The organism is Rugamonas apoptosis (genome assembly GCF_014042355.1).
Classification (GTDB): Bacteria; Pseudomonadota; Gammaproteobacteria; order Burkholderiales; family Burkholderiaceae_D; genus Rugamonas; species Rugamonas apoptosis.
This window is the reverse complement of record NZ_JACEZU010000012.1, coordinates 55417-112761: the sequence shown is the minus strand read 5'-3', so window position 1 is coordinate 112761 and position 57345 is coordinate 55417. Positions and strand designations below refer to the sequence as shown.

At 63.0% G+C, this 57345-nt stretch carries 52 protein-coding genes (2 of these 52 cut by a window edge); 6 read left to right on the top strand and 46 right to left on the bottom strand.

Annotated features, from left to right (window positions below; all coding sequences use genetic code 11):
• From H3H39_RS21925 to H3H39_RS21850, 16 genes are all read right to left on the bottom strand, one after another.
• On the bottom strand, nucleotides 1-1850 hold the 5' portion of the coding sequence (locus tag H3H39_RS21925) for a nitrate reductase (protein ID WP_182156506.1). Its footprint begins 877 nt before the window's first position; the window shows 1850 of its 2727 coding nt (coding positions 1-1850); the start codon lies at nucleotides 1848-1850; the stop codon falls past the left edge of the window.
• Between the two features lie 28 nt (nucleotides 1851-1878).
• Nucleotides 1879-3090 carry an NAD(P)/FAD-dependent oxidoreductase gene (locus H3H39_RS21920; protein ID WP_182156505.1) on the bottom strand — a complete coding sequence of 404 codons (1212 nt, stop codon included), beginning with the start codon at nucleotides 3088-3090 and terminating at the stop codon, nucleotides 1879-1881.
• Complete coding sequence (gene nirD / locus H3H39_RS21915) at nucleotides 3087-3434, bottom strand: nitrite reductase small subunit NirD (protein ID WP_182156504.1); 348 nt, start codon at nucleotides 3432-3434, stop codon at nucleotides 3087-3089. Before nirD ends, H3H39_RS21920 begins: the two co-directional genes overlap by 4 nt.
• Nucleotides 3435-3458: 24 nt before the next feature.
• Nucleotides 3459-5987 (bottom strand): nitrite reductase large subunit NirB, encoded by a 2529-nt coding sequence (nirB, locus tag H3H39_RS21910; RefSeq protein WP_182156503.1) that lies wholly within the window; start codon nucleotides 5985-5987, stop codon nucleotides 3459-3461.
• A gap of 27 nt (nucleotides 5988-6014) precedes the next feature.
• Nucleotides 6015-7319, bottom strand: coding sequence for an MFS transporter (locus H3H39_RS21905; protein ID WP_182156502.1), 1305 nt, complete (start codon nucleotides 7317-7319; stop codon nucleotides 6015-6017).
• 420 nt (nucleotides 7320-7739) lie between these two features.
• A complete protein-coding gene (gene cobA / locus H3H39_RS21900) occupies nucleotides 7740-8510 on the bottom strand; it encodes a uroporphyrinogen-III C-methyltransferase (RefSeq protein WP_182156501.1) in 771 nt (256 codons plus the stop codon).
• Between the two features lie 11 nt (nucleotides 8511-8521).
• On the bottom strand, nucleotides 8522-9697 hold the full coding sequence (locus H3H39_RS21895) for a CmpA/NrtA family ABC transporter substrate-binding protein (protein WP_182156500.1): 1176 nt from the start codon (nucleotides 9695-9697) through the stop codon (nucleotides 8522-8524).
• A gap of 260 nt (nucleotides 9698-9957) precedes the next feature.
• Complete coding sequence (locus H3H39_RS21890) at nucleotides 9958-10581, bottom strand: ANTAR domain-containing response regulator (protein WP_182156499.1); 624 nt, start codon at nucleotides 10579-10581, stop codon at nucleotides 9958-9960.
• Between the two features lie 144 nt (nucleotides 10582-10725).
• On the bottom strand, nucleotides 10726-11403 hold the full coding sequence (can, locus tag H3H39_RS21885; protein WP_182156498.1) for a carbonate dehydratase: 678 nt from the start codon (nucleotides 11401-11403) through the stop codon (nucleotides 10726-10728).
• 109 nt (nucleotides 11404-11512) lie between these two features.
• Entirely contained in the window at nucleotides 11513-12643 is a 1131-nt protein-coding gene (gene dnaJ / locus H3H39_RS21880; protein ID WP_182156497.1) for a molecular chaperone DnaJ, read from the bottom strand.
• A 130-nt stretch (nucleotides 12644-12773) separates the two neighbouring features.
• Nucleotides 12774-14720 (bottom strand): molecular chaperone DnaK, encoded by a 1947-nt coding sequence (gene dnaK / locus H3H39_RS21875; RefSeq protein ID WP_182156496.1) that lies wholly within the window; start codon nucleotides 14718-14720, stop codon nucleotides 12774-12776.
• 107 nt (nucleotides 14721-14827) lie between these two features.
• On the bottom strand, nucleotides 14828-15364 hold the full coding sequence (gene grpE / locus H3H39_RS21870; RefSeq protein WP_182156495.1) for a nucleotide exchange factor GrpE: 537 nt from the start codon (nucleotides 15362-15364) through the stop codon (nucleotides 14828-14830).
• 415 nt (nucleotides 15365-15779) lie between these two features.
• Nucleotides 15780-16886 carry a ferrochelatase gene (gene hemH / locus H3H39_RS21865; protein ID WP_182156494.1) on the bottom strand — a complete coding sequence of 369 codons (1107 nt, stop codon included), beginning with the start codon at nucleotides 16884-16886 and terminating at the stop codon, nucleotides 15780-15782.
• A 77-nt stretch (nucleotides 16887-16963) separates the two neighbouring features.
• A complete protein-coding gene (gene recN / locus H3H39_RS21860; protein WP_182156493.1) occupies nucleotides 16964-18649 on the bottom strand; it encodes a DNA repair protein RecN in 1686 nt (561 codons plus the stop codon).
• Between the two features lie 45 nt (nucleotides 18650-18694).
• Complete coding sequence (locus H3H39_RS21855; RefSeq protein ID WP_182156492.1) at nucleotides 18695-19597, bottom strand: NAD kinase; 903 nt, start codon at nucleotides 19595-19597, stop codon at nucleotides 18695-18697.
• Between the two features lie 197 nt (nucleotides 19598-19794).
• A complete protein-coding gene (locus H3H39_RS21850) occupies nucleotides 19795-20757 on the bottom strand; it encodes a DUF3667 domain-containing protein (protein ID WP_229218182.1) in 963 nt (320 codons plus the stop codon).
• A gap of 195 nt (nucleotides 20758-20952) precedes the next feature.
• Here H3H39_RS21850 and H3H39_RS21845 point away from each other — a divergent pair, with 195 nt between their 5' ends.
• From H3H39_RS21845 to gloA, 4 genes are all read left to right on the top strand, one after another.
• On the top strand, nucleotides 20953-21189 hold the full coding sequence (locus H3H39_RS21845; protein ID WP_182156490.1) for a hypothetical protein: 237 nt from the start codon (nucleotides 20953-20955) through the stop codon (nucleotides 21187-21189).
• 27 nt (nucleotides 21190-21216) lie between these two features.
• Complete coding sequence (locus H3H39_RS21840; protein ID WP_182156612.1) at nucleotides 21217-22572, top strand: PQQ-dependent sugar dehydrogenase; 1356 nt, start codon at nucleotides 21217-21219, stop codon at nucleotides 22570-22572.
• Between the two features lie 96 nt (nucleotides 22573-22668).
• Complete coding sequence (locus H3H39_RS21835) at nucleotides 22669-23094, top strand: OsmC family peroxiredoxin (protein WP_182156489.1); 426 nt, start codon at nucleotides 22669-22671, stop codon at nucleotides 23092-23094.
• 72 nt (nucleotides 23095-23166) lie between these two features.
• On the top strand, nucleotides 23167-23574 hold the full coding sequence (gloA, locus tag H3H39_RS21830) for a lactoylglutathione lyase (protein ID WP_182156488.1): 408 nt from the start codon (nucleotides 23167-23169) through the stop codon (nucleotides 23572-23574).
• 166 nt (nucleotides 23575-23740) lie between these two features.
• Here the strand turns inward: gloA and H3H39_RS21825 are convergent, their stop codons facing one another.
• The gene (locus H3H39_RS21825) at nucleotides 23741-24484 is read right to left on the bottom strand and encodes an SDR family oxidoreductase (protein WP_182156487.1); all 744 of its coding nucleotides are present in this window, start codon (nucleotides 24482-24484) and stop codon (nucleotides 23741-23743) included.
• A gap of 110 nt (nucleotides 24485-24594) precedes the next feature.
• Here H3H39_RS21825 and H3H39_RS21820 point away from each other — a divergent pair, with 110 nt between their 5' ends.
• The gene (locus H3H39_RS21820) at nucleotides 24595-25524 is read left to right on the top strand and encodes a LysR family transcriptional regulator (protein ID WP_182156486.1); all 930 of its coding nucleotides are present in this window, start codon (nucleotides 24595-24597) and stop codon (nucleotides 25522-25524) included.
• 17 nt (nucleotides 25525-25541) lie between these two features.
• Here the strand turns inward: H3H39_RS21820 and H3H39_RS21815 are convergent, their stop codons facing one another.
• From H3H39_RS21815 to H3H39_RS21800, 4 genes are all read right to left on the bottom strand, one after another.
• Entirely contained in the window at nucleotides 25542-26846 is a 1305-nt protein-coding gene (locus H3H39_RS21815) for a TolC family outer membrane protein (RefSeq protein WP_182156485.1), read from the bottom strand.
• Nucleotides 26847-26950: 104 nt separating this feature from the next.
• Nucleotides 26951-27274, bottom strand: coding sequence for a rhodanese-like domain-containing protein (locus tag H3H39_RS21810; protein ID WP_182156484.1), 324 nt, complete (start codon nucleotides 27272-27274; stop codon nucleotides 26951-26953).
• 10 nt (nucleotides 27275-27284) lie between these two features.
• Nucleotides 27285-27938 carry a protein-L-isoaspartate O-methyltransferase family protein gene (locus H3H39_RS21805; RefSeq protein ID WP_182156483.1) on the bottom strand — a complete coding sequence of 218 codons (654 nt, stop codon included), beginning with the start codon at nucleotides 27936-27938 and terminating at the stop codon, nucleotides 27285-27287.
• A 162-nt stretch (nucleotides 27939-28100) separates the two neighbouring features.
• Complete coding sequence (locus tag H3H39_RS21800) at nucleotides 28101-28751, bottom strand: TetR/AcrR family transcriptional regulator (RefSeq protein ID WP_182156482.1); 651 nt, start codon at nucleotides 28749-28751, stop codon at nucleotides 28101-28103.
• A gap of 244 nt (nucleotides 28752-28995) precedes the next feature.
• On the opposite strand from H3H39_RS21800, the gene H3H39_RS28220 reads away from it, so the two are divergent.
• The gene (locus tag H3H39_RS28220) at nucleotides 28996-29118 is read left to right on the top strand and encodes a hypothetical protein (RefSeq protein ID WP_255462708.1); all 123 of its coding nucleotides are present in this window, start codon (nucleotides 28996-28998) and stop codon (nucleotides 29116-29118) included.
• A gap of 16 nt (nucleotides 29119-29134) precedes the next feature.
• Here H3H39_RS28220 and H3H39_RS21795 read toward each other — a convergent pair whose 3' ends face one another.
• From H3H39_RS21795 to H3H39_RS21675, 25 genes are all read right to left on the bottom strand, one after another.
• Nucleotides 29135-30103, bottom strand: coding sequence for a VOC family protein (locus tag H3H39_RS21795; RefSeq protein ID WP_182156481.1), 969 nt, complete (start codon nucleotides 30101-30103; stop codon nucleotides 29135-29137).
• Complete coding sequence (locus H3H39_RS21790) at nucleotides 30100-30930, bottom strand: alpha/beta fold hydrolase (protein ID WP_182156480.1); 831 nt, start codon at nucleotides 30928-30930, stop codon at nucleotides 30100-30102. Before H3H39_RS21790 ends, H3H39_RS21795 begins: the two co-directional genes overlap by 4 nt.
• A gap of 64 nt (nucleotides 30931-30994) precedes the next feature.
• A complete protein-coding gene (locus tag H3H39_RS21785) occupies nucleotides 30995-31423 on the bottom strand; it encodes a lipocalin-like domain-containing protein (RefSeq protein ID WP_182156479.1) in 429 nt (142 codons plus the stop codon).
• Nucleotides 31424-31495: 72 nt separating this feature from the next.
• Entirely contained in the window at nucleotides 31496-32362 is an 867-nt protein-coding gene (locus H3H39_RS21780) for an alpha/beta fold hydrolase (RefSeq protein WP_182156478.1), read from the bottom strand.
• A gap of 45 nt (nucleotides 32363-32407) precedes the next feature.
• On the bottom strand, nucleotides 32408-33433 hold the full coding sequence (dmpG, locus tag H3H39_RS21775) for a 4-hydroxy-2-oxovalerate aldolase (protein ID WP_182156477.1): 1026 nt from the start codon (nucleotides 33431-33433) through the stop codon (nucleotides 32408-32410).
• Nucleotides 33434-33447: 14 nt separating this feature from the next.
• Nucleotides 33448-34395, bottom strand: coding sequence for an acetaldehyde dehydrogenase (acetylating) (locus tag H3H39_RS21770; protein WP_311196955.1), 948 nt, complete (start codon nucleotides 34393-34395; stop codon nucleotides 33448-33450).
• A 6-nt stretch (nucleotides 34396-34401) separates the two neighbouring features.
• Nucleotides 34402-35187, bottom strand: a complete 786-nt coding sequence (gene mhpD, locus H3H39_RS21765) for a 2-keto-4-pentenoate hydratase (RefSeq protein ID WP_182156476.1) — start codon at nucleotides 35185-35187, stop codon at nucleotides 34402-34404.
• Nucleotides 35188-35208: 21 nt separating this feature from the next.
• A complete protein-coding gene (locus H3H39_RS21760) occupies nucleotides 35209-36153 on the bottom strand; it encodes a 3-carboxyethylcatechol 2,3-dioxygenase (protein ID WP_182156475.1) in 945 nt (314 codons plus the stop codon).
• 179 nt (nucleotides 36154-36332) lie between these two features.
• The gene (locus H3H39_RS21755; protein ID WP_182156474.1) at nucleotides 36333-37583 is read right to left on the bottom strand and encodes a DUF1329 domain-containing protein; all 1251 of its coding nucleotides are present in this window, start codon (nucleotides 37581-37583) and stop codon (nucleotides 36333-36335) included.
• A gap of 23 nt (nucleotides 37584-37606) precedes the next feature.
• A complete protein-coding gene (locus tag H3H39_RS21750) occupies nucleotides 37607-39220 on the bottom strand; it encodes a DUF1302 family protein (RefSeq protein ID WP_182156473.1) in 1614 nt (537 codons plus the stop codon).
• Nucleotides 39221-39269: 49 nt separating this feature from the next.
• Entirely contained in the window at nucleotides 39270-41639 is a 2370-nt protein-coding gene (locus H3H39_RS21745; protein ID WP_182156472.1) for an efflux RND transporter permease subunit, read from the bottom strand.
• A gap of 28 nt (nucleotides 41640-41667) precedes the next feature.
• On the bottom strand, nucleotides 41668-42717 hold the full coding sequence (locus H3H39_RS21740) for a WD40/YVTN/BNR-like repeat-containing protein (RefSeq protein ID WP_182156471.1): 1050 nt from the start codon (nucleotides 42715-42717) through the stop codon (nucleotides 41668-41670).
• A gap of 205 nt (nucleotides 42718-42922) precedes the next feature.
• Nucleotides 42923-44371: an indoleacetamide hydrolase gene (iaaH, locus tag H3H39_RS21735; protein WP_182156470.1), complete on the bottom strand. Its 1449-nt coding sequence runs from the start codon at nucleotides 44369-44371 to the stop codon at nucleotides 42923-42925.
• Between the two features lie 24 nt (nucleotides 44372-44395).
• The gene (locus H3H39_RS21730) at nucleotides 44396-45136 is read right to left on the bottom strand and encodes an aspartate/glutamate racemase family protein (RefSeq protein ID WP_182156469.1); all 741 of its coding nucleotides are present in this window, start codon (nucleotides 45134-45136) and stop codon (nucleotides 44396-44398) included.
• Nucleotides 45137-45170: 34 nt separating this feature from the next.
• Nucleotides 45171-46502, bottom strand: a complete 1332-nt coding sequence (locus H3H39_RS21725) for a zinc-binding metallopeptidase family protein (protein WP_182156468.1) — start codon at nucleotides 46500-46502, stop codon at nucleotides 45171-45173.
• 18 nt (nucleotides 46503-46520) lie between these two features.
• Nucleotides 46521-47534 (bottom strand): ring-hydroxylating dioxygenase ferredoxin reductase family protein, encoded by a 1014-nt coding sequence (locus tag H3H39_RS21720; protein ID WP_229218181.1) that lies wholly within the window; start codon nucleotides 47532-47534, stop codon nucleotides 46521-46523.
• Between the two features lie 23 nt (nucleotides 47535-47557).
• Nucleotides 47558-48955 (bottom strand): amidase, encoded by a 1398-nt coding sequence (locus H3H39_RS21715; protein WP_182156466.1) that lies wholly within the window; start codon nucleotides 48953-48955, stop codon nucleotides 47558-47560.
• 80 nt (nucleotides 48956-49035) lie between these two features.
• Nucleotides 49036-50376 carry a Rieske 2Fe-2S domain-containing protein gene (locus H3H39_RS21710; protein ID WP_182156465.1) on the bottom strand — a complete coding sequence of 447 codons (1341 nt, stop codon included), beginning with the start codon at nucleotides 50374-50376 and terminating at the stop codon, nucleotides 49036-49038.
• Between the two features lie 353 nt (nucleotides 50377-50729).
• Nucleotides 50730-51473: an SDR family NAD(P)-dependent oxidoreductase gene (locus H3H39_RS21705; RefSeq protein WP_182156464.1), complete on the bottom strand. Its 744-nt coding sequence runs from the start codon at nucleotides 51471-51473 to the stop codon at nucleotides 50730-50732.
• A 58-nt stretch (nucleotides 51474-51531) separates the two neighbouring features.
• On the bottom strand, nucleotides 51532-52044 hold the full coding sequence (locus H3H39_RS21700; RefSeq protein WP_229218180.1) for a bacteriohemerythrin: 513 nt from the start codon (nucleotides 52042-52044) through the stop codon (nucleotides 51532-51534).
• A 23-nt stretch (nucleotides 52045-52067) separates the two neighbouring features.
• Complete coding sequence (locus H3H39_RS21695; protein WP_182156463.1) at nucleotides 52068-52601, bottom strand: cupin domain-containing protein; 534 nt, start codon at nucleotides 52599-52601, stop codon at nucleotides 52068-52070.
• Between the two features lie 38 nt (nucleotides 52602-52639).
• Nucleotides 52640-53755 (bottom strand): alcohol dehydrogenase catalytic domain-containing protein, encoded by a 1116-nt coding sequence (locus tag H3H39_RS21690; protein ID WP_229218179.1) that lies wholly within the window; start codon nucleotides 53753-53755, stop codon nucleotides 52640-52642.
• A 405-nt stretch (nucleotides 53756-54160) separates the two neighbouring features.
• Nucleotides 54161-55117 carry an AraC family transcriptional regulator gene (locus H3H39_RS21685; RefSeq protein WP_220461634.1) on the bottom strand — a complete coding sequence of 319 codons (957 nt, stop codon included), beginning with the start codon at nucleotides 55115-55117 and terminating at the stop codon, nucleotides 54161-54163.
• 287 nt (nucleotides 55118-55404) lie between these two features.
• On the bottom strand, nucleotides 55405-57009 hold the full coding sequence (locus H3H39_RS28410; RefSeq protein ID WP_182156461.1) for a methyl-accepting chemotaxis protein: 1605 nt from the start codon (nucleotides 57007-57009) through the stop codon (nucleotides 55405-55407).
• 61 nt (nucleotides 57010-57070) lie between these two features.
• A protein-coding gene (locus tag H3H39_RS21675; protein WP_182156460.1) for a methyl-accepting chemotaxis protein crosses the window boundary here: on the bottom strand, nucleotides 57071-57345 show its 3' portion. Its footprint extends 1414 nt past the window's final position; only the last 275 of its 1689 coding nucleotides appear in the window; its start codon lies off the right edge, out of view — the gene reads right to left on this strand; its stop codon occupies nucleotides 57071-57073.

The following is a 57345-nucleotide window of genomic DNA, read 5'->3' as shown; positions in this document are numbered from 1 at the left end:
TTGCCGGTGCGGGTCATGGTATGCCAATGGTCGCGCACGCGGCCCGTGTTGAGCGCCAGCGGATAGTCTTCGCAAATCGCATTGACGGGCAGGCGCGGCGCAACGGCGATGAAGCGCGCCTTGCCATCCGCGTGGGCGAAACGGCCATCGCCGAACAAGCGGGCCTGGCCCAGCAGGTCGCCGGAAGCTAGCCGCGTCACCGGCCACTGCACCGGTTCCAGCGCGTCGTAGCCCTGCTGCCCCAGCCCGGCCAGCGCGCCGATATCGAAGGCGCGCGGCACATCATCGGCCGCGTTGCGGTAGCCGCTCAGGCGCGCGTGCTCGTCGAAGATTTCGTGCACGCTGTTGAAATCGAAACCCGTATAGCCCATGCGCTGGGCGAAGCGGCACAGGATCTGCCAGTCGGGCAGCGCTTCGCCGGGCGCCGGCAGGAAGGCGCGCTGGCGCGAGATGCGGCGCTCGGAATTGGTGACCGTGCCATCCTTCTCGCCCCAGCCCAGCGCCGGCAGCAGCACGTGGGCGCAGGCGTTGGTGTCGGTGTTCTGCATGATGTCGGTGGCCACCACCAGTTCGCACTTTTCCAGCGCGCGGCGGGCCTGGTCGGCATCCGGCAGGCTGACCAGCGGATTGGTGGCGATGATCCACACCGCCTTGACCTTGCCGTCCTCGATGGCGCGGAACAGGTCCACCGCCTTCAGGCCGGCCTTGTCGGCCATGCGCGGCGACTCCCAGAAGGTTTGCACCAGCTCGCGGTGTTCGCCCCGTTCCAGGTCCATGTGGGCGGCCAGCATATTGGCCAGCCCGCCCACTTCACGTCCGCCCATGGCGTTGGGCTGGCCCGTGATGGAGAACGGCCCCATGCCGGGCTGGCCGATGCGGCCGGTGGCCAGGTGGCAGTTGATGATGCTGTTGACCTTGTCCGTGCCGGCCGAGGATTGGTTCACACCCATCGAGAACGCCGTCACAACCTTGGCGGTGGCGGCGAACGATTCGTAGAACTCCATCAGCACCGGCAGTTCGATACGGCATTTGCGGGCCACGGCGGCCGGATCGGCGCAATCGACGTCGGCCGCCGCCACCGCTTCAGCCATGCCGTTGGTGTGGCGCGCGACGAAATCGGCGTCCACCGCGCCATTGCGGGCCAGGTAGCTGAGCAGGCCGTTGAACAGCCATACGTCCGTGCCCTGTTTCACGGACAGGTGCAGGTCGGCCAGCTCGCAAGTGGCGGTGCGGCGCGGGTCGATCACCACCAGCTTCACGTCCGGGCGGGTTTCCTTGATGCGGGCGATACGCTGGAACAGGATGGGATGGCACCAGGCCGTATTGGAGCCCACCAGCACCACCATGTCGGCCAGTTCCAGGTCTTCATAGCTGACCGGCACCAGGTCTTCGCCAAAGGCGCGCTTGTGGCCGGCCACAGCCGACGACATGCACAACCGCGAGTTGGTGTCGATGTTGGCGCTGCCCACGTAACCCTTCATCAGCTTGTTGGCGATGTAGTAGTCCTCGGTCAGCAACTGGCCCGACACGTAGAACGCCACCGCGTCCGGCCCGTGCTGGGCGATGATGTCCTGCCACTGCCCGGCCACCCGGTCCAGCGCCGCATCCCACGACACCTGGCGCAGCGCGCCATCCTCGCGCACTTGCGGATGCAGCAGACGGCCTTCCAGTCCCAGCGTTTCGCCCAGGGCCGAGCCCTTGACGCACAGCTTGCCGAAGTTGGCGGGATGGTTGATATCGCCGGCGATATCAGTGCCGCCATCGCCATTGGGCGTGGCCTTGACGCCGCAACCCACGCCGCAATAGGCGCAGGTGGTGCGGACCGAGAGGGGATCGAGTGACAGGTTCACGATAAATTCCAGTTCAGGCTAGGCCAGTTCAGGCGGCGGCGCACAGCGCTTCGCCGAACAGCAGATGATGGCGGATAGGCCCGATGTCGGTACCCTTCTGGATCAGGCCGAAGTACCACGGCCCGTCTTGCACGTCGCCGTACAGCACGGCGCCGGCGATGCGGTTGTCCTTCAACACCAGGCGCTTGTAGACGCCCCGTTTGGCGTCGCGCAGCACCAGGTCTTCGCTGCCCTCGCCGCCGATGAAGTCACCCACCGAGTACAGGTCCACGCCCGTCACTTTCAGGCGGGTGGGCGAAGTCTGTTGCACGTAGCGGCGGTGGCCGGCGCCGGCCAGATGGGCGCCGCACACGCTCGCCTGTTCCCAGATCGGCGCCACCAGGCCGAAGGTGGCGCTGCGGTGCTGCACGCATTCGCCCACGGCGTACACGCGCGGATCGTAGGTCTGCAGCGTGTCGTCCACCACGATGGCCCGTTCGCAGTGCAGGCCGGAAGCCTTGGCCAGTTCGATGTTGGGGCGCACGCCGGCCGTCATCACCACCAGGTCGGCCGGGATCTCGGTGCCGTCCTTGAAGCGCACGGCCGTCACCCGGTCCGGGCCGACGATGGCTTCGGTCTGGGCGCTCAGCATGAAACGCAAGCCCTTCACTTCCAGCGCCTTTTGCAGCAACTGGGCGGCCGGCTTGTCGAGCTGCTGGTTCATCAGCGCGTCCGTCACGTGCACCACCGTCACCTCCATGCCCTGGCGCAGCAGGCCGTTGGCGGCCTCCAGGCCCAGCAGGCCGCCGCCGATCACCACCGCATGGCGATGGTTGCGCGACGCTTCCAGCATGGTTTCCACGTCCTGGATGTCGCGGAACGCGATCACGCCCGGCAGGTCGTGGCCCGGCACCGGAATGATGAACGGCTTGGAGCCGGTGGCCAGCAGCAGCCGGTCGTAACGCACTTCCCGCCCCGAGGCGGCGCGCACCACGCGCTTGCGGCGGTCGATGTGCACCACTGGGTCGCCCGCGTGCAGCGTGATGCCGTGGTCGACATACCACTGGCGGGTGTGCAGCATGATGTCGTCGATATTCTTTTCGCCGGCCAGCACGGGCGACAGCAGGATGCGGTTGTAGTTACCGTGCGGCTCGGCGCCGAACACGGTGATGTCGTACATGTCGGGCGCCAGCTTCTGCAGTTCCTCCACGGTGCGCATGCCCGCCATGCCGTTGCCGATGACAACCAGCGCCGGTTTCATAAACCTACCCAGACCTTCCCACCTTCGACGCGGGCCGGATAGGTGACCACCGAGTGCTCGGGCGATTCCAGGCACTCCCCCGTCTGCAGGTCGAAGTGCTGCTTGTAGATGGGTGAGGCAACCACGATGCGTTCGCCCAGGCTGCCCACCAGCCCGCGCGACAGCACGGCGGCCTGCGAGTTGGGATCGTAGTTCTCGATGGCGAACACGCGCGGGCCACCGTCTTCCACATGGAACACGGCGATCTGGGTGTCGTTGAGCAGGGCGCAAACGCCGGTGTTGGGCACGATCTCGTCGAGCGCGCAAACGGAAATCCAGTTATCGGTTTGAATATCGCGGTGCATGGTGTTCTCCTTTGCTGTGGCGGGTTAGGCTGCTTTGACTGCGATGGGAATCACGCGCTGGCGCTCTTCCGGGGTGGCGGGACGGATCTGGCCGCGCTCCTCCATGAACAACACGTTCTGGTCGGTCTGGTCGCTGTTGACGAAGTGACGGAAGCGCTTGCGGGTTTCCGGATCTTCCACGGCGGCCTTCCATTCGCAGGCGTAGGTGTTGACCACGTGCTGCATGTCCGCTTCCAGTTCGGCGGCGATGGCCAGCTTGTCGCCGATGACGACGTCCTTCAGGTAATCGAGGCCGCCTTCCAGGTTGTCGCGCCACACGCTGGTGCGCTGCAGGCGGTCCGCCGTGCGGATGTAGAACATCAGGAAGCGGTCGATGTAGCGCACCAGCGTGGCCTTGTCCAAATCAGAGGCAATCAGTTCGGCGTGGCGTGGCTTCATGCCGCCGTTGCCGCACACGTACAGGTTCCAGCCCTTCTCGGTGGCGATGATGCCCACGTCCTTGCCCTGCGCTTCGGCGCACTCGCGGGTGCAGCCGGATACGCCGAACTTGATCTTGTGCGGCGTGCGCAGGCCCTTGTAGCGGTTTTCCAGTTCGATCGCCAGGCCGACGGAATCGTCCACCCCGTAACGGCACCAGGTCGAGCCCACGCACGATTTAACGGTGCGCAGCGACTTGCCGTAAGCGTGGCCCGATTCGAAACCGGCCGCGATCAGTTCTTCCCAGATCAGCGGCAGCTGCTCGACGCGGGCGCCGAACAGGTCGACCCGCTGGCCGCCCGTGATCTTGGTGTACAGGCCGTATTTCTTGGCCACGGTGCCCACGGCGATCAGGCCATCGGCCGTCACTTCGCCGCCGGCCATGCGCGGTACGACGGAGTAGGTGCCATCCTTCTGGATGTTACCGAGGAAGTAATCGTTGGTGTCCTGCAGGCTGGCGTGCTCCTTCTTGAGCACGAAGTCGTTCCAGCACGAGGCCAGGATGCTGGCCGCCAGCGGTTTGCACACGTCGCAGCCCAGGCCCTTGCCGTGCTGCTTGAGCAGGTCGGCGAAGGTGGTGATCTTGCCGACGCGGATCAGGTGGAACAGCTCCTGGCGCGAGTATGGGAAGTGTTCGCACACATGGTTGTTGACGGCCATGCCCAGCTTCTTCATTTCCGACTTCATGATCTGGGTCACCAGCGGCACGCAGCCGCCGCAAGCCGTGCCGGCGCCGGTGCAGGACTTCAGGTCGCCGATGCTGGTGGCGCCGCCGCCCACGGCGTCGCACAGCGCGCCTTTCGAGACGGCGTTGCAGGAGCAGATCTGGGCGCTGGCCGGCAGCGCGTCCACGCCCAGGCCGGGCTTGGCCTGGCCGTCGGACTGGGGCAGGATCAGGAATTCAGGCGACTCGGGCAACTCGATCTTATTGAGCATCATTTGCAGCAGGGTGCCGTATTCGCTGGCGTCGCCCACCATCACGCCGCCCAGCAGGTATTTGCCGCAGTCGGAGACGACGATTTTCTTGTAGATCTGTTTGCGCTCGTCGGTGAACTGGTAGGAGCGGCTGCCTTCCTCCTTGCCGTGCGGGTCGCCGATACTGGCCACGTCCACGCCCATCAGTTTGAGCTTGGTGCTCATGTCGGCGCCCGTGAATTCCGCCTCATGCTCGCCCAGCAGATGCTTGGCGGCGATGCGGGCCATGTCGTAGCCGGGGGCCACCAGGCCGAACACCTGGCCGTTCCACAGCGCGCATTCACCGATGGCGTAGATATCCGGGTCCGAGGTCAGGCACTGGTTGTTGATCGAGATGCCGCCGCGTGGGCCGATGGCCAGGCCGCTTTCGCGCGCCAGGTGGTCGCGTGGACGGATACCGGCCGAGAACACGATCATGTCCGTGTCCAGGTGGCTGCCGTCGGCGAATTCCATGCGGTGGGTGCCTTCTTCGCCATCGACGATGGCGGTGGTGTTCTTGCCCGTGTGGACGGTCACGCCCAGGTCTTCAATCTTCTGGCGCAGCACGCGGGCGCCGGCGTCGTCCACCTGCACCGCCATCAGGCGCGGCGCGAATTCGACCACATGGGTTTCCAGGTTCATGTCGCGCAGGGCCTTGGCGCATTCCAGGCCCAGCAGGCCGCCGCCAATCACCACGCCCCTCTTGGAACGCTTGCCGCAGGCGAGCATGCCTTCCAGGTCTTCGATGGTGCGGTACACGAAGCAATCCTTGCGGTCCTTGCCCGGCAGTTGCGGCACGAACGGGAAGGAGCCGGTGGCCATCACCAGTTTGTCGTACGACAGCACTTCGCCGCTGCGCACGGTGACGGTCTTCTCCGCGCGGTCGATGGCGACCGCGCGGGTGTTCAGCTTGAGCAGCAGGTTGCCGCGCTCAAAAAATCCGGGCGGCACCAGCGACAGCTGTTCGGCCGTGGTTCCCGAGAAATATTCGGACAGGTGAACGCGGTCGTAGGCCGGACGTGGCTCTTCGGACAGCACGGTCACGTGCAGATCGCTGCTGTCACCCAGCGTTTCCAGGAATTTTTGGCCGACCATGCCGTGGCCGATGACGATGATTTTCATGATGCGGTTCCTTATGCTCGTTTACTTTTATGCTGCGATCTTGGAGGGCATAGCCGCCGATTCCATGGTTTCGCTGGAGAAGCGGGCCGCCAGCGCGCACAGCGCCGAGATGCCCACCACGACGCCCAGCACACTCAGGGTTTGTTGCGTGTTGCCCAGGCCCTTCATCAGGAAGCCCGCGGCCACCGCGCCCACGTTGCCGCCGGCGCCGATGATGCCGGCCACGCCGCCCAGGGCGCGCTTGTCGACGAAGGGCACCAGCGCGTAGGTGGCGCCGCAAGCCATGTGGGTGAACAGGCCGAAGGTCAACATGGCGATCACGGCGTAGGTGGCGCCATCGGCGTTGGCGAACCACAGCAGGCCGGCGCCTTCGCCGATCATCATCACGAACAGCAGCGTGACGCGGCTGTTCAGGTCACCGCGCAGGGCGGCCTTGTCGGACACCCAGCCGCCCAGGGCACGGGCGAACAGGGCCAGCAGGCCGAAGCTGCCGGCGGCCAGGCCGGCCGACTTGACGGAGAAACCGAAGTGGTCGACGTAGTAGATGGCGGCGATGTTGTGGATGAAGATCTCGATGCCGAAGCAGGCGCCGTAGGTGACGAACAGCAGCCATACCCGGTGGTTGACGGCGGCCAGCTTGAAGCTGTCCCAGCCACCTTTCTTGCCGCCTTCGATAGGGATGCCGGCGGCGCGCATGTCGCTGTAGTTGCCTTCCGGGCAGTCCTGGGTATAACGGTAGTAGACGCCGGCCATGATGATCATCAGTACGCCCGGCACCATCAGGGCGGCGCGCCAGCCCATGGTTTCGCTGACACCGGCCATGACCATGGCGCCCATCAGCAGCGGCATGGCGGCCTGCGCCGCGCCACCACCGGCGTTACCCCAGCCGGCGGCGGCCGCGTTGGCCGTGCCCACCACTTTCGGCGCGAACATGACCGAGGTGTGGTACTGGGTGATCACGAAGCTGGCGCCCACGGCGCCGATGCCGAGGCGGAACATCAGGAAGCTTTCATAGCTCTGGGCGAAGGCCACGCCGATCACGGGGATGGCGCCCAGCAGCAACAGGGCGGTGTAGGTCTTGCGTGGGCCGAAGTGGTCGCACAGGGGGCCGACGATCAGCCGCACCAGGATGGTGATGGCGACGGCGGCGATGTTGATGTTGGCGATCTGCGCCACGCTGAGGTTGAACTCGCCTTTAATTACCGGCATCAGCGGCGCGCAGGCGAACCAGGCGAAGAAGCAGACGAAGAACGCCATCCAGGTCAGATGGAAGGCCCGCATTGGCGGGGTGGAGATCGAGAAAAGCTTGATGCTGTTCGCTTTGCTGGTCATTTTTATTTCCCGTTAAGAAAATGCAAACGGCGTCCGCCCCACTCAGATCTTCAGATCAGGTTGGGCGGACGCCGTTGTCCTGCCGGTCCATCGTTAGACCGGCGAAATTTGGTGGGGATCGCCTTTGATCCCTTACCTTAGCTATTGCAAGAGGTGTGCCAGCTGTGCAGGAGGGGCATTGCAGGGGGCGCGGCGGGGAAAAGGCGGGAAAATGGGAGAAAAGCGTTGCTTGAGGGCTAGATGGGGGCGGGTTTGGTGCGATGTTGCGGTGCAGCGACGCACGCTTACGGTGCATGCCGCCCCATCAAAATAATCGGGGACGTAACACCATTTACCCACAGGGCAATGCCCAAAGGGAAAATGGTGTTACGTCCCCGATTTTACGTTGGCCTGAGGGAAAACCGTGTTACGTCCCCGATTTTAGCGGCTGGCAATGGCGAGGGCGGGCTGGGCGAGCGCCGCTTGCCAGTCGTCGGCGCAACGGACCACGTCGCCGATGACGATGATGCTGGGGCTGCCCAGGCCGCTGGCGCGCAGCGCGGCCGGCAACTCGCCCAAGGTGGTGAGCAACTGGCGCTGGCCGCTGCGGGTGGCCGACTGCACCACGGCCACCGGCGTGGACGGGGCTGCCCCGCCATCGAGCAGGCCAGCCTGGATCGCCTCGCAGCGCGCCACGCCCATATACACCACCAGCGTCAGCTTGCTCTGGGCCAGTGCGGCCCAGTTCGGTTCGGAAGCGGCATCCTTGCCGTGGCCCGTGACGAACACGGCGCCCTGGCTCCAGGCCCGGTGCGTGAGCGGCACGCCCAGCGTGCCCGGCGCGGCCAGCCCGCTGCTGATGCCGGGGATCACGTCGACGGCGATGCCTTGCGCCTTGAGCGTGGCCCGTTCCTCGCCGCCGCGGCCGAACAGATAGGGGTCGCCGCCCTTCAAGCGCACCACGTGGTGGCCGGCACGGGCTTCGGCCACCATCAGCCGTTCGATGAATTCCTGCGGCGTCGATTCGCAGCCGCCGCGCTTGCCCACCTGGATCACGCGCGCCCGCGGGGCGTGCACCAGGATTTCCGGATTCACCAGGTCGTCGATCAGCACCACGTCGGCGGCGGCAATGGCTTTCACTGCCTTGATGGTCAACAGGTCCGGGTCGCCGGGACCGGCGCCCACCAGGGTGACACTACCTTGCTGGTTCATGGTGTTTCTCCTTAAAAGGTTGCTGCTACCGCCGGGGCCTGGGCCCGGTGGCGGATCGCAAATGCGGCGGCGTAGGCGCGCGGGTCGCGGCCATCCCACACCACGCCGTCCATCAATTTGGAACTGCGCAACATGCTGTCGGGCACGGGCGTGCCGCTCATCTCGGCGGCCTGGCGGTACAGGCCAATCTGGTGCACATGGCTGGCCACGGCCAGGTATTCGGGGTCGCGCGTGACCAGGCCCCAGCGCCGCAGCTGGGTCATGAACCACATGCCGTCCGACAGATAGGGGAAGTTGGCGGCGCCGCCGGCATGGAATTGCAGGCAATACGGGTCTTGCCAGCTCTCGCCCAGGCCGTTTTCGTAGTGGCCCAGCGCGCGCGGCGCGATCACGTCGCGGGTGGTGTTGACGTAGCTGTGGCCGGCCAGGATTTCCAGTGCAGCCAGCTTGTTGGCGGGCGACGCCTCGATCCACTTGCCCGCGTCCAGCACGGCCGCCACCAGCGCGCGGCAGGTGTTGGGATGGTGCTTGACGAAGGCGGCCGTGGTGCTGAGCACCTTTTCCGGGTGATCGGGCCAGATCTGCTGGCTGGTGGCCGCCGTCACGCCCACGCCGTCGGCCACGGCGCGGTGGCCCCACGGTTCGCCGGCGCAAAAGCCGTCCATGTGGCCGGCGCTCAGGTTGGCCACCATCTGCGTGGGCGGCACCGTGATCACGCGCGCGTCGCGGATCGGGTCCACACCGTTCGCGGCCAGCCAGTAGTACAACCACATGGCATGGGTGCCGGTGGGAAAGGTCTGGGCGAAGGTGTAGGTACGGGGCGCACCCTGCATCAGGGCGGCCAGCGAGGGGCCGTCCACGGCGCCCTGCTCGGCCAGCCGGCGCGACAGGGTGATGGCCTGGCCGTTGCGGTTCAAGTTCATCAGGATCGCCATGTCCTTTTGCTGCCAGCCCACGCCCAACTGGGCGCCGTAGACCATGCCGTACAGCATATGGGCGGCATCCAGCTCGCCGCTGACGAGCTTGTCGCGCACGCCGGCCCAGGAGGCTTCCTTGCGCAGCACGATCTTGATGCCGTATTTCTCGTCCATGCCCAGCACGGACGCCATCACCACGGTGGCGCAATCGGTCAGTGGATTGAAACCGATCTTGACGGTCTGCTTCTCCGGTCGCAGTCCGGCGCTCATGGCCGTGCTCCCTGTGGCTCGCTAGTCTGCTGAGTGCGTGTCATCGCAAGATCTCTCCATCTGCAAATAAAAAGGCGTCCCTCGGCATGCACCGTGTCATGCGGAAGAGACGCCCTTGTCTCGTGCGGTCCGGCCGCCGTTGGCCAGAGTTGCTACAGGATAGAAGTGCAAGGACCATGCCATGCATTTGAGGGGATTTTCCCGCTACAAGACGGGGAAAAACGCACTGTTATTGTGCCGCGCACCAAATTGGACGGCGTTCAGCCCAGCAAGTCCTCGACATCGAGGATGCGCTGCGCGATTTCGGCCAGCTTGAGGTTCTTGTTCATGGCCATGTTGCGCAGCTTTTGGTAAGCCTGGTCTTCCGTGAGCCGGTGGCGGGCCATCAGCAAGCCCTTGGCGCGCTCGATCACCTTGCGCTCGGCCAGCTTGTGCTTGGTGTCCGACAACTCGGTGAGCAGCTTTTGCTCCTGCTTGAAGCGGGCCAGCGCCACGTTGAGCACCGGCTTGATGCGGTCAGCCTTGAGGCCGGCAACGATGTAAGCGCTCACTCCGGCCCGCATGGCCTGTTCCATGGACTTTTCGTCCTCGCTTTCCGTGAACAGCACGATGGGCCGGCGCTCGTCGCGGGTGGCCACGACGATGTGTTCGAGCACGTCGCGGGCGTCCGATTCGGCGTCGATGATGATCATGTCCGGCTGCAACTGGGCGATCTGGTCGGGCAGATACATGTCGGCCGGCAGCGAGGCGACGATGTCGTAACCGGCTTCCTGCAAGCCCGCGCGCAGGGCCTGGGCCCGCGCCGCTTGGGCGCGCTGAGCCACATCGCCCGCGTTGGCGGCCGTGATGACGGTGTTGACGATGACGATACGGAGGTTGCGCATGGCTGGGTCTGGTGGCAGCCGGGGATTCATGGCGTGCAAAAGTTAAGCTTCATACATACAGTATAAGCAAGAAATACACCATGCGCAGGAGAGGATGGGGGCGAGCGGACGGGTTGCCCCGTACCGCTCGTCCCGGCGGCCGCGTCAGGCTGGCTGCTGGCCGTACTTTTGCAGGCGGTTGGCCAGGCGTGGCGCCAGGTCCTCGCTGGACGTGACGGTCATTTCCAGGTCGTTCAGCAAACCATCCTTAAGGCCGTAGACCCAACCGTGCACGGTCAGTTCCTGGCCCCGGTCCCACGCATCCTGCACGATGGTGGTCTGGCACACGTTGATCACCTGCTCCACCACGTTCAGTTCGCACAGGCGTTCCGAACGGGCGTTGGTGTTGAGCACGGTGCCCAGGTAGCGTTCATGCTTCTGGTGCACGTCCTGCACGTGGCGCAGCCAGTTGTCGGCCAGGCCCACGCGGGTGCCCGTCATGGCCGCGTGCACGCCCTTGCAGCCATAGTGGCCCACGATGATCACGTGCTTGACCTTGAGCACGTCGATGGCGAATTGCATCACGGACAGGCAGTTCAAGTCCGAATGCACCACCACGTTGGCGATGTTACGGTGCACGAACACGTCGCCCGGCGCCAGGCCCAGCAGTTCATTGGCCGGTACCCGGCTGTCGGAACAGCCGATCCACAGGTATTCGGGCGAAGCCTGCTGTGCCAGGCGCTTGAAAAACTCGGGATCGCGCTTGACCTCCGATTCGGCCCACTGCTTGTTGTTGCTCAGCAGGTCTTGCAGGGGGGAATTACCGATCACTTGCTCGTTCATTTCGTCCTCTCAACATAATAAAACCGCCGGTCTGTCCCGAAGGGCATGGCGGCGGTTTGTCAGCGGACGCCGCAGCGTCCTGGATGGGTGCTGCGGATTCTACCTGAAATTACTCAAAGAAGTCTTTGACCTTGTCTTTCCAGGTCTTGCTCTGCGGGCTGTGCTTGGCGCCGCCCTCGGTGGTGAGCTTCTCGAAGTCGCGCAGCATGTCCTTTTGCTTCTCCGTCAGCTTGACCGGGGTTTCCACCGCCACGTGGCAGAACAGGTCGCCCGCGTAACCGGAGCGCACGCCCTTGATGCCCTTGCCTTTCAGGCGGAAGGTCTTGCCCGACTGGGTGCCTTCAGGAATCGTGAACGACACCTTGCCCGACAGCGTGGGCACTTCGATATCGCCGCCCAGGGCCGCCTTGGCGAACGAAATCGGCATTTCGCAATGCAGGTCGTCGCCTTCGCGCTGGAACACGGCATGCGGCTTGATGTGGATTTCCACGTACAAGTCGCCCGACGGGCCGCCATTGGTGCCCGGTTCGCCGTTGCCGGACGAGCGGATACGCATGCCGTTGTCGATACCGACCGGAATCTTCACTTCCAGCGTCTTGTTGCGCTTGATACGGCCCGCGCCGCCGCAAGGCGAGCAGGGGTCGGTGATGATCTTGCCCGTGCCATGGCACTTGGGGCAGGTCTGCTGGATGCTGAAGAAGCCTTGCTGCATGCGGACCTGGCCGTGGCCGCCGCAGGTGGAGCAGGTCGATGGCGAGGTGCCGGGCTTGGCGCCGGAACCGTGGCAGGTATCGCACTTGTCCCACGACGGCACGCGAATGGTCGTGTCGAAGCCGTGCGCGGCCTGTTCCAGCGTGATTTCCAGGTTGTAGCGCAAGTCGGCGCCGCGGTACACCTGCGGACCGGCGTTGCGGCCGCGGCCGCCGCCACCGAAGATGTCGCCGAAGATGTCGCCGAACGCGTCGCCGAAGCCGCCCGCGCCGCCGCCGAAGCCACCGCCGCCACCCATGTTGGGATCGACGCCGGCGTGACCATAGCGGTCGTACGCTTCGCGCTTCTCCGGGTTGGTCAGCATCTCGTACGCTTCTTTGACTTCCTTGAACTTCTCTTCCGACTCTTTGCTATCCGGATTGCGGTCCGGATGGTATTTCATTGCCAGTTTGCGGTAAGACTTCTTGATCTCGTCTTCCGTGGCATTTTTTGCGACACCCAGTGTCTCGTAGAAATCACGCTTTGCCATGTTGTCGGCACCTTGCTGTATTTACTGATGTACTGATTATGCGAAAAAGCCGAGCGACCACCATCAGGCTCGCCCGGCTCGGCAGGAGCGTGCGGCCGGGGTTCAAACCCCAGCCGCGCAGATGCCAGGATTACTTGCTGTCCTTGACTTCCTTGAAGTCGGCATCGACCACGTCGTCCTGTGGCTTGGCCTGCTCTTGCGCGCCAGCGTGCTGCTGCTGGGCGCCTTCGCCGCCGGCCGCAGCCTGCTGGGCTTGCATGTCGGCATACATCTTCTCGCCCAGTTTCTGGGACGCGGTCGACAGTGCCGCCACCTTGGCGTCGATCTCAGCCTTGTCGCCGGCCTTGATCGAACCTTCCAGTTCCGTGATGGCCGCTTCGATCTTTTCCTTCTCGCCCGCTTCCAGCTTGTCGCCGTATTCGGTCAGCGACTTGCGGGTCGAGTGCACCAGCGCGTCGGCCTGGTTGCGCGACTCGGCCAGTTCCTTGATCTTCTTGTCCTCTTCCGCGTTGACTTCAGCGTCTTTCACCATTTTCTGGATTTCCGCTTCCGTCAGGCCGGAGTTGGCCTTGATGGTGATCTTGTTTTCCTTGCCGGTGGCCTTGTCCTTGGCGCCCACGTGCAGAATGCCGTTGGCGTCGATGTCGAAGGTCACTTCAATCTGTGGCGTGCCGCGTGCCGCTGGCGGGATGCCTTCCAGGTTGAATTCGCCCAGGCCCTTGTTGCCGGCCGCGATTTCACGCTCGCCCTGGTAGACCTTGATGGTCACGGCGGGCTGGTTGTCGTCGGCGGTCGAGAACACTTGCGAGAACTTGGTCGGGATCGTCGTGTTCTTGTGGATCATCTTGGTCATCACGCCGCCCAGGGTTTCGATACCCAGCGACAGAGGCGTCACGTCCAGCAGCAGCAAGTCCTTGCGCTCGCCCGACAGCACGGAACCCTGGATGGCCGCGCCCACGGCCACGGCTTCGTCCGGGTTCACGTCCTTGCGTGGATCCTTGCCGAAGAATTCCTTGACCTTTTCCTGCACCTTGGGCATGCGGGTCATACCGCCGACCAGGATGATGTCATCGATGTCCGACACTTTCACGCCAGCATCCTTGATGGCAATGCGGCATGGCTCGATGGTGGCCGAGATCAGCTCTTCCACCAGCGATTCCAGCTTGGCGCGGGTCATCTTCAGGTTCAGGTGGACCGGCGCGCCGTTCGCCATGGCGATGTAGGGCTCGTTGATTTCGGTCTGCTGCGACGACGACAGTTCGATCTTGGCGCGCTCGGCCGAAGCCTTGATGCGCTGCAGGGCGATCGGATCTTTTTTCAGGTCCAGGCCGTTGATCTTCTTGAATTCGTCGATGATGTAGTCGATCACGCGCTGGTCGAAGTCTTCGCCGCCCAGGAAGGTGTCGCCGTTGGTCGACAGCACTTCGAACTGCTTCTCGCCATCGACGTCAGCGATTTCGATGATGGACACGTCGAACGTACCGCCACCCAGGTCATACACGGCGATCTTGCGGTCGCCCTTTTCAGTCTTGTCCAGGCCGAACGCCAGTGCGGCGGCGGTTGGTTCGTTGATGATGCGCTTGACGTCCAGGCCAGCGATACGGCCGGCGTCCTTGGTGGCCTGGCGCTGCGAGTCGTTGAAGTAAGCGGGCACGGTGATGACGGCCTCGGTGACTTCTTCACCCAGGTAGTCTTCGGCCGTCTTCTTCATCTTGCGCAGCACTTCGGCGGAAATTTGCGGTGGCGCCAGTTTCTTGTCACGCACGCCGATCCAGGCGTCGCCGTTGTCGGCTTTCATGATCGAGTAAGGCATCAGGCCGATGTCCTTCTGCACTTCCTTTTCCTCGAACTTGCGGCCGATCAGACGCTTGACGGCGAACAGCGTGTTCTTGGGGTTGGTGACGGCCTGGCGTTTCGCCGGTGCGCCAACGAGGATTTCACCATCTTCCTGGTAAGCAATGATCGATGGCGTCGTGCGCGCGCCTTCGGCGTTTTCGATTACCTTTGGCTGACCATTTTCCATGATGGAAACGCAGGAATTTGTGGTTCCCAGATCGATACCGATAATTCTACCCATGATTTTTCTTCCTTATTTGCTAAAGTTCAGATGGTTCTAATGTGTGGAAACGCTGTACGTTTTCAAGTGCTTACCGCGAAATTTCCGTGCTTCGCCGCAGCCCCCGCTTACTTGGCCTGGGCCGCCGTCACGATGGCCGGACGCAGCAGGCGGTCGGCGATCATGTAACCTTTTTGCAGCACGGACACGACCGTGTTAGCTTCCTGCTCGGCCGGCACCACGGCCACGGCCTGGTGCTTGTTCGGATCGAGCTTCTCGCCCTGGGCTGGCATGATTTCCAGCAGGCGGTTCTTCTCGAACGCGGACGACAGTTGTTTCAACGTCATTTCGACGCCCTCTTTCAGGGAATCGAGCGAAGGCGACTCCACCTTCAGGGCCATTTCCAGGCTGTCCTTGACGGGCACCATGGCCTCGGCGAAGCTTTCCACGGCGAATTTATGCGCCTTGGCAACGTCTTCCTGGGCGCGGCGGCGGATGTTCTCGCCTTCGGCCTTGGCGCGCATGAAGGCGTCGTGCATTTCAGCCAGACGCGCCTCGGTGGCGGCCAGTTGCTCTTCCAGAGTGGGTTCAGCGGGAGTCGAAGCTTGGGCCGACGCCTGATCCGCCTCGGGATTAGGTACAGCTTGGTTTTCCTGATCTTGCATCTAAAAGACTCCTACATTCATAGTGTTTGACTAAGCTTTTACTACTGCACTGTGCAGGCAGATGGGGCTATCCCCTGTCGTTTCAAGGGGCTTTCCCGTCATCCGTCCGGCGCCGCCTGTGTCATGTAACAACGGTTACAAAACTTCCGATACGCGACGATTCCTTTTTGCTAAGAACCGGCTAGTATGTAAACAGACGGCCCAGCAGGCCGTTTTCCCGGGAGTGCCTCATCATGAAGTTGCCACTGATCGCAGCATCCATCCTCGCCTACATCATCCTGGCGACCGCTTGGCTGTGTTACACGGCCGATCCCCTGGGCCGGCTATTTTAACAGGCTGGCACTCGTCACTGCCAAGTGCTGATTATGCCGCGCCGGCGCGCGGAGTTCCAGCCCCCGCACCGCCATATCGCTTTTTATGCGGCGGCGCCCCGTTGCAGGGCCGCCTCGCGGCTTGATTCCGCCTCTTTTTTCAGCAGCGCGCGCTGGGCCGGCGTAGCCAGCGTGGGCCAGCCGACGAGATGCTGTTCGGCAATATCGGCCAGCGCCGCGATCCAGCCGGGGGCCACGTTCAGGCAGGGGATGTAGTGGAATTCGCGGCCGCCGGCCGCTTCGAAGTCGTGCCTCACTTCCATGGAAATCTCTTCCAGCGTTTCCAGGCAATCACTGGTGAAGCCGGGGCACAACACATCCACCCGACGCACGCCGTCACGCGCCAGTTGCTGAATGGTGGGCGCCGTGTACGGTTGCAGCCACTCGGCCTTGCCGAAACGGGACTGGAAGGTGACCACATATTGCTCCGGCGTCAGCTTGAGGCGGGCCGCCAGCAGCCGGGCCGTCTTCAGGCATTCGCAGTGGTAAGGGTCGCCCAGCAACAAGGTGCGCTTGGGTACGCCGTGGAAGCTGATGACCAGTTTATCGGGGCGGCCATTGGCGTCCCAGTGGGTGAGCACGGACTGTTCCAACGCGCCAAGATAGCCTTCGTGGTCATGGTAATGCTTGACGAAGCGCAGCTCGGGCACGTTGCGCACCCGCGCGTAGTGGCCGAACACGGCGTCATAAATGGAGCCGGTGGTGGTGCCGGAATATTGCGGGTAAGCAGGCAGCACGGCGATGCGCTCGCAACCGTCAGCCTGCAACTGGCCCAGCACTTCGGGCAAGGAAGGAGAACCGTAGCGCATGGCCATGACCACTTTCACATCGTGGCCCCGCTCGCCCAGCAAGCCTTGCAGGTATTGGGCCTGTTGCTGGGTATACACTTTCAGCGGCGAGCCTTCCCGGGTCCAGATCGACGCGTACTTGGCGGCCGATTTGCCCGAGCGGAAAGGCAGGATGATCAAATTCAAAATGCACCACCACACGGCACGGGGAATTTCCACCACGCGCGGGTCGGACAGGAATTCCTTCAGGTAGCGCCGCACGGCGGGCCGGGTGGCCGCATCGGGTGTGCCCAGGTTGACCAAGACGACGGCGCTGCGCGGCAGCTTGCCGTGCGTATGGGGTGGTTCTGGAAGAAAGGTCATGGCGAGCGGGGTGGTGGGCGGAGCTTGCCATTATAGTTAAGTTGACCAGCCCGGGGGGATGCATATTCCCCCCGCCGTCACGACGCCAGCAGCTCGCGCGCGTGCTTGCGCGTGGTGGCCGTGATTTCCAGCCCGCCCAGCATGCGCGCCACCTCCTCCACCCGCGCCTTGGCGTCCAGCACGTCGATGCGCGAGGCCGTCTTGCCGTTGTCCAGCGTGCTCTTGGCCACCTGGAAATGCTGGCCGGCCTGGCTGGCCACCTGCGGCAAGTGGGTCACGCACAGCACTTGCCGTTCCTGCCCCAGCCGGCGCAGCAAGCGCCCCACCACTTCCGCCACGCCGCCACCGATGCCGCTGTCCACTTCGTCGAAGATCAGGGTGGGCGTGGTGGTGGCGTTGGAGGTGATAACGGAAATGGCCAGCGCGATACGGGCCAGCTCGCCACCGGACGCCACCTTGGCTAGCGGCCGTGGCGCCACGCCGGCGTGGCCGGCCACCAGGAATTCCACCTGCTCCAGGCCGTGGCTGGCCGGCTCGCAGGCATTGAGCGCCACTTCGAAGCAGCCGCCCGTCATGTTCAAGTCCTGCATGGCGCGGGTGACGGCCTCGCCCAACTGGCGCGCGGCCTGCGCGCGCGTGGCCGACAGGCGCTGGGCCACGGCCAGGTAGGTTGCCTTGAGTTTTTCCTCTTGCTGGCGCAAGCCGTCCAGGTCGGTGGCGTCGGCCAGTTGGCGCAGCTTGGCCGCCAGCGCCGCGTGTTCCTCCGGCAGTTGTTCTTCCGTGACGCGGAACTTGCGGGCCGTGGAGTGGATCGCCTCCAGCCGCGCATCGACCTGGCGCAAACGGTCCGGGTCCAGCTCGACGCGGTCCAGATAGCTGTTGAGCGCGTAAGCCGCTTCCTGCAACTGGATGCGGGCCGGTTCGATCAAATCGACGATGGTTTGCAATTCCGTGTCGATGCCGGCCAGCTTGCCCAGCTTCTGGTTCAGGGCCGACAGTTGCGACAGCACGGGATGGTCGTCCGCTTCGGAAATGACGGCCAGCGCTTCCTGCGCCCCTTCCAGCAGGCTGGCCGCGTGCGACAGGCGGCTGTGCTCGTTGCTGATCTCGGTCCACTCGCCGGGGCGCACAGCCAGCTTGTCCAGCTCGCCCACTTGCCATTCCAGCCGCTCGCGTTCATACAGCACATTGGCGGCGTTGGTTTCATATTCCTCGCGCTGGCGGGCCAGCGCGCGCCATGCCTTGTAGGCGGCGGCCACGGCCTTGCCATCGTCGGCCGCCGTGGCACGCGCGCCGCCGTCGGCCGATGATGGCAAGGCCTGGTGGTCCAGCAGCACACGCTGGGCGTCGGCCTTGAGCAGCGATTGGTGAGCGTGCTGGCCGTGGATGTCCACCAGCAGGTCGCCCAGTTCGCGCAACTGGGCCGCCGTGGCCGCGATGCCGTTGATGTAAGCCTTGGAGCGGCCGGCGTTGTCGATCACCCGGCGCAACAGGGCACCGCCCTCGTCGGCCGCGTATTCATTCGCCTGCAGCCAGGCGGCCGCTTGCGGCGTGACGGCGAAGTCGGCCGTGATGTCGGCCTTGGGCGCGCCTTCGCGCACCACGCTGGCGTCGCCGCGCCCGCCCAGCGCCAGCGTCAGCGCGTCGATCAGGATGGACTTGCCGGCGCCAGTCTCGCCCGTGAAGACGGAAAAGCCGGCGGAAAATTCCAGTTCTATCGTGTCGACGATGACGAAGTCGCGAATGGTCAGGGTACGCAGCATGGTGGATGAGTGGTGGTCGCTGGAGGGAGGGTCGGTGGGCCGGCGTTAGCTGAGCTTGCCTTCGCCGGACGGGTATTCGTTCCAGTGCAGCTTTTCGCGCAGGGTGTTGTAGTAGCTCCAGCCTTCCGGGTGCAGGAAGGTGATCGTGTGGGGTGAACGCTTGATCAGGATGCGGTCATGCGCCACCAGGCTGGCGAAAGTCTGCATGTCGAAATTGACGCTGATGTCGCGCCCGCGCATGATCTCGATCTCGATCAGGCTCGATTCGGGCAGCACGATGGGCCGGTTCGACAGCGCGTGCGGCGCGATCGGCACCAGGCCGATGCCGCCCAGGCTGGGGTGCAGCAGCGGACCGCCGGCCGACAGCGCGTACGCCGTGGAGCCGGTGGGGGTGGCGATGATCAGGCCGTCCGAGCGCTGGTTGTACATGAAGTGGCCATCCACATCCACCCGCAGCTCGGCCATGCCGGCGCCGGCGCCGCGCGCCACCACCACGTCGTTGACGGCCATGCCCACGTGGATCACCTCGCCATCGCGCAGCACCTGGCCTTCCAGCAGCGAACGGCGCTCGGTCTGGAAGCTGCCGGTGAGCATCTTGGCCAGCACGTCCAGCATGCCGTCCAGCGGAATGTCGGTCATGAAGCCGAGCCGGCCCTGGTTGATGCCGATCAGCGGCACATCGTACGGCGCCAGCTGGCGCGCGATGCCCAGCATGGTGCCGTCGCCGCCCATCACGATGGCCAGGTCCGCGTGGGCGCCGATGTCGACGGCGTTCATGGCCCGGGCGCCCGTCAGGTCCAGATGGGATGCCGTCTCCTCCTCGAACACGACCGCGTGGCCCCGGCGCTCCAGGAAGGAAACGATGCGGCCCACCGATTCCTCGATGCCGTCCGTGTTCTGGCGGACAGCGAGCGCGATGGTGTGGAACGGGACATGCAAGTCAGGCATAGGGATCTCGGCGTAGTGAGGGGGAGCGACACGCAGCAGAGTAACCGATAACGCCCGCTTCTGCCATAAACCGCGCGGCCGCCACGCGCTGGCCGGATACCCGGCCGCACGCCTGCACGACTCAACCGTCGAATACTGTATATGCGCACAGTATAGTGCGGCGACCGGGCGCTGGCAAGCGAAGCCGCCTCAGCCTCTCAATGGCCGGCAGTCAACACGCCGGCGCCGACGGTGAACAGGAAGCCGATGGCCATGGTCACGGAATAGGCCGCCATCAGCGCCAGCCAGCGCCAGGTCGTGGCGAACTTGCCGCCCTGGTAGACGCGGCGCATGGCCCAGGGCAAGTAGCCGAGCAGCCAGATCCACAGCGCGAATTGGGCGACGCCGGGCATGGGCAACATCAGGCACATGAACAGGAAGAAGGCGAAGGCGTTCACATGCAGCGCGAACAGCAAGTGCTCGCCGTAGCGCCGGCCTGAACCCAGGTACAGCAATTTCAGATACAGCGCGAATAACGGCAACAGCAGGAACATGGCATATGGCGCAAAATGATAAAAACCTGCCGTGAACACATCCACCCGTTGCGCGTCCGTCAGGCCGGACAGGTATTGCTCCTGATGCTTGAGCTTGTCCGCGCCGGCCGGCCAGAAACCCTTCAGGCCCGTGACCAGCAGATCGCCTTCGCCATCGTCGTCGAAGAACACCACCTCGCCCCGCTGCGGCTTGGCGGGCGCGGCGTGGGCCTGGGCTTGGGCCTGCGCCACATGGTGCGTGGCCGGGGTGGCCGCCGCGGACGTCGCCGCTTCCGAACTGGCGAGGTTGATGGGATTGACCAGCTTGATCAGCGCGAAGAACAACACGCTCAAGGTCAGGTACAGGCGCAATGGTTGGACGAAACGCACGCGCCGGCCCCGCACATATTCATTGGTCAGCGCGCCGGGCCGGAACAGCAGCCGTCCCAGCGTGCCCCACAGCTTGCCTTCCAGCGCCACGTAATGGCCGATGAACTCGTGCAGGAATTCGCGCGTGCTGGGTGGATGCAGCACTGTCTCCTGCCCGCACTGATGACAATAGTTGCCGCTGACGGTGGCCTGGCAATTGGCGCAGCGGGACGGCGCCGTGTGGCCATGGGCGTGGGCGGCGTGCAGTTCAGGTTTCAAGGTGCATCCTTCACTAACGGGGACCGGCATGGTCGTAAATTCAAAGATGGCGAAATGGTAACCGAGTTTGACCCCAAAAAGACAGCATCGCGGCACCGCGCTACGCACCGGCGGGCAAGCGCTCCCAATTGCGCGACCATCGGGCAGTGGGCGCGCTATGATGAAAACTTCAAGCCTTATCTGAAAGGCACCATCATGGCGACCACGAGCAAGCCCGGCACTGTCCAGGGCGGCGATCATTTGCCGCATGAACGCGACGAAACGACGGAAACGCCGCCGCCTCCGCGCAAGATCATTGAACAGGCGAGCAGCGATCTGGAACGCGGGCTGGTCGACACGGACCTGCATGGCGTGCGCGGCGTGGAGCAAGTCAAGCCCACCCGCCCCCACCCCGGCGGCGCCGCGCCCAAGCGGGACGTGCGGCGCGACTGACCGACGGCGGCCATGATGCGCACGCACATGTTGGCGCGGCCGTTAGTGCCAGGGTTGTCAGTCCCAAGGTCGTTAGTCCCATGGTTATTAGTCCCGGGCTTGTTATTGGCGTTGGCCTGCGTCCCCGCACCGGCCCAGCCCCAATACCCGCCCGGCTTCGGTCCCCACCCTGCCCTGCCCGAGCCGGAACGGTCGCTTATTCCGACAGTCGCCGTCGCCCCCGTGGCGCGCTGGCGTGAAGACGAGCGGCCCGTGCCCGCCGCCGGCTTTCAGGTGCAAGCGTATGCGCGCGACCTGGACCACCCGCGCTGGCTGTACGTGTTGCCCAATGGCGACGTGCTGGTGGCCGAAACCAACGCCCCCGGGCACCCCAACGCGGGCCACGGCGTACGCGGCATGATCACGCGCCACATGATGAAGAAAGCCGGTGCGGGCGTCGCCTCGGCGGATCGCATCACCCTGCTGCGCGGCGTGGCGACGGACGGTATGGCGATCGAGCGCAATGTGTTCCTCGACCAGCTCGCATCGCCATTCGGCATGGCGCTGGCCGGCCACGCGCTGTACGTGGCCAACACCGACGCCGTGCTGCGTTTCGAGTACCAGGACGGCCAGACCAGCATCACCACGCCCGGCAGCAAGGTGCTGGACTTGCCGGCCGGCCCGCAGAACCAGCACTGGGCCCGCAACCTGCTGGCCACTGCCGATGGCCGCACCCTGTACATTAGTGTCGGCTCCAGCAGCAACGTGGGCGACAATGGCCCACAGGCGGAAACGGGCCGCGCCGCCATCTGGCAGTTCGATCTCGCCAGCGGCCAGGCGCGCCCCTACGCGACCGGATTGCGCAACCCGGTCGGCATGGATTGGGAACCGCGCAGCGGCCAGTTGTGGACCACCGTCAACGAGCGCGATGAATTGGGCAACGACCTGGTGCCGGACTACCTGACGTCCGTGCGCGACGGCGCCTTCTACGGCTGGCCGTACAGCTATTTCGGCGCCCACGTGGACCAGCGCGTCACGCCCACGCGGCCCGACCTGGTGGAGCGCGCCGTGGCGCCCGACTACGCGCTGGGCGCGCACACGGCGTCGCTGGGGCTGGCCTTCTATCGTGGCCAGCTGTTTCCGCCCAGCTACCGCGATGGCGCCTTTATCGGCCAGCACGGCTCATGGAACCGGCGCCCGCCCAGCGGATATAAGGTGATCTTCGTGCCGTTCGCCAACGGTGTGCCATCGGGTCCGCCGCGCGATTTCCTGATCGGTTTCCTCGATCGCAACGGCACGGCCCATGGCCGTCCGGTGGGCGTGGCCGTGGCCCGCGACGGCGCACTGCTGGTGGCCGACAACGTGGGCAACACCGTGTGGCGCATCACGCCCAAGGCCCGCTGAGGCAGTGTTCCCAGCGCGCCTTATGTGCGTGCCCGTACGGAGGCGCGCGGGCGGCGGCGCCATGATGGCCCATCGCAAGCACAACAGGAGCACATCATGAAACGCACTGGAACGGCCGTCTGGAGCGGCGACCTGAAAGGCGGCAGCGGCAGGGTGGCGACCGAGAGCGGCATCCTCGACAACGTCTCCTACGGCTACCACAGCCGCTACGAACACGACGCCGGCACCAACCCGGAGGAGTTGCTGGGCGCGGCCCACGCGGCCTGCTTCACCATGACGCTGGCGGGCGAATTGGCCGCCGCCGGCATGAAGCCGCGCAGCCTGATCACCACCGCTACCGTCTCGCTGGGCAAAGCGGGCGACGATTACCAGATCGGCTCGGTGCACCTGAATTTGATCGCCTTCATTCCCGGCGCCAGCCAGGCCGCGTTCGAACGGGCGGCGCTCAAGGCCAAGCTGGAGTGTCCGTTGTCGCGCCTGTTGAACGCCAATATCACGCTGGATGTGCGGCTGGATCAATAAGGCCCCGGCCCGGCATGGTTGCGCCAAAACGCATAGAATGCGGCTTACTCTCCACCGTCATGAAAGACCACCATGCGTATTTTGCACACCATGCTGCGGGTAGGCGACCTGCAACGTTCGATCGATTTCTACACCAAGGTGCTGGGCATGAAACTGCTGCGCACCAGCGACAACCCGGAATACAAATACACGCTGGCCTTCCTCGGCTATGGCGCCAATCCCGAGCATGCGGAACTGGAACTGACCTACAACTACGGCGTGACCAGCTATGAGATGGGCACGGCCTACGGTCACCTGGCCATTTCGGCGGAAGATATCGTGCGCGCTTGCGAGGCCGTCAAGGCCAACGGCGGCAATGTCACGCGCGAACCGGGTCCGGTGAAAGGCGGCACGTCCGTGATCGCCTTCGTGACCGACCCGGACGGCTACAAGATCGAACTGATCGAACGCCAGTTCGACGGCGCCGGCGCCGGCCTGTAAGAAGTTGTTTCAAGATGACCATGGCTAGGCGTGGCGCCGAAGACAGTGCGCTTGCACGGCAAGGCGCCACAACGACGCCATGGGCTTTTTGAAATGACTTCTAAGCCAGCGCCAGCCCACCTTGCCTTGGCGCGGCGCTCCCGGACCGTGATGGCCGGCGCTGGGATCAGGCCGCGAAGCCGCCATCGATCAGCAGGTCCGCACCGGTGACGAAAGCGGCCTCTGGGCCAGCCAGGTAGGCGACCATGGCGGCGACTTCATCAGCGCGTCCGTGGCGCGGCAACGCCATCAGTCCGTGCAGGGAAGTCGCGAAGTCGCTATGGGCGGGATTCATATCGGTATCGATCGGACCTGGCGCGACGTTGTTGACGGTGATATTCCGGCCGCCCAGGTCGCGTGCCAGACCTTTCACCAGGCCACTCAGCGCGGACTTGCTCATCGCGTAAGCCGCACCACCGGCGAAAGGCATGCGCTGTGCATTGGTACTGCCGATGTTGATGATGCGCCCGCCCTCCGTCATGTGCGCGGCGGCCGCCTTCGCGGCGACAAAAACGGCGCGCACGTTGACCGCCACGGTTTTGTCGAAATCCTCCAGCGAGAACTGATCGAGCGGGCCCATCAGCAACACCCCGGCGCTGTTCACCAGGATATCCAGCCGGCCGAAACGCGCCGCGGCGTTGTTGATGGCATCGGTGAGCGCGGTGGCATCGCTGGCGTCGGCCCGGACCGCCACCGCCGTGCCGCCGGCCGTTGTGATCTCGGCGGCCAGTGCTTCGGCGGCGCTGGCCGAAGCGGCGTAACCGATGACCACAGTGGCGCCGTCACGGGCCAGCCGGCGGGCGGTGGCGGCGCCAATGCCGCGCGAACCGCCATTGATGAAAGCGACTTTACCGTTCAGATTGGTATTCATGATGATTTCCTTTCGGGTTGGTTGATGAACACAGTATGGGCGTCCCAATTACTTCCCGGTAGCCGGTAATCTGCGCTTACAGTTTCAACCGCTGGTATAAAATACATGCCATGACTACCGAATTGAGCAGCTATCTGGATGCGTTCATCGCGTCCTCGGACGAGGGCAGCTTCTCGGCGGCCGCCCGGCGCCTTGGGCTGACGCCGGCCGCCGTCAGCAAGAGCGTGGCCCGCCTGGAAAGCCAGCTCGGCGTGCGGCTGTTCCAGCGCAGTACCCGCAGCCTGGCGCTGACCACCGATGGCGAGCGCTTGTACGGACAGGTACGCCTGCCGTGGAGCGAAATTGACGATGCGCTGACCGAATTGCGTCAAGGCGCGGGCAAACCGGCCGGCACCTTGAAAGTCTCGATGGCGCATACGGTCGGCCGCCATTATCTGGTGCCGTTATTGGATGGATTTATTGAGCAATATCCCGACGTCATGCTGGACTTGCACTTCGATAACCGCCAGGTGGATTTGGTGGCGGAGGGATACGACGTGTGCATCGGCGGCGGCATCGAACTGACCGAGGGCCTGGTTGCCCGCGAACTTGCCCAGGTGAGCGTGGTGCTGGTCGCCGCGCCCGCCTATCTGCGGCGTTACCCGGCGCCGGCCATGCCAGGCGAGTTGGTCCGGCATCGGGGCTTGCTGCGCCGCTCGCTCGGTTCGGGCCGCTTGCTGGCGTGGACCTTGAAACATCGTAGCGGCCAGGAACTGGTCGCCTCGATCCGCCCGGTCGCCGTGTTCAACGATCCGGAAGCGATCGCACGCGCGGCGGCCTGCGGCATGGGCATCGCCATGCTGCCCTTGCCGCACGTGCTCCCCTTGCTGGAGAACGGGGAATTGGTAAGGGTGCTGCCCGACTGGCACGCGAACGCCTTACCCCTGTCGATCTATTACTCAAGCCGCAAGCTGGTTCCCGCCAAGGTCCGCGTGTTCGTTGACTATATGATCGAACACTTCCGCGCGAGCGGTCATCCGATACGTTTCAGCCAGGCCTGACCAAATCGTGGGGCCTTTTAATGGGCCAGCAGGGCGTTGACCGTGTCCAGGTCCGCCGGCTTGAGCGAACCGGCCGCCGCCTTCAGGCGCAGGCCGGCCATGATGGTGTCGTAGCGGGCCTTGGACAGGCTTTGCTGGGTCGAGTACAGCAGCTTTTGCGCATTCAGCACGTCGATGTTGATGCGCACGCCGACCTGGTAGCCCAGCTTGTTCGAATCGAGCGAGGACTTGCTCGACACTTCCGCCGCTTCCAGTGCCTTCACTTGCGCCAGGCCGCTGTTTACGCCGAGATACGCCTGGCGCGCGCCCTGCGCGGCGGCGCGCTTGGTCGCCTCCAGGTCGTTGCGGGCCTTGTCTTCCAGCGCGATCGATTCGCGCACCTTGCTGGTCACGGCGAAGCCGCTGAACAAGGGCACGTTCCACTGCACGCCGATGGAATTGTTGTTGGCCACGCTGCTGGCGGTCTGGTTGCTGTGCGCATTGCTGGCCACCAGGTTGACGGTCGGATAGTGGCCGGAACGGTTGCGCTCGATGTCGCGCTTGGCGATCTCCAGCTGCAGCTGGGCGCCCACGACGGCGTAGTTCTGGCCTTCGGCCGAGCTGACCCACGGTTCCATGGCGGCCGGCTGCGGCGCGGCGATGGTCACGCCGGCGCGCAGCGGCGCCAGTTCGGCCGGCGCCTGGCCGACGATCACTTGCAGCGCCGTGCGCTTGTTTTCCAGGTCGTTGATGGCGGCGAATTCCTGCGCCACCACCAGGTCATAGGCCGCCTGCGCCTCGTGGGTGTCGGTGATGGTCTGGGTACCCACCTCGAAGTTGCGCTTGGCCGAGGCCAGCTGTTCGGTGGTGGCCACTTTCTGGGCCTGGGTCGAGGTCAGGAAATCCTGCGCCGTCAGCACGTCGAAATACGCTTGCGCCACGCGCACGATCAGATCCTGCTGCGACTGGGCGTAGCTGGCCTCGGCGGCCGCCTGCACCAGTTTGCTCTGCTGGTATTGCTGCCAGCTGGCCCAGTTGAACAGCGGCTGGGTCAGCGTGACCTGGTAATTGTTGACGTGATAGTCGTTGTCGCGCTTGGGCGCGGGATCGACCTGGAGATCGCCCGAGTTGCGGCTGTTGGCCCCACTGGCCGAGATGAACGGCAGCAGGCCAGCCCGGCCCTGGGTGACGCGTTCCTGCCCCGCCGTCAGGCTGGCGCGGGCGCCGGCGAAGGTCGCGTCGTTGGCCAGCGCCTGCTGGTACACCTGGACCAGATCGGCCGCCTGTGCGTTGAACGTCATGAAAGCGCTGGCGATCAGCACGGCGATAAGGGGTCTCTGCATTGCGTTCTCCGTGGGAGTCATCAAAAAAAGTTAATCATATCAAAAAGACACCATCCATTGCCGCCGAGCCCAGCGCCGCGTCGCCGCGGCCTGATCCTGCACTGTTAATACTTGGGCATCGCGTGGTCGACCTGCACCGCCCAGGCGTGCACGCCGCCGGTCAGGTTGCTCACCTTGCCGAAGCCATGACGCTCCAGGAAGGCGGCCACCTGCAGGCTACGCGCGCCGTGGTGGCAGATGCACACGATGGCAGCATCCTCATCGAGATCGTCAATGCGGGCCGGAATGGTCTGCATGGGCATCAGGGTCGCGCCGGCGATGTGGCACGTCTCGAATTCCCATGGTTCCCGCACGTCCAGCAGGAAGGGGCTGGGGCGGGCCTCGTCGGCCAGCCAGTCCGCCAGTTCCAGCGCAGTCAGATGCTGCATGGTGCCCCGCTCAGAACGTGAAATGCGACGGCGCCGAGACTTGGCTCAGCGGCTTCACATTGGTTTCAAACAAAGTCCGGGTGTCGTAGCCAGCTTCACCGGTACGGGTGATCAGCTGCGCTTTCATCAGCGGCGCTTCACCGATGATGGCCACCAGGCGGCCACCGACCTTGAGCTGTTGCAGGAACGCTTCAGGCAAAGTCGGCAGGGCGCCGGAGACGACGATCACATCGTAAGGTGCACCTTGCGACCAGCCGTTGGCGCCATCGCCCAGCTCGACCGTCGCATTGGTCACGCCGTTGTCAGCCAGGTTCTTCTCGGCCAGCGCCTTCAGTTCCGACAGGATTTCCACGGTCGTCACATGACGGCCCTTGTACGCCAGCAGGGCGGCCATGTAGCCGCTGCCGGCGCCGATTTCCAGCACATTCTCGTGCTTTTTCAGTTTAACTTCCTGCAACAGGCGCGCTTCCAGCTTGGGCGAGAACATGCACTGGCCACCTGGCAGCGGGATTTCCGCGTCCACGAAGGCCAGGCTTTTGTGGGCGACAGGCACGAAATTCTCGCGCTTGACCACCACCAGCAGGTCCAGGACGTCGGCATCGAGCACATCCCAAGGGCGGATTTGCTGTTCGATCATGTTGAAGCGGGCTTGTTCGATATTCATCTTATGACTCGGTGGAAAAAGAATAATCCGTCATTTTATCGTTGATCCGGCAAGGAAGGCACATGTTAACGAGAAACCTGACGGGACGCGGGAAATTGCGACAGTCTGCAGTTTGAAGGGGTTGAAGCGGCCAAATCGGCCCGCCATGGCGGCGCACGGGCATCACGCGGCGGGGGCGTCCGGTGGCAGCAAGCCGTTCAGGGCCATGCCGATGAACGCTTCCATATAGGCTTGCGGGTCCACCGCCGACATGTCGCACGGCAGGAAGGAATGGGTCCACATCATCAGCATCAGCACCGGGGCCGTCAGCACGGACGTCATCACGTCCGTGTCGTGGGGGCGGAAGTCACCGCGCGCGATGCCCCGCACCAGCACGCTGGAAATGAGGCGGTTGCCGCGCTCGATCACTTCCACGTTGTAGAACTGGGCCAGGTCGGGGAAATTATTGGCTTCGGCCATCATCAGCTTGGTGATGCCGGCCAGCTCGGTGGCGCCGATCTGGTCCCACCAGCGCATCAGGATGGCGCGCAGCAGCTCGCCGCTGTGGCCTTCGAATTCGGCCACGGTCTGTTCGGCCGCGCCGATGGCGTGCACGATATGCTCGCGCACGACAGCCTTGAACAATTCTTCCTTGTTCTCGAAATACAGGTAGAGCGTGCCCTTGGAGACGCCGGCGCGACGCGCCACGTCCTCCAGCCGGGTGGCCGCGAAGCCGCGTTCGACGAACTGGCCCAGCGCGGCGGCCAGCAATTCCTGCGGCCGCGCATCTTTGCGCCGCTCCCAGCGGGGCTTGGCTTCGGGTGGGGCTTGCATAGGGTTCCAGTTTATAACTTACTTTTAAGTCATTAATATAGACGCCCCGCCGGTTAGCGTCAAGCCGGGACTGGTTATCAATTTGGAAATTAAGGGGTCTTACGACAGGGGCGCGGCGTTCGCCAGACAATGGAGGGAGGGTCAAACAGAGGGCAATTCGGCGCGCAAACGAACAGGTATTCCGCGTCAACTCCAGCGAACCGCGCGGCAACGCCCGGTTCGCTTTCTATTTAGGTACACAAGAATGAAGAAGGCCAAGCTCGACCACGTGCCGGTAATTAAAGAAACGCTGGGCCTGAACCTGGCCACCTTGCTGGCCGCGTCCAAGAAGACCGGTAGCAGCCTGCTGGCGGTGACGCGCTTCTAAAATCAAAGGCACCCGTTTAGCAATCATTAACTAAAATATGATTGCCAGGCAGAACTTTTACTGGATGGCGCAGTCCTCGGTCCGCATTGTTTTGCAGTTGGGCGCGCAAGACAGCATTCGCTTGCTCGCTCAACCAGCTCCGATTATGCCCCCAGATGCTTGGGCCATCGGTCAACTCTACCGGCTGCCAAGTGGCAGGGTCGATGACCAAACCGCCCCAACCATATTCGATCATGAATCCCGACGGCGTCCTTACATAGAAGGACGTCATATGATCGTTGGAATGCCGCCCCAGAGTGACCGCGATATCCGCCTTGCGCAGTTGCGCCAGATCGTGGGCATGCCCCACATCGTCAAACTGCATCATCTCCATCATCAGGTGATGGAAGCCGCGCTGTCCGTTTTCGATCAGGGCCAAGCTATGGTGACGCGGATTGACGTGCAGGAAATAGGCCTTGAACGGGGCCAGCACATAGTCGGACACACCAAAGCCGAGCAGCTCGGTATAGAACGGCAGGACGGACTCGATTCTTTCGCAGGTCAACACCACATGCCCGATGCCAAGCGGACCGGTGCGGAATCCAGCGATATTACGCCCCGGCGCAAACGGACTATCGGCTTTTTCCGGCCCCCAGTAGAGCTCGACCCGGTTTCCTGCCGGGTCATGCATCCAGATGAGTTCGCGTACCCGACGCTGCTCGGCCAGCGCGGTGCTGCCCCGCTGGACCCGGACGCCGGCAGCTTCCAACCGTGCCGCCATCGATTGCAGGGCCGTGGCGCTCTCGACTTCCCATCCTATATGCTGGATGATGCCGTCCGGCCCCTCTTCGAATTGGAAGCGCTGGCTCAAGTCGTCCATGCGGAAGGACAGGGTCCGCGCCGACTGGTCGGAAATTTGCAGGCCGAGCAATTTCGTGCCGAAGTCGCCCCAGTCGGCAAGGCGGCAGGTACTAACGCCCACGTAACCCAGGGATATGACGCTCATGTGTTTTCCTCCATGAAGCGGCTGACGATGCCGAGGAATTCATGTTTCTTTTCGATCTGCACCCAGTGGCCGCAATGGTCGATCGGGTGCAAGGTGGCATTGGGGAGTTTTGCCGCGAGCATTTCCGACACCCGGAACGGAATGACGCGATCGTCGCGGCCATGCACGAGGGCGACCGGCATGCGGATGGCGTTCAATTGCGCATCGCTCAGTGCAAGCATGTCGATTCCCTTCTGGCGCGGCACGGGAAACAGTCGGGCAAAACGCTCTTGCGCGTCGGCGCGCGTGCTGGCGCGGTAGCGCAGCTCGACCAGGTCATCCGTGACGATCGACTGGTCGTAGGCGAAGATGCCGATCAGTTCGCGCATGGCTTCACGCGAAGGCTGATATCCCCACACCTTGTCCAGCCCTTCGCTGAGGGGAAAACGGGTCCCAACGGAGCCCATCAGCACCACCTTCTTGACGCGCTCCGGATACATGCTCGCCGTCCTGAGCGCGATGGCGCCACCAAAGGAATTGCCGATGATGGAAAATTGCGCGATCCCCAACGCATCCATCAGGCCTATGACTTGCGCTACCCAGTTATCCGGCGATGTCTGATACCCAGGCGGCGTTTGTGTGTAGCCGAAGCCGACCATGTCCGGTGCGACCACGCGGTGCGTCGTGGCAAGCTCCGGCAGGACCAGGCGCCAATTTGCCCACGCCGTCACGCCCGGGCCGGAGCCGTGAATGAGCAGGATGGCGTCGCCCTGTCCGCGGTCGTGATAGTTGATGGTCACCCCATCGAGGGTGATACTGTTGCCAATCTCGGGAACGTTCGCACTCATATTTGCTTTCCAAATCTTTATGCCATGATGAAGTGTTGCTGCCTTGGGAGAGGAAGCGAGAACATCAGCCGCGCGTCCAGATCAGCCGCGCCGTGCGCGCTTCGGAGGTCCCCTCTTCCAGACGCGCCACCAGCGCCAGCCGGCCGGCATCCATCGTTTCGATGCGACGCTTCTGGACGCCTCCCTTCCAATTGGGGAAGGCGCTCAATTCGACGTGATGGCTAACGGTATCGCCGCCAAAGGTATAGGTCCCGGCATAGGCCAGCATGGAGCTGTAGGCCGCGGCCTTTTCTTCCAGCGAGGCATTCCATTGCCCGCCGGTGCTGAAGTTCTGGCGGTCGCCGCGGCACAGCATGCACATCATGCGGCCGTCGGGATCATATTGAATGAAGCCTTCCACTTGCTGCCCCAGCGGGTAAGTGCGGCGGCCATCGTCGTAGACCTGTTCCCAGGCGACGATTTGCCAACGTCCGATTAATGCTTGTTCGCTCATACACTACTCCTGTCAATTCTTGAAAATCTCTTCATGTGGCAAGGAAGGGGCCGCAGTGCTCTTCTTGCCACGTCATTGCGCCAGAAACGCCAGCACCATGCGGTTGAATTTGTCCGCATGCTCCCACTGCGCCCAGTGGCCGCAACGGTTGAAGATGTGCATCTCGGCGTTCGGCATACCCCACAGCAGGCGCAAACCGATATCGACAGGAACAAACCGGTCATCGCGGCCCCAGATGATGAGGGCCGGCGCGTTGACCTCGCCGAGGCGCGGGCCGTAGTCGCTGAACTGCTTCGGATTCGCCGCCAGGCTCTTCACCCAGTTGTCGAGGTGATCGCGGCGCGCGAGCATGTTGTCCACGCGCAGTTGCAGCAAATCATCGGTCAGTGCGCTGGCGTCGAACACGAAAACGTTCATCATGCGTTTGACGTTCTCGAGCGTCGGTTCCCGATAGACGTGGTTGAGCAGCTTGATGCCTTCCGTCGGCATCGGTACGAACTGGCTCGGGCCGCCCGTGCCTCCGCCCATCAGGACGAGCTTGCCGACGCGCTCAGGATAGGCAAGCGCGAAGGCCATGCTGCTGTGCCCGCCCATCGAATTGCCGATCAGGTGAGCACGTTCCACGTTGATCTGATCGAGCACGAGCTTCACGATGCGGCCGTTGAAGTCCGAGCGCGATCCGGCTGGATTGAGGAACGCGTCGCTCTTGCCGAATCCGGGCATGTCGATCAGGAGCACGCGATAGCCGGCGACGGCGAAAAATTCGACGTTACGGTGGAAATTGGCCCAGCCGGTCGCGCCCGGGCCCGAACCGTGCAACATCACGATGACCTGGTTCGAAGCCGGGCCGACGTCGTTGTAATGCACCTTGTACTCCACCTTGCCATCGTGGACGTTGACGAACCGGCTGGATGCGGCTTCGGTATAGGGGACGCTCATTTGCTATTCCTTCGCGTAGCTATGTTTCGATGAACTGCGCCTGAGTCAGGCTGCCTGCTGCTTGCGCATATCCAGCGCCACGTCGACAATCATGTCCTCCTGGCCGCCGACCATGCGGCGCTTGCCCAGTTCGACCAGGATATCGAAGGCCGGCAGGCCGTACTTCTGCGCCGCTGATTCCGAGTGACGCAGGAAGCTGCTGTAGACACCGGCATAACCGAGCGCGAGTGTTTCGCGGTCCACGCGCACCGGGCGCTCCTGGAGCGGCCGCACGATATCTTCGGCCGCATCGATCAGTTTCTTCACGTCGCAGCCATGGTTCAGGCCCATCCGATCGACGGCAGCGATGAACACTTCCAATGGCGCATTGCCGGCGCCCGCCCCCATGCCGGCCAGGCTGGCATCGATGCGGTCGCAACCATGTTCCAGCGCGACGATGGAGTTGGCCACGCCGAGAGACAGGTTGTGGTGCGCGTGCATGCCGGTGTGCGTCTCCGGCTTCAGCACGTCCTTGAATGCCTTGAAGCGGTCGGCGATGTCGTACATGTTCATCGCGCCCCCCGAGTCCACCACGTAGATCGTGGTCGCGCCATAGCTTTCCATCTTCTTCGCTTCTTGCGCCAAGTTCTGCGGCGTGGTCATGTGGCTCATCATCAGGAAGCCGACCGTGTCCATGCCGAGGTGTCGCGCGTACTCGATGTGCTGCCGCGAGACGTCCGCTTCTGTGCAGTGGGTGGCGACGCGCACGATGCGTGCTCCGGCATCGTAGGCGTTCTTCAGATCGTGGACGGTGCCGATACCGGGTAACAGCAAGGTCGCCACTTTCGCATGCTGCAGCACGCCGGCGACCGCCGCTATCCATTCCAGATCGGTGTGCGCGCCGAAACCGTAGTTGAAGCTGGAACCTTGCAAGCCATCGCCGTGCGCGACTTCGATGGAATCGACTTTGGCTTCGTCCAGTGCCTTGGCGATCCGCACTGCTTGTTCCAGGCTGTACTGGTGGCGGATGGCATGCATGCCGTCGCGCAGGGTAACGTCAGAGACGTAGATCTTTTTTGTCTGGTCGAACATGGGTAATCCTCCGCTTAAGCCGCTGTCGCGGAAAGTTGACGCTCAGCCAGACGTTCCGCCGTCTTCAAGGCCGCGCTGGTCATGATGTCGAGGTTGCCGGCATACGCCGGCAGGTAATGGGCCGCGCCTTCGACTTCGAGGAAGACGGAGACCTTCAGGCCGGACTGCTTACCGATACCAGGCAAGTTGAGGCCGTTCTCGTAACGGTCGAACTGCACTTCTTGCTTTAAGCGATAGCCGGGCACGTATTGCCGTACGGCGTCGGCCATGTCGTTGACCGATTGCCGGATGGCCTCCTGGTCGGCGTCCAGTTCGGTCATGCAATACACGGTGTCGCGCATGATCAGGGGCGGCTCGGCCGGGTTCAGGATGATGATGGCCTTGCCCTTTTGCGCACCGCCGACTTGCTCGATGGCCTTGGATGTCGTTTCCGTGAATTCGTCGATGTTGGCGCGCGTGCCGGGGCCGGCGGACTTGCTGGAAATCGAGGCGATGATTTCGCCATAGTAGACCTTGGCCACGCGCGATACGGCAGCGACCATCGGGATCGTCGCCTGGCCGCCGCAGGTGACCATGTTCACGTTCGGCGCATGCAGGTGCGCGTCGCCGTTCACGACGGGGATGCAATACGGGCCAATGGCGGCTGGCGTCAAATCCACCATGCGGATACCGGGCTTCAGTCCGCGCAGGAAGGCATCGTTCCTGACGTGCGCCGAGGCGGACGTCGCGTCGAAGACGATGTCGATGTCGGCAAAGTTCGGCATACGGGTCAAACCTTCCACGCCTTCATGCGTGACTGCGACGCCCATGCGCGATGCGCGCGCCAGGCCATCCGAATTCGGGTCGATGCCGACCATCGCGCCCATTTCAATATGCTTCCCATGGCGCAGGATCTTGATCATCAAATCCGTGCCGATGTTGCCACTACCAATGATCGCGGCTTTAAGTTTCTTGTTCATCATGATTCCTTATTCCGTAAATGTCGCGCGCACGCTGCCCAGCCCGTCGATCTGCGCCGTGTATGTTCCTGGCCGCGTGACGGCCACCATCGGGCCGAGCGCGCCAGTGAGCACCACATCCCCCGCACGCAAAGGCGTGCCCATCTTCACCATCACGTCAGCCAGCCACACGGCGGCGTTGAGCGGATTGCCAAGGCAGGCCGCGCCACTACCACGTGACACCACTTCGCCGTCGCGGGACAGCGTCATCGTCGCTGCGGCGAGGTCGAGATCGGCAAGCCGCACCGGGCGGCTGCCCAGCACGAACAGCGCACTCGACGCATTGTCGGCGACGGTATCGACATAACGGATGTCCCAGTTCTGGATGCGACTATCCACCACTTCGATCGCCGCCAGCGCATACGCGCTCGCGCAGAGGATGTCGGCGAAGGTGTGCTGCGCGTGCGTGAGGTCGCGCTCGAGTACCAGGGCGATTTCGGCTTCGACCTTGGGCTGGATCAGGCGCGACAGCGACATCGGTTCGCCGTCGCCATAGGCCATGTTCGCAAAGAGCGCGCCGAAATCGGGTTGATCAACGCCCAGTTGCTGTTGTACCGCGAGCGAGGTCAGCCCGATCTTGCGGCCGACGATGCGCTCACCTTGTGCACGGCGTGCATCGACGTTCAGTTGCTGGACCGCATAGGCCAGCGCCATGTCATCGGGCGCGATTTCCCCGCGCACCGGCGCCACCGGCTGGCGCGTGTTTTCCGCGTTGCGCAGCCTGCAAGCAAGGCTTTGTGCAAGTTGTTTAGACATCAGTATTCCTTCCTGGTTTGTTCATGCCGCCGCGACGGGCGCGGCATGCATAGCCCCGAAACCCGCGATCCATTCGGGAATCGGTCGATAAAAATCCAGCGACGCATGGTATGGCCCGTAGGCGGACAGCGCGCCGAACGCCGCGACCCAAGTGCGGATCTCATGTGCCGACCTGCCGCCGTCGCGGGTGATCGCCGCGTTGGTCATGCCATCGACCGCCGGCAGCTCGCTTGCCAGTCGCTCGATAAACGCACGATCCCATGCGGGGTTCAGCGGATGCATGTCGCCGGTGCCCGCCGTGAACGCTTTGGCGGCGGCGATGGTGCGTTCCTGGCGCGCGTTGCGCGCCTCGGGCGTCAGATTGCGCCCGGCAATCAGTCGCTCCGCCACTTCCGCACTCGCGCTGGCCAGTTCCGGCACGGGCGGCTCGTGCGAAATGCCGCCGGAGCCGATCACGAGTACCCGTTTCCCCGTGCGCGACAGAAAGCGCCCGATGGCTTCGCCGAGCAGGCGCGAGCGGCGCAGCGTCGCCATCGGCGGCGCCACCGAATTGATGAACACGGGAATCACCGGAAACCGGTCCAGTCCGCCAGTCAGCACTTCCAGCGCCTGCGCGCAGCCATGATCGACCAGCATCCGGTAGGACAAGGCCACATCGATGTCGGCCGCCAGTACACTTGCCGCCAGTTCCCTGGACAATTCGCCCGGCACCGGAAGCGGTCCGGCGAGACTCTTGTAATCACCGATCGAGTTCGCCGCCGCACCGATGCAGAACGGCGGCATCATGTCGTAGAAGAAACCGTTGTAGTGATCCGGCGCAAACACGACCACCAGTTCCGGGTCGTAGGCAAGCACGCGTTCGCGTGCGGCAGCTGCCACACGCTCTACCTCGATCAGCACTTCCGGCGCCGGATCGAAATAGCCGTGCAGCGGCGTATGGGAGAGACATTCAAGACGAATTGGCATATCGATACTTTTGTAAATTCTGTGGGGTTGCCCCCACTGCTCCCAACGAAAGCGGGGGGGTGACGCACGTTGCGAACCGCACTCCGTCGGTGGCGCGCTGTCACTTCAGGACATGTTCCCGCGTCACTGGAAAATCGGGGCCGCCCGTCCCTACGGAGCGAGCGGCCCGCCAGCCCTCGTCAGCGTCCGGCCGATTCCAGCTTGGTCAAGGACACATCGCTCGGCTTGGCATCGAAGTTGGTGCGCCAGGTCGACACATCGATCAGCGACACCGTCGCGTGGTTACGCTGGAAATCGATCACGTTGGCGGAAACGGTGCGGATATCGCCGGCCCTGGTGTTGACGTAGGAATGCAGTTCGAGGAACTTCCAGAACTCACCCTTGCGGTTGTATGCCTCCACGTAGTGAACCCGCGGATACGCGGTCTCGACATAGAGCACCTTCTTGCTGTACGGGTGCTGCGACGGCGTGGCCACCTCGACCATATAGACCTCACGCGGCTCGAATGCATCGTTCAGGTTCCAGTACGGCGCGGAACGCTCCAGCGTCGGATACTTCTCCGCCTGCCCGGACGCCTTCGTATTCCAATTGTCCAGACGGCTGTTGGCGGCAGCCAGCACCCAGCGCTTGCCCAGCAGCTTGTATCCCGGGTACCAGCACGGGCGCGCATTGAAACCGTCGATCTCGTCCTGCAGCTGGTCGGAGGAACCAATCGGATCCATCCATGCGCCGCCCGACAGGCGGCGGGTACGGCGCACCGCGGGAACATAGGCCCACACGTCCGGCACCTTGTTCGAGTCGTACATCATGGTATAGGTGCCGATGCCCTTGACCTCGCTGGGTGCCTTGAAGAACAGCAGCTGACGGGCGCTTTCATCGTCATCGCCGATCGCCGACGCGTTGCTGGTCAGGCGGCCTTTCATGGTGAAGCGGGTGAATTCGGCCACCAGTTCGGCGTGGATGCCGCTCTTGCCGTCGACCAGCACCTGCGTGAAGTTCGGCACGGAAGACACGTCGCCGAGCAAGGAGCCCAAGTGCAAGTTCCAGACGATCTTCTTCGCCGCTTCCGGATCTTTCATGTCGATCTCGGGGAACGGTTCACCCGCTTTCCAGCCATCGACCTTGCAGGTGGCGTCATTGATCCTGGTCTTGCCTTCATTGGCCTTGCTGGCCGCAAGCCAGCGCGGGTCGAGCGCCACTTTCTTCGAATGCGCCAGCGTGAGCTTCCAGCCGTTGTTACGGATGCGCCATTCCATTTTCTCGGTCAGCATGCTGCCGATGGTGTGGCCTTCGAAGGTGCCGTTCTTGACCTGATCGATGTTGGCGGCGGAAATCACGGTGCCTTCGGCCAGATCGGCGGCCAATGCCGGCAGGCAGGCTGCGCCGATCAGCGCGGCCGCAAGGGGACGGTACAGAATTGTTGCTTTCATGATTGCTCTCCGGGTGCAGTGCGTTAGAACTGATAAGTCAGGCTGGTGTAGATCTGGTCGCGGTGATGCAGGTAGCCGAACAGCGTGGTTCTGTCACTGCCCGGGACGCCACCATGGACCGTCCTGGCATAGCCGTTATCCCAGAAACCGTCGTACTCGACCTTCCAACGCACGTTCTTGCTCAACTGGGTCGTGACGGAGGGAATGTAGAAGCCGCCGCCATTGGTCACGTCCGAACCCAGCACGAGCTGCGGATGGATACGGCCGTTGTCATAGCTCAGATCGAAGATCGTGGTCACCAGCGTGTTGTGGCGCTTGGCACGACCGCCCCAGCCTACGCTGTACAGCAGGTTTTCGTTTTCGTCGAAATTGCGGATCCACTTGTCGAACAGCTGCACCGAGAAGAACATCGGCTTTTCCGTACCCAGCAGGCTCTGCGTAAACGCGAAGTTCTTGTCCATGCGGGCCATGGCGGCGACCACGTTCCTGGTCTTCCAGCCATCGAAGCCCGGCGCGATGTACTGGGTCATCGGCGACGGCGTCGCGGCGGCGAAGTTGAACGGCGCGTCCTTGATGAAAGCGACTTCGGCGCTGAACACAGCATCGGCCATCTCGGCGTAGCGGCTGGCCGTCGCACCGACCACGTTCACGATCGGGTAGATGATTTCGCCGGCGCTGCCCGCCGTGGTCGCGCCGCCGGTCGGCGTCACGCCCGACGCTGCGCCCACGCCCGGGATACCCAGCAAGAAAACGGGTGTGGTCGGCGATGGATTCATGATCGGCGAGTTGTAGAAGGTGCGCATCCACGAGACCGAGTAGTTGGTGTCGCCTGCCATGCCGCTCCAGCGGACACCGCCGGTCTTGCGGTCGATGTCGGCTTTCGCGTTGTGCCAGGCATAGGGGTCGATGTTCCGGAAATCCACGCCGGCATACGGCTGACTGGACCAACGGCCGCCATAGACATCGATCTCGGTGCCAATATCGCGCTTGCGGTCCCAGCCTGGACGAATGAAGGCCTCAATGCCGCCGTTCGCTTCAGGAACATCGATATTGGTTTTGAGAATAATGTTGCCCTTGCGCAGCTCTTCGTTGGCCGGCTCCAGGAAGCTGCGCCAGACATTGTCATAGCCTTGCGCGAGATCGTTGGCGACGAAGAAATCGGTCTCGCCCCAGACGATCTGCTGCTTACCGATACGGAATTTGACACGGTCGCTGGCCTTGATATCGGCATACCACTCGCGCAGATCGACATCGTTGTACAGATCCGTCAGCTTCTTGTCCCGGTAGCTGTTGGCCCCCATACTTTCCAGGTGCCGCAGGAACGGGGTGTTGAATTCTTTGGCGGCACGGCCCTTGGCGACCAGGGTGACGGCGTCGTTCGCCTTGAAGTCCAGGTTCAGGCGCAAGGTCGTCCGCGCCATGGACACCTTGCCCTTGTCGTTGTAGTCGGGCGTGTCCTGCCAGTTCTTGGCATTGACAGACACTTCCTCGCGCAGGTAGCCGTCGACGTAGAAGCGGTCTTCACCGCGGTTGTCGTCGGCCAGCACCAGCGGGCTGGCGGCCACCATCACGGCGGTGGGGATCAGCGCGCGGCACAGGCGGCTGCGTCGCGTAAATTTTGTTGTGTGTTGTTTCATTATGTCTCCCTCAAATGAATTGGCATTACGTTTTTGTCTTGTTCAGCGATCAAGCAACTTGTGGCAGCGGTACCTTGGCCTCACCTCCTTGCGCACCAAAGATGAACTTGGGACGGAACACATAGATCAGCGAAGGCATCACGAACAGCGCCGACATGGCTGACACGGCGAGCCAGATGGCCATCAGGAGGCCCATCTCCGCCTGGAAGCGCAGCGACGAGACGTACCACAACAGGGTACTCAGGATCAGTACGCTGGCCGTGACGATGACGCCCATGCCGGCCGAATGCAGCGCCTGACTGACGGCGTGCTCGGGCGTGCTCCCGATGGCAATCTCCTCCTTGACACGGTCGGCGATGTAGAACGCGTAATCGACGCCCAGGCCGATACCGAGCGCGGCCACCGGCACGGTATTGATGTTCATGCCGATCCCTTTCCAGACCATGAACGCGAAGGTCAGCATGTTGGAGATGATGACCGGCACCATGAACAGCATCCCGGCGATCGTCGAGCGATAAACGATCGTGCACAGCACCGCCAGCACCAGCAGCGCCAGCGCGATGGCTTCGATCTGACTGGAGAGGATGATTTCGTTAATCGCCGCCATCACGCCAACCACGCCTCCCGCCAGTTGCCAATGGCCTTCCTTGAGCGGGTTGGCCGCGATGAACTCCTTGATCCGTGCCACCGCGGTGCGGATGGTTTCGCCCTGGCGGTCGCGGAACATCAGCGTGACCGAGCCATTGGCGGACTGCTTGTCGACGAAACGGTCCATGTCGCCCGGCTCGGAGACCGATTCCAGCATCGCCATCAGGCTGCCGTTGATGGCCGCGTTGTTCGACATTTCCTGGTAATGCGGATTGCCTTCGTGCAAAGTGGCGTTGAGCTGCGGGATCACGTCCGCAACCGACAGCGAACCGCCGATCTCAGGCTGCACTTCCATGAAACGCTGGAAACGGTCCATCGATTGCAGCACTTCGTTGCTCTTGACCACGCCCGGCTTGTCGTCGTCACCAATCACCACGAACAGGCGATCGACGCCTTCAAAGCGCGCATTGATGGCCTTGGAATCGAGGTTGTATTTCGCGTGCGGCCACAGGATCGGCGAACCGGGGTTGGCGTCGCCGATCCTGAGGTTGAGCGCATAGATGCCGGCGCCGACGATCACCAATAGGCTCACGCCCAGCACCGCATAGCGGGCACGGGACAAGGTGATGCCAACGGCGAAGTCCAGCACCTTGCGCAACACCGGCTGCAGATTGAGCGGATGCGCAAACCCGCGCGGCTTGCGGATGTAGGACAGCAGCACCGGCGTGAGGATCACGGCGCTGACGGTGAGCGTGGAGACCCAGACAACGGACAGCACCGTGAGCTTTTGCAACATCGGGATCGGGCTCATGGCCACCACTGCCATGCACGCGGCGTCGGCGATGACGCCCAGCATGCCGGGACGGAACAGGTCCGCCAGCGCGACACGGGCCGCGGTACCGGCCAGTTCTGCATCGCCCAGCTGCGGCTGCGCCTCCAGTTCGTCATCGAACCGATTGACGATCTGTACCGAGTGCGACACGGCGCGCGAGGTGATGAGCATCGCCACCACGATCACCAGCGGTTCGAAATGAATGCCGAGGATCTGGCAAATGCCCAGCGCCCAGATCGCAGAGACCAGGCCGGCCAGCAAGGGCAGCACGACGCCGCGCCAGGTGCGCAATAGCACGAACAGCATCGCCAGCGTGACGCCGAGCGCGTAGAACACCAGGTGCAAGGTCTCGGGCAGGTAGTGGTTCACCCAGCCGAACAGGATCGGGTCGCCGACCACGCGGATCTTCACCGAACCGTCATCCACCTTTTTGATCTGCGCATCGATCTCCTTGAAGACCGTGGCGTAATCGACTTTCTGGTCGATGAAGTCGACCGTGATCAGCGTGGCCTGCAGATCCTTCGAGACATACGGGCCGTACACCAGCGGATTGCGCAACACAGCCGATTTCAGTTCCGCCATCTTTTCCGGCGTCGCCGGCACATCCGGCCACATCAAGGGCGAACTTTCGATGCCGCTGGTCGAGGCATGCACTTCCTTGAGCTTCTTGGAGGCCAGCGAAGTGATCTGGAACTGGTTGACCGCGGACACTTCGCGCATGCCCTGGGTCAGGTCGCGCACCTTCTCAAGAACAGGCTGCCGGAAAATGTCGCCCTGATCGACTTCGAGCATGATGGTGACCATGTTCGAGCCGCCGAAGGTGTCCTTGAATTTCTCGTGTGTCTTCACGTACTCGTGCTTCGAGGGCAGCATGTCCTCGAATACCGTGCGCACCTGGATATGCAGGGCGAACCAACTCAGGATAAGGGTACAGACCAGCAGCAGGCTGACCACCGGTTTGCGCCGGCTGATGCAAAAATGCGCGATGCGTTCAATCATGGGAGTCTCGAAAAATAGGGCGGGAGGTTCAATGCGAGTCAAGCGGGGTCCATTGCCGGCCGTCCCAGGCACCGACATCGGCGCCTGCCAGCCAGTAAGCGGACCCTGCCGCCAGGACGCGGGTATGCCAGGACAGCGTGTGCTCGCCGAGTACGCCGCTGTTCCATTGCGGGCCATCGGCGCCTTGCGTGCCGCTGATCCAGCGGCCCAGCGCGCCGACCGCGAACCATTCTTGCTTGTCGGCGTTCCACAGCACATCCAGCAAGTGGTCATGCGCCGCCAGCTTGACGCTGGTCCAGTGGCGCCCGCCATCACTGGTGGTCAACACGATGCCATCGAGACCGACGGCAACGCCATTGGATGCATCGCGGAACGCGGTCGCCATCAGCGAGCTTGCCACCGGCGCGGCTTGCTTTTCCCAGCGCTTGCCGCCGTCTTCGCTGCGCAGGATCTTGCCGAACTCGCCCACCACCACGAACGTGCCGCCGTCGAGGATGGCGACGTCGTTCCACGCCAGGTCTTCCTCCTCGCGCAGACGCTGCCAGGTCTTGCCGTAGTCTTGCGAGCGCAGCAGCGCACCCATCTCGCCCACGGCGACCGCCATACCGTTGGCACCGGTGCGCACGCGATTGAGCTTGTTGGCGACTTGCGAGCGCGGCACGTTGTCGGCCTTGGCCCAGTGCCTGCCGCCGTCCCCGGTGTACAGAATCACGTTGTCATTGCCGACTGCCACGGCATGCATCGCGTCGAACGCGGCGATGTCCTGCAACGACAGATCGACCGGCGTCGCCTGGCGCGTGATCTTGCGGCCCTTGTCGATGGCCAGAATCTTGCCGTTGGATGCGGCGGCCAACAGCGCACCGCCTTCCCCGTGCGTGATGCCATAGACACGGTCACGGCGCTCCAGCACCGGGGGGGTGACACTGCCGCCGACGGCCTTGGGTTTGACGAACAAGCCGGCATACAACAGGCCGGCGATGATCGTCCACGGCAGCGCCGACACGAGAAGACTGCTCAGGCGCCGTTGCTCGTTCGATCGGCTCGGGCTCTCTATGCGAAGACTGGCGGGATGGTTCATAAAGTGGTCCACAAAGTTGACATGCAAAAAAGGCTGCTACGAAACGATTTTCTCGATCCAGGTCATGCCCGGCTATCCCGGCACTGCCGGCTTATCCCCGGCCTGCAACATTCATGACGGCGCCGTCGCAAATGGGATAAGCGTGCGCACAGCGACGCGCCGACGTGTTGTGGCGCGTCCACGCTCAGTACATGACGGCGCGGTTTCAGGCCGGGGCTATGCGGCCGAGCACGGATTCGATGGCGATGCCGATCGCCAGCAGACGGCGATCGCTTCCTGCCGGCGCATCCAGTTCCAGCCCGACCGGCAAGCCGCTGCGCCGTCCCAAGCCGACCGGCAGCTGAATGCAGGCCAGGCCTGCGCTGGCGGCAGGTTCGGTATTGCGGATCAGGCCTTCGAAATTTTCCGGCTCGTTGACCTCCGGACGTGCCAGCGGCGCCACGATGGTGGTCGTGGGAAAAGCCAACGCGTCGATCGACAAGCTTTCATACAGGGTTTGATAGCGCTGTTTCAGCGCGTCCCTGCCGCGCTGTTCGGCTGCCTCGTACAAGGGCGCGACCTCGACCATGCCTTGCGGCGTAGGCGTTTTTCCGGGAAGAACCCATTGCTGATAAATGGTTTTCACATCCGGGCTATTGATCTTCTCGACCATGGCTTCGATCGATATCCCCGGCCCCTGCTCGCGCAGATAGGCCTGCATGCCGACGCGCGCCTCATGGATGACGACCGGGAAACCAATGGGTTGATTCAGATCGAACAGTCCCGCATCCGGTATATGGATCAGCGTCACGCCGTGTTCGCGCAACGTGGCCAGCGCGGCCTCGGCGCATTCCCGTGTTTCCTCGTCCAGCCTGGTCCAGAACTCCGCCGGGATGCCAAGCCGCAAACCGGCCAGCGCGACAGACGGCAAGGCATAGTCATCAGTGATCAGCGCATCGAGCAGGGCCACATCCGACATGCATTGCGCCATCGGCCCGACGGTATCCCGGCTGGTCGAAATGGGAATCGTGCCCAGTCGCTGGTACCGGCCGCTGCTGGGCCGCAGCGATGCGCACCCGTTCAAGGCACAGGGAATGCGCATCGATCCGCCCGTGTCCGTGCCGAGCGCCGCCAGCGCCATGCGTGCGCCCATCGCCACCGCGCTGCCCGAGGAGGAGCCGCCGGCGATGCGTTCGCTGTCATAGGCGTTGCGGACCCCGACCATGCTGCCGGTATTAAATGAAGGGTTATAGCCAGTCGCACCAAAGGCCAACTCGTTCATGTTGGTCTTGCCCAGCACGATGGCACCGGCATCGCGCAGCTTCTGCAAGGTCGGGGCATCCTGTTCCGGCACGAAATCGGCCAGTGCCGGGGAACCTGCCGTGCACGGCAAGCCGGCGGCGTGGATATTGTCCTTGACGACGATGGGAATGCCGGCCAGCGGCTTCCCCGGCCTGCCGGCCGCGCGCTCCCCGTCGGCTTGCGCGGCCGCCTTGAGCGCGCCGGCCGCGTCGACTGTCACGAAGGCATTGAGATGCTTGCCTTCCTCGATGCGCCGCAAACAAGCCTCGACCAGGGCCGTGCTGGTCAGCGTGCCGTCACGGAAGGCTGCCATCGCTTCATAAATGGTGAGATCGGTCGACAGCGTAGCAGCTGCCGCTTGAGACGTTTTCATGGGATTACCTTGTCAAATGCCGGATCAAATACGGAAGGCCTGATCCTTGATCACTTCCGGACTGGGGAAGGCGGTCTTGCTGTGAGCGATGCCGAGGTCGAGCAGCATTTCGCACATCTTGTAGGCGATCACCCCGGGGTTGAGGACCGGCACCGGCAAGTTGGCCGCCAGATAGGCATGCGACTGATGCATGGTGGTGGAACCGAGCACCAGCACATCCGCGCCGTCTTCCTCGATGGCCAGTTTGGCCTGCTCCAGCAGCTTGCCGAACACGACTTCCTCCTTGCCTTGCAATAAGGACTCGGTGTCCGGACGCACATTGATGGCGCGTATCGATGCCAGGCGGGACTCGAGGTTGTATTCCTTGACCGTCTTGCGGTAGAGCGCGAACCACTGCGGCCACATGGTCAGGACGGAGAACTTGTGACCTAGCGTGCAAGCCAGGTGGAAAGCACTCTGGCCCGGCGCCATCACGGGAATCGACAGGCGCGAGCGCAAGCCGTAGAGGCCGGAATCGCTGACGGTATTGATGCATACCGCGTCGAAACCCTCTTCCTCGGCCTTCATGCCGGCGGCCAGCACCGCGGCATCCATCAGGGTCGTGTCGTAGTAACTGTCGGCCAAGGTGAGCACGCTACCGGCGCCCACGAACTCCACTTCGATGTCGTCACGCACCATGCCTGGCGGCAGTTGGGACGCGAACATGGATTTGGTTTGTTCGCTCATCGGCACGGGAACAATGAGCTTGATGCGTTTCTTTTTCATGGCTGGTCTCCTTTTGTTTTTTTTTGTACGGCGTTTACAAACCCATTTCGCCACGCTCGCGCGTCAAGGTATCGATGAGCGCATACATGACTTTCCGGGCGCAGGGGATGAGCTCGGGAATGTAAGTCGCCCCCATGCCGCCCAATCCTTCGGCGACCGGCAGCGGCGCGCCTTGCGCCGGCCACGGCCAGCCGATGCGCGCGGTCGGCACCCCCCAGCGGCGCAAGGCCGCACCATCGGTCTGGCCGGCCAGCCAGTCAGGTGTGCCGTGTGGCCGGCCTTCGATGTGTTCCCAGCCGCGTTTGCAGGACTGGATGATCCAGTTTTGCGGATCGGTGGTGCCGCCGGGCGTAGAGCCGTACATCTCCCAGTCCATGTCCAGTTCGGGGCGACGCGCCATGAGGTCGGCGACGAAGGCCGCGAACTGCGCCTTCACGTCGGCCGGCGAGGTGCGTGGATTGACGCGCACATCGAAGAACAATTCGGTCAGGAAGGATGGGAAGGCCGGACGCTCGGGATCGCCGCCGCGCACGCCGGCAATCCAGCCGTGCGGCTTGATCACGCCCGAGGTGTTGTTCTCGGCATAGTCGAGGATCCATTTTTCCAGCTCGGGAATGACGGTAGCGGTGGCGCCGACCGAACTGCGGAAACCGGGAATGTCATGCGGCACCCCCGCATAACCCAGCGTGCCGTACACGCGCAGCTTGAACCAGGCCATGCCGGGCTCTTCGTGATAGACCCAGTTCCACGGCTTCATGATGATGGCGAAGTCGGGATACATGCCGCGGTTCAGCAAATGCAGCACGCCGCCGGACATGCCGGCATGCTGGCGCGTCGCGATATCCACCGGCATACCGCCATCGGCCATGCCCATCAGCAGGTCGCCGCGCAGCGGCACCTGCGCTTCGATCAGGGCGGTGGCGACTTCGGTCAGTGTGGCGATCATGCCCTTGGGATTGGACGCGCCCAGGCCGAACACCCAGTTGTCGATCCGTTGCGCACGCGGCTGCATGTCGGCCTCGGTGGCCGGGCCAGTCAGCAAAGCGCGTTCTTCCGGCGTGCAGTCAAGGTGCGTGTCGATCGGCGCGTACAGCATCACCGACGCCCCACCACCGGCGCCCTGGTACTGCGCCTTGACGTTGCCGCTGATCTCGGTCAGCGGCTGGTAGTCGGCCTTGAAGCCGACCTTGCCCAGGTGGGCAACCATGAATTCGCTGGCCGCACGCGTCGCACCGGTCGGGCTGTGGATATCGGTCAGATCGAACAGCAGTTGTTGCAGGCGCTTGGGGTCGATCTTCGCGCAGGCCTGCTCATACCATTTTTGCTGTTCCGCGGAAAACGGGACGGGGGTGGTAGCGTGCAGCATGGTGGATTCCTTGTGCTCTTAATTGCTCGGTGTGAATTGTTCGCTGTGGATGTTGGCCGGATCCGCTCCCAGCTCGATCAGACGCCTGGTAGCGGCATCGATCATGACTTGCGGGCCGCAGAGATAAGCCACGGTGTCGGGCGTCACATCGCCTTCCCGCAACGCGCTCACCGGATTACCGTGATGCATGCCATCGAGCGGATCGCGGTCCACGCAGATGCGCGTTTCGAGCGTCGGCAGCCATTGCTTGCGCAGTTCGAGGTCTTCCAGGCAGAACAGCGCGTCCGGTGTCGCGCAGCCGAAGCTGAGCAGCATCGGCGGCTTGCGTCCGCCGGTCTGACGCAGGGTGTCGATCATCGACAGGATGGGAGCGAGCCCGGTGCCGCCGGCCACGAAAATATGCGGCGCGCGCTTCTTCTCTTCGCGCAGGAAGAACGAGCCGTACGGGCCTGTCAGCTTGAGCACCTGGTCCGGCCCGGCCACCTGCGACAGGAAGTTGGACATCGCGCCGTCGGGCAGGATACGGATCAGGAACGTCATCTTCGGCACGTCAGTGCCCACGCTCGATGGCGAATAGCTGCGCAGCACGCCCAGGCCGGGCACTTCGATCTGCATGAACTGGCCGGGACGGAATTCCATCCACTCGCCCTCAGCCAGTTCCACGGTCAGACGCACGGCATTGCTGGCGATTTTCTCGACCGTGTCGATGAAAGCATGGACTTCGTGCGCCACGTTGGCGCCGGCTTCGCTGGTGTAGGCGACATCGAAGCTGCAGTCCGAATTGGCTTCGCACACGCACAACAGGCGCGTGCCGGCGGCCACTTCGCTGGCCAGGAGGGTTGAGCTGGCGCCGGCGCGGGTTTGCGCGTCGCCGGACGACAGTTTGGCCGTGCAGGTGGAACAGCTTCCCGACTGGCATTGGTACAGCACTGGCATCTCGGCGGCAATGGCGGCGTCGAGGATGAGCTCGCCGGAGGCGACTTCAAAACTGCGGCTGACGCCGTCGGCATAGTTAAGTGTGACGTTACGCATGGTATTTCTCATTCCGGTGAAAGTCAGATTCCGGGCGGATGCTGCTTGTGCCAGTCGCTCGCGCGCTGCACGGCCATGCCGGCGCGGCACAAGACGGCTTCCGAGCCTTTTTTCCCGATAAATTGCACGCCCAGTGGCAAGCCTTGCTGCGTGCAGCCGTACGGCAGGCTCAGACACGGATGGCCACTCACGTTGAACGGCGAGGTGAACTGAATCAGGCGGCGATTCGCCTCGGGATCGAGCGCGAGGTCGGCCAGCTGCTCGTAGGTCGGCGCGGCATAGGGCTGCACCGGCGCCAGCACCAGGTCGACCTGATGGAGCAAGGCGTCGACTTCGCCGGTGTAGCGCTGTGCGGCCAATATGATGCGCTGGTATGCCAGGCCACTCAGCGCGCGCCCGCCATCGATCAGGCGGCTCAAGGCCGGGCCGTATTCGGCGGCGCGGCTCGGGTAAGTGGCTTCATGCGCAATCGCGGTCTGCACACCGCAGTGCTGTTCCCAGTTCGTGCTGACAGCACGGGCATCGGGCATACGCACGCTGTACAGGACGCCACCGTCTTCACGAATGAGCGCCATGATCTGTTGCAGGCCGTGCTGGATGGCGGGATCAACGCCATCGCTCAGCCAGGATTCGTCCACGCCGACGCGCAGGCCCTTGAACGTCTCAGCGATCTCGGGAATTTCCAGGCATGCGCCGGGCAGCGAAGTCGGGTCCTTGGGATCATGTCCGGCGATGGCGCACAGCAGGTAGAGCACATCCTTGGCGCTGCGCGCCATGGGGCCAACATGGTCAAGGCTGGCCGCAAGCTCGAACACGCCATGCCGGCTCACACGGCCCCAGGTCGGTTTGAGGCCAGTCAGGCCATTGGCCGCACAAGGGAAACGGATCGAGCCGCCCGTGTCGGTACCCAGCGCCGCATAGCAGAGGCCGGCCGCCGTGGCCACCCCGCTGCCGCTGGACGAGGCGCCAGCCCAATGCGCCGCGCCCCAGGGATTGCTCGGTGCCGGCAAGTCGGGATGATGGATGGCGAACGCGCCCTCGGTCATGCGCAACTTGCCGAGTATCACGGCGCCCGCGTCCTTCAGGCGCGCCACCACTGTCGCGTCTTCCGGCGGCAGGAAGTCGCGGTACACCGTCGTGCCCGCCGTTGTCGGCATGTCCCGCGTCCAGAACAGGTCTTTGACGGCAATCGGCACGCCGTGCAAGGGGCTACGATACTCGCCGCGCGCCAGTTCGGCCTCGGCCTGGCGCGCCTGCGCCAACGCCTGCTCCGCCGCGACGTACGCATAGCTATTGAGTTGGCCATCGAGCTTCTCGATGCGCGCCAGTTGCGCCTGCGCGACGTCGACGGGCGAGATCTTGCCGCGGCGGATCAGCTGCGACAGCTCGGACATTTCCAGATAGTGCAATTCGTTTTCCATGCTCACTCCAAACCACGGAAGAAGACAGGCAAAGACCAGAGCAACAGGGCCGCGCACGATGACGCGACCCTGTGCGTGGCTTACGCTTCGTCCGGGACCTTCGGGACCTTGTAGCCGGGGCGCATGCCGTCGGCGGTGTCCTTGAAGCGCAGGCTGGTCGTCTTCAGCGCGCCGGCCACGCCACGTCCAGGCTTGGCGATACCGCGATTCCAGCGCGACGCCAATTTGCGCCAGGTGATGGGGGAGACGTCGGTCGCCACCAACTGCTCGTCATCCCAGCCGGTGCCGTCGGCATAGAAGTTCTGCATCGCTTCACGGGCATACAGGTCGCAGTCGTTGAAGCCGTGGAGGCAGAGCGACTTGTAGACGCGATCAAAACGATACTGGTATTTCTTGCGGTCTTCCTCGGTCGGGCAGACGCGCACCAGCACTTCCCAGTATTCGTGCGTGTCGTCGGTGATCGGCACGTACCATTCGTACTGCACCACGTGCTCTTCCGGCCAGTTCTCGACCATCAGTACGCCCGGCAACACCACCGAGGTGCGGTAGTAGCGGCCCTTGAGGCCTTCCACCTTGAGTCCCAGCTTGTCGTTCTCGAGCACGGGCGCCCACTTTTCGGTAAACAGCCACTGCATCAGCCCCTTCGGCCCCTTGTCGTCCTCGACCGTGGTGATGCAGTCATCGCTGGTCGGCAATATGCCCAAGGGCAGAACCCAATCCAGGGCATGGACGATCGTGTTGTCCTTGTGGACCAGGATGTGGGCATTGTCGAAGCCGTTCTCGCAGGCGATACGCCAGTTGCCGAAGCCGGTGCGGTGCATACCCAGGGCCACGGCGTTTTCGTCCAGGATGCTCGGCGCGGCTGGCCACAGTGGGTGCGGGAAGCGTTCGCTGTTTTCCGGGAAGCGGAACGGCAGGTCGTCCGACAGGGGCGGCACATCGGTATCAGGGAAATCGTCTTCACGCACGAACACGAAGATCATGCCGGCCACTTCCCGCACGGGATAGGTGGTGATGCCGGTCGTGCCGATCAGCTTGTCTTCGGGATTGGCCACGATGGTGGACAACACGCCGGAATCGAGATCGAACGTGAACCCGTGGTACCAGCAGGAGATCGTTTCCTTGTTGAAGCACGTCGGCTTTTCCGACAGGCGAACGCCGCGGTGCACGCATTGATCCTTCAGCGCGTAAATCTTGCCATCCACACGGCGCAATACGATGGGAATGCCGCAAATCTGGATGCCTTCGACATGGTCTTCCGGCAGCTCATTGCTGAACAAGGCCGGGTACCAATGATTGATGAAGCCCCATGCCGCATCCTTGTACGGCTGATACTGGCTCTGGACTTTGCTGCTGTTGGTGCGCTCTTCGCTGATGCCGGTCTTGACGACGCGGCGCCGGACAACGGGTTTATCTGCCATGGAAGTCTCCTGCTACGGTATGGGAAAAATGCTTCGTCGTATGCGAAGCAGTGATTCCATCTTACGTAGCGCCAACCCGGCTGGCGCTCCCGTAGGTGAACCCACTATCCCGTCAACGCAGAAAAACGCTGGCGCCGTTTGCATAGTTGGGCCTGGCGATGACAGGATGGCGCGATCAGAAACGCCTCCATGTTTCGGTGCTGCTGTGGGATGGGTTGCGTCACGTCGAACAGTGAAATCACACCCGGAAATGCATCAGGGCCGGGTTCTGTATTGCACAGGACCCGGCCCTTTAGTTTCATGCGTTGCGCACTGTGCGCTGCCACGCGCACAAGCGATTCCGTCCACCGCTGTCAGGCCGTCATGCCGCCATCGACCGACAGCGTGGTCCCCGTCACGTAGGCCGATTTGTCCGACAGCAAGTACAGCACGGCCTCAGCCACTTCCCGCGGCTGGCCGATGCGGCCCATCGGAATCATGTCGTCGAGCAGATGGACGTCGCCGCCCGTCGAGCGCATGTAATTCGGCGTTTCAGTAGCGCCCGGGCACACCGCGTTAATGCGGATGTGCTGGCCCGCATACTCTTGCGCGACCGCCTTGGTAAGACCGACCACCGCATGCTTGGCCGCCACATAGTGGGCAATGCCATGCATGCCACGCAAGCCAAAGATCGATGCGTTGTTCACGATCGCACCGCCCCCCGCACGCAACATCGCCTCGATCTGATACTTCACACCGTAATAGACCCCCTTGAAGTTGAGGTCAATGATCCATTCGGACTCCTCGACGGAAGTCTGATGGAGCGGTTTGAAATCGGCGTGACCACCCGCATTGTTGAACGCGAAATCGAGACGGCCGAAACGCGACTCGATGCACTGGACCAGCGCTTCGTTGTCTTCGCGGCGCGCGGCATCCATCACCTTGATCTCGGCCTTGCCGCCCGACTTGATGATTTCGCCGCGCACCATGGCAAGCTTGTCTTCCGTGCGGCCGGCAAGCACCACCGTCGCGCCTTCGGCCGCGAGGGCCAACGCAGCCGCCCGTCCCATGCCGGAGCCGCCGCCCGTCACCAGTCCTACCTTACCCTTCATCAGCATACGCCCCTCCTTGAGGATACCACTGTCATCATCTCGCTGTGCTACAGCCAGCCGTCGATCAGGCGAAGACCGACGCTTGCTGTGGACCGGCACTGATGTCGCGCCGCAGAATCACCGGTGCGCCACCATGCTTGCGTTTGGTGATCCACGTGGACAGCGCGGAATCGAGGTAAGTGACGTGCTTGGGGAACCAGTCCGCGAGCGCGGCGGCAAGGCGCCGCACGTCGCGCAGACCAACCTGCCCGGCCTTCGCAAGCTGGTTCACCTCTGACACGCTGTCGAGCACCTTCTGATGTTCGTCGAGATGGCAATCCATATTCGGATACGCGGTCCGCACCATCCATTCCCGCTCGGACTCGAAATGCGACAGCAGGTGGTCCTCGACCGCCTGCAGGCAGCCAAGAGCGGTGACGACATTACATGCGTCAAGGGCCTTGACGACTTGCACAAATTCTTCATGCGCGTCGTCCGTCGGCCCATGGCCGAGCAACATCGCGTCGTTCCACTCGAGTTGCCCGGCGGCGTACTCATCGAATCCACCCTGACGTGCATGTGCGTGATGATGTGACATATTAAGACTCCTGCGTCGAACAGTTAGGGTTTGGCGCCAATTAACACGGACAGCATCACACTCGGCGTTTCTGTCCGGTTGCGCCATGCATGGCGCGTGCCGTTCTGGATCACGATGTCCCCGGCCTTCAAATGGCGGACTTCGCCATCATCAAGCTCTAGCCAGAGCTCGCCAGACAGGATCACGTCATAGTCCACCGTCGCGGTGCGGTGAAAACCGGAACCGTCGGTATCGAAGGTCTCGGCGAGACCCGGCAGGTACTTGGCGTATTCCGCGCCGGCCGCGGCGCCGTCGAAGCCTGGCGCAGCCATCACGCTGTCGGGTGGAAACTGCACGACAATCACGCGCGTGCCATGTGGTGCGGGCAACATCGATTGGATGCCGACGACCGGGTCGCCCCCGTCAAAGGGCAACATGGGCGCGGCCTCGGTGGTGGCCCATGCCAGCGTGGTACGGAACCCGGGCACCGACGCGTAGTCGTGCGTATTCTCCACTTGCCCATCGGATACCACCATCGACTTGCCGTTGCGCTCACCCGTTACGATACGTCTGACCATTTCAAACTCCTCATCCTTGTTGTAGGTGGAGCGTGCGCTTATTGCACGATGACCACGTTGACGAAACCACCCTTGCGCTGCTCGGCGTCGGCGAGCGCCTCGTTCGCCTGCTCCAGCGCATAGCGGTGATGATCGAACACGCTCAAGTCCAGCGTGCCCGCCGCGGCCATATAGGCAAGATCCTGGCCCTCGCCTACCGTGAACCACAAGGATGTCATCAGGCTGATCTGCGAGCACATGATTTCGTGCAGATTCAACGGCAGCGGATCGGACATCGCGCCCACTTCGACCAGGCGGCCGCCACGGGCCAGCGACCTCAGGCAGTCGAGCGTGACCTGGTGCGACGCGCCCGGGCCGATCGCGTCGAGCACCGCATCGACACCGACGCCGTCCGTCTCGCTCCGTACCCATGCGCCGAGATCACCGGAACCATACGAGAAGGTGCGAATCCGCTGCGGATCGAGCGCGCGCACGCGCTCAAGCAACGCAGGGTCGCGCGCGACGCAGAAAATCTTGACCGCACCCATCGCCCGCGCGATCTGCACCGCGCACAAGCCGAGCGTGCCGCTGGCACCACTGATCAGGACAGTCTTGCCGGCGCCAACACCTGCCTTGCGCAAGCCTGAATAGGCCGTCCCCAGATAGCCGAAGCGGGCAGCCTGCTCGAAGCTGACCGCGTCCGGCAGCTTGACCAGACCGTCAGCCGGCGCGGTCGCATACTGGCCGAAGCCACCGTACGGATATTGCTTGTAGATCTGCTTCGAGCGCGGCCCGAAGCCGAAATAGCCCTGGAAGGTGTACGCGACACAGTTGGTCGGCTCGCCGCTACGGCAGGCATGGCACGATCCGCACGAGCGGCCCGGATTGATGTACACACGATCGCCCGGCGCGATGCCGGTCACGGCCGTACCGACTTGGGCGACGACACCGGCGGTATCGAGACCAAAAATCGCGGGCAAGTCCGGCAGCGTCAGGTAAGAACGTTCGCCATAGTGGCTGATCACGTTGCGCAGGTTAGGCACGACGCCGGACGCCTTGACCTCGACGAGCACATCCGTCGGGCGCAACAGCTCCGGAAGCGGTACCGTGTCAAGCTGAAAACGGCCACTGGCGTCATGTACGCGCATTGCTTTCATCTGCTTCGAAGCAGTCATTCGGGTCTCCTTGATCTCTGATAGTAGGTTCGAGTCCTGGCCGCACAGCGGCAGGTCGCGGGGTGCGCCGCGTACGGTGCGGCGGCAGCCCCGCCTGGATTCAATGCTATGGCACGCAGCGCCGGCTGACGCTCCCGCAGGCGAAACCACTATCCCGCCAATGCAGAAAAGCAGGCGCTTGTCGCATGGATCGGCATAGCCGATGAGGGCTAGTCAGCGATCAGGAACGCATCCGTGTTTCGGTGGGATGTCGCCGAAGCGGCGCTTGTGGCGGGACGTGAGGTGATCCGGGCGGCGGAAGCCCGGCGGAAGGCGGCAGTCACCGCCCCGCTGGAAGCTTGTCCCATAGGAGTTCGTCATGCAAGCGAACTTCCTACAGGTAATGCGCCGGCGGGAGATGGCATATCAAGAACGCATCAGTGTTTCGGACGGGGTTTCGCCGAAGCGCCGCTTGTAATCGGTCGTAAAATGCCCCAAATGACTGAAGCCCCAGCGGAATGCGACAGCGGTCACGGTCGCGCTGGAAGAATGGGTATGCAGGAGTTCGTCATGCACCCGGCGTAAGCGGACTTCCTTCAGGTAGTGCATCGGCGAGATATTGCGGAAGCGGCGAAAACCGGAGAACAGGGAACGCGTGCTCACGCCGGCATGTTCCGCCAGGTCAACCACCGAAATGGGCTCATGAGCATGCTCTTCGATGTAATGCTCGATGCGCTTAATGAAGGACGGCGCAATGGACTGCCCTTTATCTTCATGCAATTCCGCGCTGTAGTTGTTCTGCTGGCAATTCAACAACATGCCCACGAACGTGGTTTCCAATTGTTTACTCAACAGCGGCGACAGCTTGTCCGAGCCGGACAGGACATCGCACATCCACGCCAGCGCCTGGACAAAGTTGCGGCCATCGGGGGTATCCAGCGCCATTTCCATCTTGAACTCGACGTCCTTTTGCAAGGTGCGGCCCAGATGCTGCTGGCACTGGTGTTTGATCACGTCCTTATCGACCCGGACGATGATTTTCTCGGTGTTCGGCATGTGGTGGATGCGGGTGCGTGTATGCGCATTCAGCACCGCGCCCTGTTCCGATTCGAACAACATTGCATTGCCGTCGCACTCGATCAACTCCCGCCCCCTGATCGGAATCTGGATCAGCGCAAACGACTCCATCACATCCGGATCGATGATGGTCTCGCCACCATAGGTCATACGTCCCACACCCAAATTGCCCGCGCGCCGGTAATTGACGCGCGTATTGAACTGGGGGTCTCTCGAATAGATGGTGTTTTTACAAAAAATGTGCTCTCCAACCGAGCGCGCCTCTTCAACATCAGACGTTTGGCATAGACCATAGGCTGACAGCACAGAGTCGGCTGGAGTCACAGAAGGAAAAGTGCAATGCGCCATAGTCTCTCTCCCGAGTACATGATGAACTACCAACTATGGGTTTAGTGTTCCGAGCATATTGCAATACCGTCCTTGACCCGCCGCACATTAAAATAACAACACAATGTGGCATGCGAATTCATTGCCCGGACTGTCTCCCCCACTTCGCAGCGCGTCTGATGTGAGCAGTGATTTTCCTGCTTCTTTATATTAGTCTGATCCGCGCGATTGCGACGAAAATACTATCATATGCGGCGACAATTCCCTTATGAAATCAAGGGTTGTTGCGCCAATGATGACGCCGCGATGGCGTGGCCTGGGGCCGACGCGTCAAGCTTGAACACGCTGACCACATGCGCCAAATTCGCCACCTGAGCTTGCATGGAGCGGGCCGCCGCCGCCGCTTCCTCCACTAGCGCCGCATTCTGCTGCGTGACCTGGTCCATCTGCCCGATGGCCTGATTGACCTGTTCTATTCCTGCCGTCTGCTCCTGCGCGGCGGCAGTGATCCTTCCCATGATCTCGCCTACGCGCTTGACGCTGTCGACGATATCTTCCATCGTCGCGCCGGCTCGTTCGACCAGCTTGCTCCCCGCGTCCACTTTTCCCACCGAATTGTCGATGAGGACTTTGATTTCCCTGGCCGCCGCCGCGCTGCGTTGCGCCAGCATGCGTACTTCCGCTGCCACCACGGCGAAACCGCGACCTTCCTCTCCGGCGCGCGCCGCTTCCACCGCGGCGTTCAACGCCAGGATATTGGTCTGGAACGCAATCCCGTCGATCACGCTGATGATATCCACGACCTTTCTGGACGACTCGTTGATCGAACTCATCGTCTCAACCACCTCCAACACCACGGCGCCCCCCTTGACTGCCATTTGGGAGGCAAACAGCGCCAGGGCATTGGCCTCGCGGGCGTTGTCAGCGTTCTGCCGGACGGTAGAGGTCAGTTCTTCCATGGAGGTACTGGTTTCTTCCAGCGAGCTGGCTTGCTGCTCCGTGCGCGACGACAAATCGAGATTGCCGGTCGCGATCTGGCTGGAGGCGCTGGCGATCGCCTCGGTACCGTTGCGCACTTCAGCGACGATCTTCATCAGGCTATCGTTCATATGCTTTAACGCCGCCAGGAGCTGCCCGGTTTCTTCGGTGGTCCGGGCTTCGATGTGGCTGGTCAGGTCGCCCGCGGCAACCGTATTGGCCAGCGTCAGCGCCCGGTTCAGCGGACGGGTGATCGAGAGTGTGATCCAGACGCCCATGCCAGCGGCAAACAGCAACGCTGTCGCGCCCAGGCCAAGCATCATCAGGCGGCTGTTCGCATAGGTTGTCGCGGCATGGTCGCTATACGCATTCATGCGCTCCACTTCGAATGCGATCATGTCGTTGATCGCCGCCTTGTAGGCGACCAATGCCGGACGAAACATCTGGTTCAGGTAAGCCTTCTGCACTTCCGGCCTCTCGGTCGCAAGTAGCGTGAGCAGCTGATTGGCGGTGATCGCGTAACGCGCATCAGCATCCAGCGATTTCTGAAGTAGTTTCTTGCCTTTCGGAAGATCGACCGTGCGCTTCAGATAGCCAAGTTTTTCCTGCAAGCCTATTCGCGATTTCTCGATGTTCGCTTGCTGCGCTTTCCGCTCCCCACTGTCCTCGTTGAGCAGCATGTTGCTCAATGCGATCGCGATGTCATTGATATCCCCCATCGCCTGGGTGGCTTGCGCCGCCTTGGGCACAGAGTCCGTGACGATGATCGTCGTACCACCGTTGACACGGCCCAGCATGGTGATGCCCAGGGCAATACAGACCACTAGCAGGAGGCCCATCACAACATTGTTGGCAATAAGGCGCGTACCGATTTTCAAATTCGTGATATTCATACTTCTTTCCGACAATTGCTATGAAATGAAGGGCTATGCAACGATCTGATCTCGGGACGGCTCAAACGGATCGGAGACGGGTAATATCAGTTTGCAAGGACTCGTGGTTGCCTCCGGCGCTTTGAAAGTTCTCCAGATGGTCACGCTGCCGGGATGATTTTTTCAATTGATGATGCAACCGCATGTCATCGAGTTTGAACACGCTCACCGCCTGCGACAACTGCATTGCCTGGTCTTCCAGGCAGGAAGAAACCGCGACCGTCTGTTCCACCAATCCGGCATTTTGTTGAGTGACTTCACCCATACTGCCGATTGCCCGGTTGACCTGGTCAATGC

What these genes read in the sequence shown, in the direction of transcription:
- H3H39_RS21920 (WP_182156505.1), bottom strand. Translation starts at nt 3,090, where the DNA reads ATGAAACCGGCGCTGGTTGTCATCGGCAACGGCATGGCGGGCATGCGC.
- nirD (WP_182156504.1), bottom strand. Translation starts at nt 3,434, where the DNA reads ATGCACCGCGATATTCAAACCGATAACTGGATTTCCGTTTGCGCGCTC.
- nirB (WP_182156503.1), bottom strand. Translation starts at nt 5,987, where the DNA reads ATGAAAATCATCGTCATCGGCCACGGCATGGTCGGCCAAAAATTCCTG.
- H3H39_RS21905 (WP_182156502.1), bottom strand. Translation starts at nt 7,319, where the DNA reads ATGACCAGCAAAGCGAACAGCATCAAGCTTTTCTCGATCTCCACCCCG.
- cobA (WP_182156501.1), bottom strand. Translation starts at nt 8,510, where the DNA reads ATGAACCAGCAAGGTAGTGTCACCCTGGTGGGCGCCGGTCCCGGCGAC.
- H3H39_RS21895 (WP_182156500.1), bottom strand. Translation starts at nt 9,697, where the DNA reads ATGAGCGCCGGACTGCGACCGGAGAAGCAGACCGTCAAGATCGGTTTC.
- H3H39_RS21890 (WP_182156499.1), bottom strand. Translation starts at nt 10,581, where the DNA reads ATGCGCAACCTCCGTATCGTCATCGTCAACACCGTCATCACGGCCGCC.
- can (WP_182156498.1), bottom strand. Translation starts at nt 11,403, where the DNA reads ATGAACGAGCAAGTGATCGGTAATTCCCCCCTGCAAGACCTGCTGAGC.
- dnaJ (WP_182156497.1), bottom strand. Translation starts at nt 12,643, where the DNA reads ATGGCAAAGCGTGATTTCTACGAGACACTGGGTGTCGCAAAAAATGCC.
- dnaK (WP_182156496.1), bottom strand. Translation starts at nt 14,720, where the DNA reads ATGGGTAGAATTATCGGTATCGATCTGGGAACCACAAATTCCTGCGTT.
- grpE (WP_182156495.1), bottom strand. Translation starts at nt 15,364, where the DNA reads ATGCAAGATCAGGAAAACCAAGCTGTACCTAATCCCGAGGCGGATCAG.
- hemH (WP_182156494.1), bottom strand. Translation starts at nt 16,886, where the DNA reads ATGACCTTTCTTCCAGAACCACCCCATACGCACGGCAAGCTGCCGCGC.
- recN (WP_182156493.1), bottom strand. Translation starts at nt 18,649, where the DNA reads ATGCTGCGTACCCTGACCATTCGCGACTTCGTCATCGTCGACACGATA.
- H3H39_RS21855 (WP_182156492.1), bottom strand. Translation starts at nt 19,597, where the DNA reads ATGCCTGACTTGCATGTCCCGTTCCACACCATCGCGCTCGCTGTCCGC.
- H3H39_RS21845 (WP_182156490.1), top strand. Translation starts at nt 20,953, where the DNA reads ATGGCGACCACGAGCAAGCCCGGCACTGTCCAGGGCGGCGATCATTTG.
- H3H39_RS21840 (WP_182156612.1), top strand. Translation starts at nt 21,217, where the DNA reads ATGTTGGCGCGGCCGTTAGTGCCAGGGTTGTCAGTCCCAAGGTCGTTA.
- H3H39_RS21835 (WP_182156489.1), top strand. Translation starts at nt 22,669, where the DNA reads ATGAAACGCACTGGAACGGCCGTCTGGAGCGGCGACCTGAAAGGCGGC.
- gloA (WP_182156488.1), top strand. Translation starts at nt 23,167, where the DNA reads ATGCGTATTTTGCACACCATGCTGCGGGTAGGCGACCTGCAACGTTCG.
- H3H39_RS21825 (WP_182156487.1), bottom strand. Translation starts at nt 24,484, where the DNA reads ATGAATACCAATCTGAACGGTAAAGTCGCTTTCATCAATGGCGGTTCG.
- H3H39_RS21820 (WP_182156486.1), top strand. Translation starts at nt 24,595, where the DNA reads ATGACTACCGAATTGAGCAGCTATCTGGATGCGTTCATCGCGTCCTCG.
- H3H39_RS21815 (WP_182156485.1), bottom strand. Translation starts at nt 26,846, where the DNA reads ATGCAGAGACCCCTTATCGCCGTGCTGATCGCCAGCGCTTTCATGACG.
- H3H39_RS21810 (WP_182156484.1), bottom strand. Translation starts at nt 27,274, where the DNA reads ATGCAGCATCTGACTGCGCTGGAACTGGCGGACTGGCTGGCCGACGAG.
- H3H39_RS21805 (WP_182156483.1), bottom strand. Translation starts at nt 27,938, where the DNA reads ATGAATATCGAACAAGCCCGCTTCAACATGATCGAACAGCAAATCCGC.
- H3H39_RS21800 (WP_182156482.1), bottom strand. Translation starts at nt 28,751, where the DNA reads ATGCAAGCCCCACCCGAAGCCAAGCCCCGCTGGGAGCGGCGCAAAGAT.
- H3H39_RS28220 (WP_255462708.1), top strand. Translation starts at nt 28,996, where the DNA reads ATGAAGAAGGCCAAGCTCGACCACGTGCCGGTAATTAAAGAAACGCTG.
- H3H39_RS21795 (WP_182156481.1), bottom strand. Translation starts at nt 30,103, where the DNA reads ATGAGCGTCATATCCCTGGGTTACGTGGGCGTTAGTACCTGCCGCCTT.
- H3H39_RS21790 (WP_182156480.1), bottom strand. Translation starts at nt 30,930, where the DNA reads ATGAGTGCGAACGTTCCCGAGATTGGCAACAGTATCACCCTCGATGGG.
- H3H39_RS21785 (WP_182156479.1), bottom strand. Translation starts at nt 31,423, where the DNA reads ATGAGCGAACAAGCATTAATCGGACGTTGGCAAATCGTCGCCTGGGAA.
- H3H39_RS21780 (WP_182156478.1), bottom strand. Translation starts at nt 32,362, where the DNA reads ATGAGCGTCCCCTATACCGAAGCCGCATCCAGCCGGTTCGTCAACGTC.
- dmpG (WP_182156477.1), bottom strand. Translation starts at nt 33,433, where the DNA reads ATGTTCGACCAGACAAAAAAGATCTACGTCTCTGACGTTACCCTGCGC.
- H3H39_RS21770 (WP_311196955.1), bottom strand. Translation starts at nt 34,395, where the DNA reads ATGATGAACAAGAAACTTAAAGCCGCGATCATTGGTAGTGGCAACATC.
- mhpD (WP_182156476.1), bottom strand. Translation starts at nt 35,187, where the DNA reads ATGTCTAAACAACTTGCACAAAGCCTTGCTTGCAGGCTGCGCAACGCG.
- H3H39_RS21760 (WP_182156475.1), bottom strand. Translation starts at nt 36,153, where the DNA reads ATGCCAATTCGTCTTGAATGTCTCTCCCATACGCCGCTGCACGGCTAT.
- H3H39_RS21755 (WP_182156474.1), bottom strand. Translation starts at nt 37,583, where the DNA reads ATGAAAGCAACAATTCTGTACCGTCCCCTTGCGGCCGCGCTGATCGGC.
- H3H39_RS21750 (WP_182156473.1), bottom strand. Translation starts at nt 39,220, where the DNA reads ATGAAACAACACACAACAAAATTTACGCGACGCAGCCGCCTGTGCCGC.
- H3H39_RS21745 (WP_182156472.1), bottom strand. Translation starts at nt 41,639, where the DNA reads ATGATTGAACGCATCGCGCATTTTTGCATCAGCCGGCGCAAACCGGTG.
- H3H39_RS21740 (WP_182156471.1), bottom strand. Translation starts at nt 42,717, where the DNA reads ATGAACCATCCCGCCAGTCTTCGCATAGAGAGCCCGAGCCGATCGAAC.
- iaaH (WP_182156470.1), bottom strand. Translation starts at nt 44,371, where the DNA reads ATGAAAACGTCTCAAGCGGCAGCTGCTACGCTGTCGACCGATCTCACC.
- H3H39_RS21730 (WP_182156469.1), bottom strand. Translation starts at nt 45,136, where the DNA reads ATGAAAAAGAAACGCATCAAGCTCATTGTTCCCGTGCCGATGAGCGAA.
- H3H39_RS21725 (WP_182156468.1), bottom strand. Translation starts at nt 46,502, where the DNA reads ATGCTGCACGCTACCACCCCCGTCCCGTTTTCCGCGGAACAGCAAAAA.
- H3H39_RS21720 (WP_229218181.1), bottom strand. Translation starts at nt 47,534, where the DNA reads ATGCGTAACGTCACACTTAACTATGCCGACGGCGTCAGCCGCAGTTTT.
- H3H39_RS21715 (WP_182156466.1), bottom strand. Translation starts at nt 48,955, where the DNA reads ATGGAAAACGAATTGCACTATCTGGAAATGTCCGAGCTGTCGCAGCTG.
- H3H39_RS21710 (WP_182156465.1), bottom strand. Translation starts at nt 50,376, where the DNA reads ATGGCAGATAAACCCGTTGTCCGGCGCCGCGTCGTCAAGACCGGCATC.
- H3H39_RS21705 (WP_182156464.1), bottom strand. Translation starts at nt 51,473, where the DNA reads ATGCTGATGAAGGGTAAGGTAGGACTGGTGACGGGCGGCGGCTCCGGC.
- H3H39_RS21700 (WP_229218180.1), bottom strand. Translation starts at nt 52,044, where the DNA reads ATGTCACATCATCACGCACATGCACGTCAGGGTGGATTCGATGAGTAC.
- H3H39_RS21695 (WP_182156463.1), bottom strand. Translation starts at nt 52,601, where the DNA reads ATGGTCAGACGTATCGTAACGGGTGAGCGCAACGGCAAGTCGATGGTG.
- H3H39_RS21690 (WP_229218179.1), bottom strand. Translation starts at nt 53,755, where the DNA reads ATGACTGCTTCGAAGCAGATGAAAGCAATGCGCGTACATGACGCCAGT.
- H3H39_RS28410 (WP_182156461.1), bottom strand. Translation starts at nt 57,009, where the DNA reads ATGAATATCACGAATTTGAAAATCGGTACGCGCCTTATTGCCAACAAT.